The organism is Alkalibacillus flavidus (genome assembly GCF_040545925.1).
GTDB lineage: Bacteria > Bacillota > Bacilli > Bacillales > Alkalibacillaceae > Alkalibacillus > Alkalibacillus flavidus.
On sequence record NZ_JBEPMX010000010.1, the window covers coordinates 1 to 57,671 of the forward strand.

General features: G+C 40.3%; 59 protein-coding genes, 2 pseudogenes and 1 riboswitch (1 of these 62 running past the window's edge). Of the genes and pseudogenes, 35 read left to right on the plus strand and 26 right to left on the minus strand.

The features are described 5' to 3' along the window. Window positions 1–302: 302 nt before the first annotated feature. Both ABID56_RS09715 and ABID56_RS09720 read right to left on the minus strand, forming a co-directional pair. Window positions 303–1,769 carry a catalase gene (locus ABID56_RS09715; protein WP_354220661.1) on the minus strand — a complete coding sequence of 489 codons (1,467 nt, stop codon included), beginning with the start codon at window positions 1,767–1,769 and terminating at the stop codon, window positions 303–305. Between the two features lie 239 nt (window positions 1,770–2,008). Then, a complete protein-coding gene (locus ABID56_RS09720) occupies window positions 2,009–2,389 on the minus strand; it encodes a RidA family protein (protein ID WP_354220663.1) in 381 nt (126 codons plus the stop codon). Window positions 2,390–2,554: 165 nt separating this feature from the next. On the opposite strand from ABID56_RS09720, the gene mbcS reads away from it, so the two are divergent. Continuing rightward, window positions 2,555–4,132, plus strand: a complete 1,578-nt coding sequence (mbcS, locus tag ABID56_RS09725) for an acyl-CoA synthetase MbcS (protein ID WP_354220665.1) — start codon at window positions 2,555–2,557, stop codon at window positions 4,130–4,132. 42 nt (window positions 4,133–4,174) lie between these two features. Here the strand turns inward: mbcS and ABID56_RS09730 are convergent, their stop codons facing one another. Then, the gene (locus tag ABID56_RS09730) at window positions 4,175–5,071 is read right to left on the minus strand and encodes a cation diffusion facilitator family transporter (RefSeq protein WP_354220667.1); all 897 of its coding nucleotides are present in this window, start codon (window positions 5,069–5,071) and stop codon (window positions 4,175–4,177) included. 146 nt (window positions 5,072–5,217) lie between these two features. On the opposite strand from ABID56_RS09730, the pseudogene asnB reads away from it, so the two are divergent. Beyond that, window positions 5,218–6,342: pseudogene (gene asnB, locus ABID56_RS09735) on the plus strand (asparagine synthase (glutamine-hydrolyzing)); the annotation flags it as partial. Between the two features lie 129 nt (window positions 6,343–6,471). Here asnB and ABID56_RS09740 read toward each other — a convergent pair. The 3 genes from ABID56_RS09740 to helD form a co-directional block, all read right to left on the minus strand. Continuing rightward, window positions 6,472–7,968: a phytoene desaturase family protein gene (locus ABID56_RS09740; protein ID WP_354220671.1), complete on the minus strand. Its 1,497-nt coding sequence runs from the start codon at window positions 7,966–7,968 to the stop codon at window positions 6,472–6,474. A gap of 16 nt (window positions 7,969–7,984) precedes the next feature. Then, complete coding sequence (locus ABID56_RS09745) at window positions 7,985–8,530, minus strand: methyltransferase family protein (RefSeq protein ID WP_354220673.1); 546 nt, start codon at window positions 8,528–8,530, stop codon at window positions 7,985–7,987. A gap of 149 nt (window positions 8,531–8,679) precedes the next feature. Next, window positions 8,680–10,959 (minus strand): RNA polymerase recycling motor HelD, encoded by a 2,280-nt coding sequence (helD, locus tag ABID56_RS09750; protein ID WP_354220675.1) that lies wholly within the window; start codon window positions 10,957–10,959, stop codon window positions 8,680–8,682. A 202-nt stretch (window positions 10,960–11,161) separates the two neighbouring features. Here helD and ABID56_RS09755 point away from each other — a divergent pair, with 202 nt between their 5' ends. The 4 genes from ABID56_RS09755 to ABID56_RS09770 all read left to right on the plus strand — a co-directional run bounded on the left by ABID56_RS09755 (window position 11,162) and on the right by ABID56_RS09770 (window position 14,265). After that, window positions 11,162–11,965 (plus strand): ABC transporter substrate-binding protein, encoded by an 804-nt coding sequence (locus ABID56_RS09755; protein WP_354220677.1) that lies wholly within the window; start codon window positions 11,162–11,164, stop codon window positions 11,963–11,965. A 27-nt stretch (window positions 11,966–11,992) separates the two neighbouring features. Next, window positions 11,993–12,652, plus strand: coding sequence for an amino acid ABC transporter permease (locus tag ABID56_RS09760; protein ID WP_354220679.1), 660 nt, complete (start codon window positions 11,993–11,995; stop codon window positions 12,650–12,652). Continuing rightward, window positions 12,645–13,367: an amino acid ABC transporter ATP-binding protein gene (locus ABID56_RS09765; RefSeq protein ID WP_354220681.1), complete on the plus strand. Its 723-nt coding sequence runs from the start codon at window positions 12,645–12,647 to the stop codon at window positions 13,365–13,367. The genes ABID56_RS09760 and ABID56_RS09765 overlap by 8 nt, the downstream gene beginning before the upstream one ends. 97 nt (window positions 13,368–13,464) lie before the next feature. Beyond that, window positions 13,465–14,265 (plus strand): RsiV family protein, encoded by an 801-nt coding sequence (locus ABID56_RS09770; protein ID WP_354220684.1) that lies wholly within the window; start codon window positions 13,465–13,467, stop codon window positions 14,263–14,265. A 59-nt stretch (window positions 14,266–14,324) separates the two neighbouring features. Here ABID56_RS09770 and ABID56_RS09775 read toward each other — a convergent pair whose 3' ends face one another. Beyond that, complete coding sequence (locus tag ABID56_RS09775; RefSeq protein WP_354220686.1) at window positions 14,325–16,160, minus strand: ABC transporter ATP-binding protein; 1,836 nt, start codon at window positions 16,158–16,160, stop codon at window positions 14,325–14,327. Then, window positions 16,150–17,880 (minus strand): ABC transporter ATP-binding protein, encoded by a 1,731-nt coding sequence (locus ABID56_RS09780; RefSeq protein ID WP_354220688.1) that lies wholly within the window; start codon window positions 17,878–17,880, stop codon window positions 16,150–16,152. Before ABID56_RS09780 ends, ABID56_RS09775 begins: the two co-directional genes overlap by 11 nt. Before the next feature lie 394 nt (window positions 17,881–18,274). Here ABID56_RS09780 and ABID56_RS09785 point away from each other — a divergent pair, with 394 nt between their 5' ends. Beyond that, window positions 18,275–19,864, plus strand: coding sequence for a glutathione ABC transporter substrate-binding protein (locus ABID56_RS09785; RefSeq protein WP_354220690.1), 1,590 nt, complete (start codon window positions 18,275–18,277; stop codon window positions 19,862–19,864). Window positions 19,865–20,278: 414 nt separating this feature from the next. Here the strand turns inward: ABID56_RS09785 and ABID56_RS09790 are convergent, their stop codons facing one another. Both ABID56_RS09790 and ABID56_RS09795 read right to left on the minus strand, forming a co-directional pair. After that, complete coding sequence (locus tag ABID56_RS09790) at window positions 20,279–21,694, minus strand: DUF3221 domain-containing protein (RefSeq protein ID WP_354220692.1); 1,416 nt, start codon at window positions 21,692–21,694, stop codon at window positions 20,279–20,281. Further along, complete coding sequence (locus ABID56_RS09795; protein ID WP_354220694.1) at window positions 21,678–22,262, minus strand: sigma-70 family RNA polymerase sigma factor; 585 nt, start codon at window positions 22,260–22,262, stop codon at window positions 21,678–21,680. The genes ABID56_RS09790 and ABID56_RS09795 overlap by 17 nt, the downstream gene beginning before the upstream one ends. 141 nt (window positions 22,263–22,403) lie before the next feature. On the opposite strand from ABID56_RS09795, the gene ABID56_RS09800 reads away from it, so the two are divergent. From ABID56_RS09800 to ABID56_RS09835, 8 genes are all read left to right on the plus strand, one after another. Next, complete coding sequence (locus ABID56_RS09800; RefSeq protein ID WP_354220696.1) at window positions 22,404–23,549, plus strand: M20 family metallopeptidase; 1,146 nt, start codon at window positions 22,404–22,406, stop codon at window positions 23,547–23,549. Between the two features lie 111 nt (window positions 23,550–23,660). Next, the gene (locus ABID56_RS09805) at window positions 23,661–23,945 is read left to right on the plus strand and encodes a hypothetical protein (RefSeq protein WP_354220698.1); all 285 of its coding nucleotides are present in this window, start codon (window positions 23,661–23,663) and stop codon (window positions 23,943–23,945) included. 12 nt (window positions 23,946–23,957) lie between these two features. Continuing rightward, window positions 23,958–24,818 carry a 5'-3' exonuclease gene (locus ABID56_RS09810; protein WP_354220700.1) on the plus strand — a complete coding sequence of 287 codons (861 nt, stop codon included), beginning with the start codon at window positions 23,958–23,960 and terminating at the stop codon, window positions 24,816–24,818. A 12-nt stretch (window positions 24,819–24,830) separates the two neighbouring features. Next, a complete protein-coding gene (locus ABID56_RS09815; RefSeq protein ID WP_354220702.1) occupies window positions 24,831–25,274 on the plus strand; it encodes a pyrimidine dimer DNA glycosylase/endonuclease V in 444 nt (147 codons plus the stop codon). Window positions 25,275–25,286: 12 nt separating this feature from the next. Further along, window positions 25,287–25,814, plus strand: a complete 528-nt coding sequence (locus ABID56_RS09820; protein WP_354220704.1) for a GNAT family N-acetyltransferase — start codon at window positions 25,287–25,289, stop codon at window positions 25,812–25,814. Window positions 25,815–25,825: 11 nt separating this feature from the next. Then, complete coding sequence (locus ABID56_RS09825; protein ID WP_354220706.1) at window positions 25,826–26,698, plus strand: hypothetical protein; 873 nt, start codon at window positions 25,826–25,828, stop codon at window positions 26,696–26,698. Between the two features lie 17 nt (window positions 26,699–26,715). After that, entirely contained in the window at window positions 26,716–27,675 is a 960-nt protein-coding gene (locus tag ABID56_RS09830) for a ring-cleaving dioxygenase (protein ID WP_354220708.1), read from the plus strand. Between the two features lie 32 nt (window positions 27,676–27,707). Further along, on the plus strand, window positions 27,708–28,034 hold the full coding sequence (locus ABID56_RS09835) for a hypothetical protein (RefSeq protein WP_354220710.1): 327 nt from the start codon (window positions 27,708–27,710) through the stop codon (window positions 28,032–28,034). Window positions 28,035–28,056: 22 nt separating this feature from the next. On the opposite strand, the gene ABID56_RS09840 is transcribed toward ABID56_RS09835, so the two are convergent. Further along, entirely contained in the window at window positions 28,057–28,368 is a 312-nt protein-coding gene (locus tag ABID56_RS09840; RefSeq protein WP_354220712.1) for a YggT family protein, read from the minus strand. Window positions 28,369–28,552: 184 nt separating this feature from the next. Between ABID56_RS09840 and ytzI the strand changes: the two genes are divergently transcribed. Continuing rightward, the gene (gene ytzI, locus ABID56_RS09845) at window positions 28,553–28,714 is read left to right on the plus strand and encodes a YtzI protein (RefSeq protein ID WP_354220714.1); all 162 of its coding nucleotides are present in this window, start codon (window positions 28,553–28,555) and stop codon (window positions 28,712–28,714) included. Between the two features lie 50 nt (window positions 28,715–28,764). Here the strand turns inward: ytzI and ABID56_RS09850 are convergent, their stop codons facing one another. Continuing rightward, window positions 28,765–29,178, minus strand: coding sequence for a thioredoxin family protein (locus ABID56_RS09850; protein ID WP_354220716.1), 414 nt, complete (start codon window positions 29,176–29,178; stop codon window positions 28,765–28,767). Between the two features lie 13 nt (window positions 29,179–29,191). Further along, complete coding sequence (locus tag ABID56_RS09855; RefSeq protein WP_354220718.1) at window positions 29,192–29,617, minus strand: disulfide oxidoreductase; 426 nt, start codon at window positions 29,615–29,617, stop codon at window positions 29,192–29,194. A 136-nt stretch (window positions 29,618–29,753) separates the two neighbouring features. Between ABID56_RS09855 and ABID56_RS09860 the strand changes: the two genes are divergently transcribed. Next, complete coding sequence (locus ABID56_RS09860) at window positions 29,754–30,548, plus strand: hypothetical protein (protein WP_354220720.1); 795 nt, start codon at window positions 29,754–29,756, stop codon at window positions 30,546–30,548. 17 nt (window positions 30,549–30,565) lie between these two features. Here the strand turns inward: ABID56_RS09860 and ABID56_RS09865 are convergent, their stop codons facing one another. From ABID56_RS09865 to ABID56_RS09880, 4 genes are read right to left on the minus strand one after another with little or no spacing between them, the layout of a single operon-like run. Next, window positions 30,566–31,483 (minus strand): GGDEF domain-containing protein, encoded by a 918-nt coding sequence (locus ABID56_RS09865; protein ID WP_354220722.1) that lies wholly within the window; start codon window positions 31,481–31,483, stop codon window positions 30,566–30,568. After that, entirely contained in the window at window positions 31,458–31,847 is a 390-nt protein-coding gene (locus ABID56_RS09870; protein ID WP_354220724.1) for a hypothetical protein, read from the minus strand. Before ABID56_RS09870 ends, ABID56_RS09865 begins: the two co-directional genes overlap by 26 nt. Beyond that, window positions 31,847–32,152 (minus strand): antibiotic biosynthesis monooxygenase family protein, encoded by a 306-nt coding sequence (locus ABID56_RS09875; protein ID WP_354220726.1) that lies wholly within the window; start codon window positions 32,150–32,152, stop codon window positions 31,847–31,849. Before ABID56_RS09875 ends, ABID56_RS09870 begins: the two co-directional genes overlap by 1 nt. A 1-nt stretch (window position 32,153) precedes the next feature. Next, the gene (locus ABID56_RS09880) at window positions 32,154–32,795 is read right to left on the minus strand and encodes a cobalamin B12-binding domain-containing protein (RefSeq protein WP_354220728.1); all 642 of its coding nucleotides are present in this window, start codon (window positions 32,793–32,795) and stop codon (window positions 32,154–32,156) included. A 160-nt stretch (window positions 32,796–32,955) separates the two neighbouring features. Between ABID56_RS09880 and ABID56_RS09885 the strand changes: the two genes are divergently transcribed. Genes ABID56_RS09885 through arsC form a run of 3 tightly spaced genes read left to right on the plus strand, consistent with a single transcriptional unit; the run spans window position 32,956 to window position 35,047 of the window. Further along, the gene (locus ABID56_RS09885; protein WP_354220730.1) at window positions 32,956–33,300 is read left to right on the plus strand and encodes an ArsR/SmtB family transcription factor; all 345 of its coding nucleotides are present in this window, start codon (window positions 32,956–32,958) and stop codon (window positions 33,298–33,300) included. A 16-nt stretch (window positions 33,301–33,316) separates the two neighbouring features. Further along, entirely contained in the window at window positions 33,317–34,621 is a 1,305-nt protein-coding gene (locus ABID56_RS09890) for an arsenic transporter (RefSeq protein ID WP_354220732.1), read from the plus strand. A gap of 12 nt (window positions 34,622–34,633) precedes the next feature. Beyond that, window positions 34,634–35,047, plus strand: coding sequence for an arsenate reductase (thioredoxin) (gene arsC, locus ABID56_RS09895; RefSeq protein ID WP_354220734.1), 414 nt, complete (start codon window positions 34,634–34,636; stop codon window positions 35,045–35,047). Window positions 35,048–35,106: 59 nt separating this feature from the next. On the opposite strand, the gene hmpA is transcribed toward arsC, so the two are convergent. Beyond that, window positions 35,107–36,327, minus strand: coding sequence for an NO-inducible flavohemoprotein (hmpA, locus tag ABID56_RS09900; protein WP_354220736.1), 1,221 nt, complete (start codon window positions 36,325–36,327; stop codon window positions 35,107–35,109). A 170-nt stretch (window positions 36,328–36,497) separates the two neighbouring features. Between hmpA and ABID56_RS09905 the strand changes: the two genes are divergently transcribed. The 5 genes from ABID56_RS09905 to ABID56_RS09925 all read left to right on the plus strand — a co-directional run bounded on the left by ABID56_RS09905 (window position 36,498) and on the right by ABID56_RS09925 (window position 39,332). After that, window positions 36,498–36,884 carry an RNA polymerase sigma factor gene (locus tag ABID56_RS09905; protein ID WP_354220738.1) on the plus strand — a complete coding sequence of 129 codons (387 nt, stop codon included), beginning with the start codon at window positions 36,498–36,500 and terminating at the stop codon, window positions 36,882–36,884. A 10-nt stretch (window positions 36,885–36,894) separates the two neighbouring features. After that, complete coding sequence (locus ABID56_RS09910; RefSeq protein ID WP_354220740.1) at window positions 36,895–37,011, plus strand: hypothetical protein; 117 nt, start codon at window positions 36,895–36,897, stop codon at window positions 37,009–37,011. Then, entirely contained in the window at window positions 36,995–38,035 is a 1,041-nt protein-coding gene (locus tag ABID56_RS09915; RefSeq protein WP_354220742.1) for a hypothetical protein, read from the plus strand. Before ABID56_RS09910 ends, ABID56_RS09915 begins: the two co-directional genes overlap by 17 nt. Before the next feature lie 66 nt (window positions 38,036–38,101). After that, the gene (locus ABID56_RS09920) at window positions 38,102–38,635 is read left to right on the plus strand and encodes a DUF4269 domain-containing protein (protein WP_354220744.1); all 534 of its coding nucleotides are present in this window, start codon (window positions 38,102–38,104) and stop codon (window positions 38,633–38,635) included. 10 nt (window positions 38,636–38,645) lie between these two features. Further along, window positions 38,646–39,332 carry a class I SAM-dependent methyltransferase gene (locus ABID56_RS09925; RefSeq protein WP_354220746.1) on the plus strand — a complete coding sequence of 229 codons (687 nt, stop codon included), beginning with the start codon at window positions 38,646–38,648 and terminating at the stop codon, window positions 39,330–39,332. A 47-nt stretch (window positions 39,333–39,379) separates the two neighbouring features. Here ABID56_RS09925 and ABID56_RS09930 read toward each other — a convergent pair whose 3' ends face one another. Continuing rightward, on the minus strand, window positions 39,380–39,973 hold the full coding sequence (locus ABID56_RS09930; RefSeq protein WP_354220748.1) for a TetR/AcrR family transcriptional regulator: 594 nt from the start codon (window positions 39,971–39,973) through the stop codon (window positions 39,380–39,382). Window positions 39,974–40,187: 214 nt separating this feature from the next. Between ABID56_RS09930 and ABID56_RS09935 the strand changes: the two are divergent. Next, a pseudogene (locus tag ABID56_RS09935) lies at window positions 40,188–40,972 on the plus strand (glucose 1-dehydrogenase). Between the two features lie 53 nt (window positions 40,973–41,025). Here the strand turns inward: ABID56_RS09935 and ABID56_RS09940 are convergent. Beyond that, window positions 41,026–41,862, minus strand: a complete 837-nt coding sequence (locus ABID56_RS09940) for a SurA N-terminal domain-containing protein (RefSeq protein WP_354220750.1) — start codon at window positions 41,860–41,862, stop codon at window positions 41,026–41,028. A 312-nt stretch (window positions 41,863–42,174) separates the two neighbouring features. Here ABID56_RS09940 and ABID56_RS09945 point away from each other — a divergent pair, with 312 nt between their 5' ends. From ABID56_RS09945 to ABID56_RS09955, 3 genes are all read left to right on the plus strand, one after another. Continuing rightward, a complete protein-coding gene (locus ABID56_RS09945) occupies window positions 42,175–42,372 on the plus strand; it encodes a cold shock domain-containing protein (protein ID WP_354220752.1) in 198 nt (65 codons plus the stop codon). A 146-nt stretch (window positions 42,373–42,518) separates the two neighbouring features. After that, window positions 42,519–42,827, plus strand: a complete 309-nt coding sequence (locus ABID56_RS09950; protein ID WP_354220754.1) for a phasin family protein — start codon at window positions 42,519–42,521, stop codon at window positions 42,825–42,827. A 22-nt stretch (window positions 42,828–42,849) separates the two neighbouring features. Beyond that, window positions 42,850–44,529 (plus strand): ABC1 kinase family protein, encoded by a 1,680-nt coding sequence (locus ABID56_RS09955; protein WP_354220756.1) that lies wholly within the window; start codon window positions 42,850–42,852, stop codon window positions 44,527–44,529. Between the two features lie 11 nt (window positions 44,530–44,540). On the opposite strand, the gene ABID56_RS09960 is transcribed toward ABID56_RS09955, so the two are convergent. Continuing rightward, complete coding sequence (locus ABID56_RS09960; RefSeq protein ID WP_354220758.1) at window positions 44,541–45,752, minus strand: lysophospholipid acyltransferase family protein; 1,212 nt, start codon at window positions 45,750–45,752, stop codon at window positions 44,541–44,543. 221 nt (window positions 45,753–45,973) lie between these two features. Here ABID56_RS09960 and ABID56_RS09965 point away from each other — a divergent pair, with 221 nt between their 5' ends. The 3 genes from ABID56_RS09965 (at window position 45,974) to ABID56_RS09975 (ending at window position 48,753) form a co-directional block, all read left to right on the plus strand. Next, complete coding sequence (locus ABID56_RS09965; protein WP_354220760.1) at window positions 45,974–48,025, plus strand: EAL domain-containing protein; 2,052 nt, start codon at window positions 45,974–45,976, stop codon at window positions 48,023–48,025. 78 nt (window positions 48,026–48,103) lie between these two features. Next, on the plus strand, window positions 48,104–48,520 hold the full coding sequence (locus tag ABID56_RS09970) for an organic hydroperoxide resistance protein (protein WP_354220762.1): 417 nt from the start codon (window positions 48,104–48,106) through the stop codon (window positions 48,518–48,520). 68 nt (window positions 48,521–48,588) lie between these two features. Beyond that, window positions 48,589–48,753: a hypothetical protein gene (locus ABID56_RS09975; protein ID WP_354220764.1), complete on the plus strand. Its 165-nt coding sequence runs from the start codon at window positions 48,589–48,591 to the stop codon at window positions 48,751–48,753. Here the strand turns inward: ABID56_RS09975 and ABID56_RS09980 are convergent. Continuing rightward, the gene (locus ABID56_RS09980) at window positions 48,750–49,403 is read right to left on the minus strand and encodes a 3D domain-containing protein (RefSeq protein WP_354220766.1); all 654 of its coding nucleotides are present in this window, start codon (window positions 49,401–49,403) and stop codon (window positions 48,750–48,752) included. The genes ABID56_RS09975 and ABID56_RS09980 overlap by 4 nt on opposite strands. A gap of 316 nt (window positions 49,404–49,719) precedes the next feature. Between ABID56_RS09980 and ABID56_RS09985 the strand changes: the two genes are divergently transcribed. Then, window positions 49,720–50,283, plus strand: coding sequence for an NADPH-dependent FMN reductase (locus tag ABID56_RS09985; protein WP_354220768.1), 564 nt, complete (start codon window positions 49,720–49,722; stop codon window positions 50,281–50,283). Between the two features lie 451 nt (window positions 50,284–50,734). On the opposite strand, the gene ABID56_RS09990 is transcribed toward ABID56_RS09985, so the two are convergent. The 4 genes from ABID56_RS09990 to ABID56_RS10005 form a co-directional block, all read right to left on the minus strand. Beyond that, window positions 50,735–51,508 carry an enoyl-CoA hydratase gene (locus tag ABID56_RS09990; protein WP_354220770.1) on the minus strand — a complete coding sequence of 258 codons (774 nt, stop codon included), beginning with the start codon at window positions 51,506–51,508 and terminating at the stop codon, window positions 50,735–50,737. 17 nt (window positions 51,509–51,525) lie between these two features. Continuing rightward, window positions 51,526–52,770 (minus strand): helix-turn-helix domain-containing protein, encoded by a 1,245-nt coding sequence (locus tag ABID56_RS09995; RefSeq protein ID WP_354220772.1) that lies wholly within the window; start codon window positions 52,768–52,770, stop codon window positions 51,526–51,528. Window positions 52,771–52,903: 133 nt separating this feature from the next. Further along, window positions 52,904–54,553, minus strand: a complete 1,650-nt coding sequence (locus tag ABID56_RS10000) for a methyl-accepting chemotaxis protein (protein ID WP_354220774.1) — start codon at window positions 54,551–54,553, stop codon at window positions 52,904–52,906. A gap of 19 nt (window positions 54,554–54,572) precedes the next feature. Beyond that, window positions 54,573–55,520, minus strand: coding sequence for a BMP family lipoprotein (locus ABID56_RS10005; protein WP_354220776.1), 948 nt, complete (start codon window positions 55,518–55,520; stop codon window positions 54,573–54,575). Between the two features lie 157 nt (window positions 55,521–55,677). Next, a riboswitch (cobalamin riboswitch) is annotated at window positions 55,678–55,861 on the plus strand. A gap of 136 nt (window positions 55,862–55,997) precedes the next feature. On the opposite strand from ABID56_RS10005, the gene ABID56_RS10010 reads away from it, so the two are divergent. Further along, window positions 55,998–57,017, plus strand: a complete 1,020-nt coding sequence (locus ABID56_RS10010; protein WP_354220778.1) for an ABC transporter substrate-binding protein — start codon at window positions 55,998–56,000, stop codon at window positions 57,015–57,017. A gap of 26 nt (window positions 57,018–57,043) precedes the next feature. Next, window positions 57,044–57,671, plus strand: the 5' portion of a protein-coding gene (locus ABID56_RS10015; protein WP_354220780.1) for a FecCD family ABC transporter permease. It continues 413 nt past the right edge of the window; only the first 628 of its 1,041 coding nucleotides appear in the window; the start codon lies at window positions 57,044–57,046; its stop codon lies off the right edge, out of view.

A 57,671-nucleotide genomic window follows, 5' to 3' on the forward strand; every position in this document is an offset into this window, starting at 1 on the left:
TTTTTGCCCATGCAAAAACACCTCCGAATAAGTACTTCTTTCATTGTACCATTTCGAAGGTGTTTTATATTGTCTCAAATATTTAGGTTAGTCTAAGATGCGCTCGATCTTTTTTGAAAGAAACTCGCCGTATCGGGAAAGAAACTCGCCGTATCGGGAAAGAAACTCGCCGTATCGGGAAAGAAACTCGCCGTATCGGGAAAGAAACTCGCCGTATCAGAGAAAAAATCGCACGATCGAAGTGGTTACATATACAAAAAAACCAGCCGCAACTCAATGCGGCTGATCTTATTAGTCAAAAATTATTTTTTAACATCTTCAGGTACTTCCATACCTAGACCATCTGCAACACGTTGACCGTATTCAGGGTCTGCTTTGTAGAAGTGACCGATTTGACGTTTCTTAACGTCTTCCATTGTGCACTGGCCTAAGTGACCAACAACGGCTTCAATGAGGCGATCTTTTTCATCAGCGCTCATGAGGCGGTATAAGTCACCAGCTTGTGTGTAATGGTCGGCGTTAGGGTATGGCGCTTGTAGCACTTCACCTTCAACGTCGAATTGTTGTACTTTGCTGTCTGGATCTTCTTTCGGTGCGTCATCATAGCTGTTTGGTTCATAGTTAATGTTGCTACCGTGATCACCATATTGCATGTAACCGCCACGTTGATAGTTGTTTTGACCATTGATTGGACGGTTAACTGGTAGTTGTTCATGGTTTACGCCTAAACGATAACGCTGTGTATCAGAGTAAGAGAATAGACGACCTTGTAACATTTTATCTGGTGACGCTTCGATACCAGGCACTAAGTGTGCAGGTGAAAGCGCTGCTTGTTCAACCTCAGCGAAGTAATTTTCAGGGTTGCGGTTAAGCACCATCTTACCAACTTCGATACGAGGATAATCTTCTTTACTTACTGTTTTCGTGACGTCAAAAATATCCCACTCGTAATCTTTGAAGTCTTCGTATGGAATGATTTGAACGTATAGTGTCCAAGAAGGATAGTCGCCATTATCAATTGAGTTAAATAAATCTTCAGTGTGATAGTCAGGGTTTGTACCTGCAATCTCATCAGCGACACTTTCGTCCATGCCTTTCACACCTTGATCACTAATAAAGTGATATTTAACCCAGAATGCTTCTCCATCTTCGTTTACCCACTTGTAAGTGTGGCTTCCGTAACCATTCATGTGACGGTATGTTGCTGGGATACCACGGTCACCGTGTAGGTATGTGACTTGGTGTAGTGATTCTGGTGAGTTGCTCCAGAAATCCCAAACCATGTTTTTGTCTTTTAAGTTTGTTTGCGGATTACGCTTTTGTGTATGGATGAAGTCTGGGAACTTCACAGCATCACGGATGAAGAAAATTGGCGTATTGTTACCAACTAAGTCATAGTTACCTTCTTCAGTGTAGAATTTCACAGCGAAACCACGTGGGTCACGTAGTGTATCAGCAGAACCTAGTTCACCTGCAACAGTTGAGAAACGGATGAACATTGGTGTGCGTTTGCCTTTTTCGCTTAAGAAATCAGCTTTTGTATATTTTGAGATTTCGTCGTTTGTTACTTCAAAGTAACCGAATGCGCCAGCACCTTTTGCGTGAACAACACGCTCTGGAATACGCTCGCGGTCAAAGTGAGCAAGTTTTTCAAGTAAATGTACATCTTGGATTAGTGTTGGGCCACTCTTGCCAGCTGTGATTGAGTTTTGATTATCACCGACAGGGGCTCCACTTGACGTCGTTAGACGATTGTTCTTGTCTACCATAAATTAATTCCTCCCTTAGAATTAAATAACACAATTATCATAATAACTAATTTATATCGATTTGTAAATTAAAATAATTATAAATAATGGAGGTAACATTATTGAGAAAAAACATTATCATATGTCAAAAATCGTGTAAATAATGAAACATTCTCACTCTATTATCATCATACAATGTTTCCTTTTGAAAGGCTAATAAAACGACTGAGAACGGCCAAATAGCTATTTAAATTAATCTATTAAAATCGTTTCGCAATGCCTTCGATCTCGACTTTGACGTTTTTCGGTAGTTGACTGACTTCATAAGCAGCGCGCGTCGGATACGGTTCATTTAAATAGCTAGCATAAATCTCATTTACTGTACCGAAATCGGCCATATTATCAAGTAGAATCGTCATTTTAACGACGTTATCAAAGGTAAGACCTGTCTCTTCTAAAATAGCGCCTACATTTTTCATAACTTGATGGGTTTGTTCTTCGATTGTGTCACCGACAATTTCCATCGTGTCAGGAATAAGCGGAATTTGCCCGGAAATATAAACCGTATTGTCGACTTCAACAGCTTGTGAATAGGGTCCAATTGCTTCAGGTGCTTGGTTTGTAGCATAAACTTTTTTCATCGAATCTCTCCTTTGAATGAGGATAAAGTAACGTTCTCGTTAGCTCTATCATAGCAAAACTTAACCCGAACGAAAAATGACAATTTAAAATAACGAGCTTTAATTATTTATATTTTGAGAAAATTTGTTATAATCAAAATATAATTGATGAGGAGGACTGATTTCATGAAACGCGAAGAATTAATTGCACCGGATCATTACAACATTGTGAATGAATTTGAACAGTATTTAAATGACCCTGAACGTCCTGCTATTTTATGGGAAGATGAAAACGGTAACAAAGACAGTGTCACATATGAGGGATTGTTTAATCGAGCGAATCAATTTGCGAATGTATTGACGGAGGCTGGCTTACATAAAGGGGATAAAGTGTTAGTCATGATCCCTCGTTTAATTGAGGCATATGAAGTGTATGTGGCAGCTTTAAAAGCTGGTCTCGTCGTTATTCCAAGTTCAGAAATGCTTCGAACGAAAGATTTACAATATCGGATTCAGCATGGCGACGTGAAAGCGGTGGTCAGTTATTACCCTTACACAGATGAATTTGAAGCGGTTAATCAATTTAGTGATTTAACACGCTTTGTTTTAGGTGGTGACCAAACGGGCTGGCACCGTTTAGACGAACTCGCGGATAAAGCGTCGACTGAATTTGAAACAGCAGACACGAAGCGTGATGACATGGCGTTCTTATCCTACACGTCAGGTACGACAGGGAACCCGAAAGGTGTCGTGCACACACATGGATGGGGTTATGCGCATTTGAAAACAGCTGCACCGAAGTGGTTAGGTATTCGTGAAAAAGACCTCGTCTGGGCGACGGCAGGTCCTGGTTGGGCTAAATGGTTGTGGAGTCCATTCTTATCTGTGCTCGGATCAGGTGCGACAGGTCTCGTCTATCAAGGTAAATTCTCACCGACAACGTATTTATCGTTGTTGCAGTCTTATGGCGTGAATGTCTTATGCTGTACGCCGACTGAATATCGTTTGATGGCGAAAGTCGATAATTTAGATTCATATAATTTAAGTGAGTTACACAGCGCTGTTTCAGCTGGAGAGCCACTAAACCGTGAAGTGATCGACACGTTTGAACGTCACTTTAACTTAACGGTGCGTGACGGCTATGGTCAGACGGAGAACACGTTATTAGTCGGTATTACGAAAGGGATGGAAGTCCGTCCTGGTTCGATGGGTAAACCGACACCTGGTAATACGGTGGAGATTATTAACGAAGATGGTCACCCTGTAGGTCCTGGTGAAGTAGGCGATATTGCGGTGCACCAGTCGACTCCTGCTTTATTCAAGCATTATTATAAAGATCAAGAAAAAACGACCGCCACATATCGCGGCGAATATTATTTAACGGGTGACCAAGCGACGAAAGATGAAGATGGTTACTTCTGGTTTGAAGGGCGTAGTGACGATATTATTATTAGCTCGGGCTACACGATCGGACCATTTGAAGTAGAAGATGCGCTTGTGAAGCACTCTGATGTGCAGGAATGCGCTGTTGTGGCAAGTCCAGACGAAGTTCGTGGCGCGATTGTTAAAGCGTTTGTCGTTCTAAAAGACGGTGTCGATGCCGAGCGTGATGGTTTTGTGAAAGAACTTCAAGACCACGTCAAAGACTTAACAGCACCTTATAAATATCCGCGCGATATTGAATTTATAAAAGAATTACCGAAAACAACATCTGGTAAAATTCGTCGTATCGAATTGCGTAAACAAGAGATGAGTCAAGCTTAATAGCATGAAAAAAGAGCCAAGGGTGCGCGCCCTTGGCTCAATTTATGTCTCATGATATGGATTAACGTGGACGTAAACATCTTGAACTTCGTGGTGATCTTCCATAAGTCGTTCCTTAACCCGAGCTGCAATACCGTGTCCTTCATCGACGGTGATCGTTGGGTCAACACTGATTTTAACATCAATAATGACATACGACCCATGTGTGCGCGCGTTTAGTAAATCCAATCGTTTCACACCATCGACTTTGTTCGTTGTGATTTCAAACTTCTTCGTCCGGCCATGATCCAAAACGGTCTCAAGCGTCACGTTAACCGCATCGCGTCCAATGGTAAAGCCCATCCACATGACAAGGACAGCGATGAAAGCTCCCGCAATAGGGTCAAAGTAAAACAACATCGGCACGTCATAATATTGGCCGACCATCGCAAGGCCGATACCTGCTAAGGCGATAAATGACGATAAGGCATCTGAGCGGTGGTGCCACGCATCGGCAATAATCGCTGGGCTATTAATTTTATCTCCGAGACGCTTTTTATATTGGAAAAGAACTTCTTTCACAATAATCGAAAAGATAATAACATATAAGGCAATCATTTTCGTCGTATTTTTAGGTTGTGGTTCGGTTAACGATGATGCCGAGTCGAGTAAAATCTCGAATCCAACAACAACGAGTAAAATAGACACAATTAACGTAGCGATGTTTTCAGCTTTGCCGTGACCGTATGGGTGCTCAGGGTCAGGCGGTTTTCTCGCAGCACGAATGCCGACCAAGACAGCAACGGAGCTAACGACATCTGAAGCTGAATGAAAAGCGTCGGCAATGAGCGCTTTACTATTGCCGAAGACGCCTGCGAGTCCTTTAATAATGGCTAGTATTAAGTTCGTACATATGCCGATGATCGAAGCGAATTGTGCTTTTTGATGGCGATTTTCCATAATCAATCCCACTTTTTTTAAGTTATATGGTTTATCATACCAAGCTTTGAACCGTTTAGTCTAATCATTTTTGAAATGTCATGAAACAATTGACGATTTACACATATGATAGCCACATAGCAAAAGGTCGGAGGAGTTGATGATCAATGTGTGGTATCGCCGGTTGGTTTCATTGGCAACAAACGAGCGTGGCACAACAATCCGTTTTACAACAAATGACGGATACATTACGACATCGTGGGACCGATGATCAAGGTTTTTTCATCAATCATCATGTCGCATTTAGCCACCAGCGTTTAGCGGTAATCGACCCTGAAAATGGTCGGCAGCCGATGACTGTTGATTATTTAGGTGCGCGTTATACGATTATATACAATGGAGAGTTGTATAATACGGCGGAGTTAAGGCGTGAATTGAAGCGAAGTCATGTTACCTTTAAAACGTCATGCGATACAGAGGTGCTATTGCAAGCATACGTGAGATGGGGTAAGACATGTTTAGATCGTTTGAATGGCATTTTTGCGTTTGCGATTTGGGATGAATATAATGAAGAATTATTTTTGGCGCGAGATCGTCTAGGGGTTAAGCCATTATTTTATAGTGAAGTGGGCGGTCAATTACTATTCGCCTCTGAAATTAAAGCATTATTGGCTCATCCGAAGATTGAACCAGTGGTCGACTTGGAAGGAATGGCTGATATTTTCGGCTTAGGGCCGTCACGCACGCCGGGTAGTGGCATTTTTAAGCAAATTCACGAGTTACGTGCAGGTCATGCTTTAACCGTGTCGACACAAGGCGTCCGTGTGTGGCGTTATTGGCAAGTTGAAAGCCGCGAGCATACTGATTCGTATGAGGATACGGTGTCGGCAGTTCGGGATTTAGTGACAGATGCGATTAGGCGACAATTAGTATCTGATGTGCCTGTATCGACGTTTTTATCAGGTGGATTAGATTCGAGTGCGATTACAGCGATTGCGGCAAATTATTTTAATGAAACGTCTCAAGGGACTTTACCGACCTTTTCGATTGATTATGAAGGGAACGAGCATTACTTCAAGACCAATCATTTTCAACCGAATTCGGATGCGGATTTTAAATCGATTGTCGCCAGTCAATATGCGACAGATCACCGCGACTGTTTTATCGGTGAAAAAGACTTGGCTCATTTGTTGAAAGAAGCGGTAGAATTGCGCGATCAACCAGGTATGGCAGATGTTGATTCGTCCTTGTTATGGTTTTGCCGACAAGTGAAAAAGGAGACAACGGTCAGTTGATGACAGGGCCGCAGTTGTTGGCGCATTTTTGGCAGATTAACCATTGGCTCACGCATTATGACGTGCGTGTCACATCATAAAAAAATGGCACGTTGCTAGTTTCATATCGCTAGCAACGTGCCTTTATTATGCGTTTCCTTTTCCTTCGTGCTTCACGATCAGGTCAGCTGTTAATTGACCAGAGAGTGTCACCATCGGTACGCCTCCACCTGGATGGGTAGAGCCACCTACAAAGTATAGATGGTCGTATTGATCGCTTTTTGCAGGTATCTTAAAGCCACCGTTTGTTTTCTTATTCGCGGCGACGCCATAGATCGAACCGCCATTCGCGCCGTAAAGCGATTCGAGTGTATCAGGCGTGAAGTGGGTTTCGAATTCGATACGATCTTCTATATCGTCTAGTCCCATACGTTTTAATTTATTAAGCACGACTTGTCGGTAGTCATCCCAATCGAAAGAGCCTTTTGTTAATGTTTTCGGCGGGACGTGTGTTAAGACGAAAAGGTTCTCTTTACCACCTGGTGCTTGCGTGTTGTCATTTTTCTTAGACACGCCAATATAGACAGTCGGATCATCTGCAGGTCGGCCTTGGTCAAAGATCTGCTTGAATTCTAATTCAGGGTCTTCAGAGAAGAAGAAGTTGTGGTGTTCTAATTGCTCGTACTCACGATCGACACCAAGCAGTAAGACGAGTCCTGACACAGTTGGTTCATATGTTTTGCTTAATTTTTTCGCTGCTTTTCTCGTCTGTTTATCTTTAGGAAATAACGTTTCATATGCAGGGATTACTTCTAAGTTTGAGACGACAACATCGGCCTCATAAACATCACCAGACTCGGTGACGACACCTTTTGCTTTCCCTTTTTCTGTTAACACGTGAGAGACAGGTGTTTCTGTTTTCACTGTGGCACGTAGTTCGTCTAATACAGCTTTCATACCACGGGCAATGTTATACATACCGCCTTGAACGTAATGGATGCCTAATCCTAACTGAACGTAAGCGAGTTGATTGAAGATGCTCGGTGCTTGGTAAGGATTTGAGCCGACATACATGACGAAAAAGTTAAATATCTGTTCAAGATAAGCGTTATTAAAATGTTTATGAGTTCCTTGCGCCACGGTGTGAAACGGATCCATGGCGAGCAATTCTTTCATTTTATGTGATTTTCTAAGGTCAGACAGTCCTGAGATGCTATATTTATAGAAGCTTTTCATGCATAGTTCATACATATGTTCACTGTAGCTTAAAAACGATGTTAACTGTGAAGCGGGAGCGTTTGTGACTTTTTCCATTTCAGTGATCATTTGGGGTAAATCGCTTGTGACATCCAACGATACACCGTCTTCAAAAAACGTGCGCCATTGTGGCTCGATGCGTTCGATCGTCATATAATCTTCGACGCGACGATGGACGGATTCGAATAGTTGCTCTAACACCCACGGCATCGTTAAAATCGATGGCCCCGTATCAAACGTATAGCCTTTGCCTGACCGTTGGTTGAGTTTGCCTCCGATGGTCTCGTTTTGTTCTAAAACGGTGACTTCATAGCCATCGCCTGCTAGACGAATAGCATTTGATAGACCACCTAATCCTGCTCCAATAATGACTGCTTTCTTTTTCATACAGCACCTCCAAAGGTTAGTAAATAAACGGAATTAAACGGGCGCGTTGCTGCATCCATTGTTCGTATGTAGGGCCAAAAGATGCTTTTAACATGTTTTCTTCTAATTGCATTCGGTGAATGATCGCCGGTATGAATATCGTGACGACGATAATCAACCCTAAAATACTGAGGTTAATGAGAGAAAATCCGATGACAATACATGTGAGGCCTGTGTAAAGAGGGTGTCGCAAGTATCTAAAAGGGCCATGGCTCACTAACGTGTCATTTTCATCGACATAGACATGGCGTGTAAATTGCTTACCAAGCGCCTGTATTCCCCAGTATCTTAACGTGATACCGAGAGATAGCAACAGTAACCCGACCCATGATACGAGACTTTCGTCCATCAACCAATACTCAAATTCACGTGACATAAGGGACACTGTAATAACGCATATGACAGCGAACAAAACCCATGTGAAACTGTGTCGGTCTGTTTCGTCAGTCATTTGTCGATTGCGGAATACCGCAAACTCTAATACCCAAATGACAGATAATACTATAAATATTAGATCAACCATGTCCACACCCCACTTAGGTGACATACTCTTTCATTTCCCTACTATTCGTTCATTTAACCGTGTTTTTTGATTTTTTAAAGTATTTTGTACAAAAAAACTTACCCTATACAATCTTAAAGAACATTGTGAAAGGGTAAGTTTTCTCAACATTAATTCTTGTCTTCTGTAAAATCATATTCATCCAACATCATATGTGTTTGATCTGGAGCGAATAGATGTAAACGGTGAAGAGGTCTCGTTAACGAGACGTATAACAGTTTGATGTCTGTTTCGTCCTGGTTGTTGAATGGATCATCGAGTGACACGACAAACACCGAATCAAATTCCAATCCTTTTGCTAAATAAGAAGGGATCACGATAATCGCATCACTATCCATGCGTTCATTCGGATCTTGAATGAATTGCGTATGTGCATGTGGCGTTAAACGGTCATAGATGGTCTGACAATCCGCCTCTGTTTTTGCAATAACGGCAAAGGATTGAAGATTCCGTTCTCGAATGGCTTCTTGTTCTTGTAGGACGGACTCAACTAAGTCACCTGCTTGATGAATAGTCGTGAAAGTCGGTTTCTTTCCGTGTCTTACAACTGGTTCAACTTTAGGTATATCAATTGATAGCTGATCGACGACATGGTTAGCGACATCCATGATTTCAATGGTGTTACGGTAACTCTTCTGCAATTCGTGGTAATTCGATTTAGGTAAAATATGGTCAACTAGCTCATCCCAAGCTTCCATACCTTGAAATCCATAAATGCCTTGCGCGATATCACCTACAATCGTAAACAGTTGTGTTTCCATTGCATCGCGTAACGCGATAAATTGAATAGGGCTGTAATCTTGTGCTTCGTCAATAATCACTTTGTCCATTTTGTATTCTGATTCTACGCCATAAAGCGCATCATGTAATAACAATAATAGCGCTAAATCTTCTGTCTCGAATTGGTTTTTGCGAATAAGTTTTAACGTATGGCTAGCTAGTTCTTCGGCTTCTTCTTCAGATAAATGACCATCACTATAATAAGCGAGTTTTTTAGGATTTTCCCATAATAGTTTGTAATACGTCATAAGGCCTTTGTTTGGGAAATGTTTAAAGTAACGTTGCGTCGCTCCTTTAATCCCTGTTTCTAGCTCTTTCATTCGTTGTTCTTTTTTCGTAATTAATTTTGATACCGTTTCTTTCCGCTTCGTTTCGTCTTTCATGCTATAAATGGCTTTTTCTAACTTCTCATCATAAAATGTTTCAACTTTTTCGGTCATTTTTTTGCGTTTTTGCTTAAAATCTTGTTTGATTACATTTTTGATTTTATTCACTCGTTTGTATAACGGTAAATAACTATAGTCTTCTTTAAATAAACGCTCAATTCGCTTCGTACTGTAAAGTTTGAATTTATCAACTTGAAAGTCTTCATCTGGAATGAAGGTCGGTATTAAATCGTTAATAAATTGATCGATGATCTGTTTAAAAAATGATGACCCTTTAAGGTTGGATAATCGTTTTTGTTTTTCGGCTTCAGCATGATTTAATTGAGCAAGTGATTCTAAATCTTTGTTACGAATGAGGGTTAGATTTTTGCCGATTGCTTGTTGTACATAATCGGTTAATGTTGTTTGATTAATCCGCTCAACGCCTAGTTCAGGTAAAGCTTCAGAAATATAATCTAAGAAGACATGGTTCGGTGCTAGAATCATTAATTTTTCGGGGTCAAAGTTTTCTGCGTATTGATAGATGAAATAAGAAATCCGGTGCAAAGCGATGGTTGTTTTACCGCTACCTGCTGCACCTTGCACGATGATAGGTTTGTTTAGATCAGAACGAATAACACGGTTTTGTTCTTCTTGAATCGTGGAGACGATTTCTGTTAAACGACTTCCAGCAGAACCCTCAAGTGACTCTTGTAATAATTCATCGGTCGTCGTTAAGTCGATATCACGGATCGACTCTAATTCACCGTTTTCGATCATAAATTGTCTCTTTAAAGCGAGGTATGCTTCGCGCTCTTCACCATTCACTTCATAATTAACGTGGCCGATGCGTCCGTCGTAATAAACGTTAGCTAGTGGGGAACGCCAATCGATTAAAATCGGGTCTTGTGATTCGCGTTGATAAAGTGATGTTTTTGAAATGTAATACTCTTCTTCTTGTCCATCACGTTCAAGTTGAACTTTGGCGAAATAAGGTTTTGATTGGATTTTGCGAAGGTTATCAAGTTGCGCTTGGTTTGTTTCGAGTAAACGTGCGTTCGTCAAAATATTAATATAGCTTAAACTGGAATCAAACCAGTCTAAGTCGACGAAAGCTTCTTTAATATTAGCTTTGAATTGATCTTCATCATCATGTCCGGTTTTAATGACAGCTTGAATATATCGTTTTACAAATTCAAGATGTTGTTGTTCTTTTTCAAATTCCGGATGTTCTTCAACTGACATAGCAAACCACTCCTTTAATCGAAATCACCACCATAAAATAACATATTAATATGTTTTTAGCGATTATTCAAATCAAAAATGAAACCCCTTCCAAAAATCAGAATTTTATAAATTTATTTTTATGCAAAAAATAGCTTTGACATTTGGTTATAACGTGTTAATATACATTTAAACGTATAAATATACAGAAAGGGCGATGAAAATGAAACAAAAGCAATGGGGTTTAGCGATTTTATTAGGAATAGTCATGCTCGTGTTAACAGCATGTGGCGCAGGGAGTTCAGAAGATGAATCAGAAGCTAATGCAAGTGAAGGAGATAGCGAAGGCGACAAACAAGTAATCGAAATGGCGACTTCAGCTGACTATCCACCGTTTGAATCGATGAATGAAGACGGCGAGATTGTTGGTTTCGATATCGATATTGCGAATGCGATTGCGGATGAATTGGGTTATGAGCTAGAGATCAATGATATGAACTTTGACGGTTTGATTGGCGCATTACAATCTGGACGTGCTGATATGGTGATGGCAGGTATGTCAGCTACGGAAAGTCGTTCTGAAAACGTGAATTTCTCAACGTCTTACCACAGTTCAGGTGAAATGTTTGTCACAGCACCTGATTCAGATATTACGAGTATTGAAGATTTAGATGGCACAACAGTTGGTGTACAACTTGGTACGATCCAAGAAGAAGGTGCGGAAAATTTACAAGAAGACTATGATTTTGAGATCCAAGCGATGGATAAAGCAACGAATATTATTCAAGAGTTAAAAACGGGTCGTATTGAGGTTGGATACCTTGATAAAACCGTTGCAGAAGGGTATATCGAAGAGCAAAATTTAGCTGGATTCGATGACCCAACAGAAGCTGCACCAGGAATGGCTGTTGCTTTTCCAAAAGACGGAGATGAAGAATTTTATAACGAGGTTAATAGTCTAATTGAACAGTTCTTAGAAGATGGAACGATTGAAGAGCTTGAAGAGAAATGGGAATTAAACGAATAAAAAGAGAGAGTTAGGGGTGAGTAAGGCATGAATTTGGACTTCAGCCAAATCGTGCCTTATATTCCTTTTATGTTAGAAGGAGTATGGGTCACGTTACAGTTTGTTATTATATCGATTATATTTGGTTTTATATTAGGGTCGTTAGTCGCGTTAGTGAAAATTAGCGATGTAAAATGGCTGAAATTATTAGCGGATGCCTATACATCCATTTTCCGTGGTACGCCATTGATTTTGCAGTTATTATTAATTTATTTCGCGATTCCACAGTTAACGGGGTATGATATTTCGCCATTTTTATCAGCGATTTTAACGTTTGGTTTGAATTCATCTGCATATGTGTCAGAGATTATCCGTGCAGGTATTCAAGCAGTGGATAAAGGACAACGCGAAGCAGCGGAAGCATTAGGGATTCCGTATCGTCCGACGATGCTTAAAATTATTTTGCCACAAGCGATGAAAAACATTTTGCCGGCTTTAATGAACGAATTTATTACGTTAACGAAGGAATCGGCTATTGTATCGGTTATCAGTTACCTCGACTTAATGCGTCGTGCGCAAGTCGTCGCATCTGATATTTACCGTAACTTTGAGCCGCTGTTATTCGTTGGGGTATTGTATTATATGATGGTGATGGTCTTGACGATAGCTGGTAAATATGTCGAGAAAAGGATGAGAGCAAGTGATTAAAGTTGAAGAATTATACAAACGTTTTGGTGATACGGAAGTGTTAACTGATATTAATACGTCAATTGAACGTGGTGAAGTCGTGACGATTATTGGCCCGTCTGGTTCGGGTAAATCGACCTTTTTGCGTTGTTTAAACCTTTTAGAACAGCCGAGTTATGGTCATGTGTATGTGAATGATGATGACATTACGAACCCGAAAGTGGATATTTTAAAAGTCCGCGAACAAATCGGCATGGTGTTTCAACACTTTCATTTGTTCCCGCATATGACGGTGCTTGATAATTTGACGTATGCCCCGATGACGGTCAAAGGCATGCCGAAGCAAGAAGCAGTGCAAAAAGCAAAAGACTTATTGGCGCGCGTTGGATTGAGCGATAAGACGAATGCTTATCCGAACAGTTTGTCTGGTGGTCAAAAACAACGTGTTGCGATTGCAAGGGCTTTAGCGATGGAACCTGAATTAATGCTGTTTGATGAGCCAACATCAGCTTTGGACCCAGAAATGGTCAAAGAAGTACTTGATGTCATTAAAGATTTAGCACATTCGGGTATGACGTTAGCTGTTGTGACCCATGAGATGGGCTTCGCGAAAGAAGTCGCGGATCGTGTTATCTTTATGGACCAAGGGAAAATCGTTGAAGAAGGAGCGCCACAAGACTTTTTCGAGCAAGCTAAAACAGATCGTGCACAACACTTTTTAGATAAAGTTTTATAATGACGATTCAAACACATCGGTTAAACGGTGTGTTTTTTGTATAAGGATGATGCTTGTCGGGCTAACTAAAGGTAAATGATAAACAAGGATGATTCAGATGAAACAGAAACCGTTTCGGTATTTTTTGTTAGCTTTAGCAATTAGCTATATCGTTGGTCTTGTCTTATTTGCGCCGAATAATGAGGAGAGCCAGTCTGTTCATGCGGTGTTAGAAGATGGTGAGACGGATCATACAACGTATCCTGATATCCAACTGCGAACGATTTCGAAACAGGAGAGCGATTATACACTGTATGTTCAAACACCAGTATTTCAATCTGATTCGCTAAATCAATTTTTTGGTGATTACGTCGAGCAAGTGATGAATCAATTTTTTCATGGCGTTGATGTGCGAAAACGGTTGGATGATGATGTGCCAGCTGATTTGAAGTTAACCGTAGAATTAGGTGAAGCAGGGCAGGGGTTATATGCCGTTCGTTTTCATGAAGAATCGTACACAGGTGGTGCGACGATCAAACAAAGCGTCAAGTCATGGATGGTTGATTTAGATGCAGGTGAGCTGCTTGATCGGGAAACGTTATTTAGTGATGTTGACGCAGCAAAAGATCAAGCGTTTGCTTTGATCGACAAGCAGTTAAAAACGTCTGAGCAGTATCAAGATTATTTGCTTGAAGCAGAGCTGGATGGATGGTTAGCGCAGACTGATTATCACTTTACGAATATGTATATCGATGATGGTCAGGTTGTTTTTCATTTTAATCCATATCAAGTTGCGAGTGGGGCAGCAGGGATGCCAGAAGTGATCGTCCCGATTCAACAGTTTGAGTCATTGATTAAGGAAAAGTGGTTAGATCGGTTAGAGATTGACGATGAAGCGGGTTTTGATTTTTATATGTAAGATAGGCATGGGTGCAGACTCTTGATAAAATCTGCGCCCATTTCCTTTTTGGTTGTTAATTATTGTGCTTGTTTATCGAGTTGGGTGGCGTAAAGGTCGGCGTAATGACCGTTTTCTTGAATCAGGTCGTCGTGCGTGCCTTGCTCGATAATGTGGCCGTTTTCAAACATGACAATGTGATCGGCGTTGCGAATGGTGTTGAGGCGGTGCGCAATGACAATGCTTGTGCGGCCTTCCATCAAGTCCCGCATCGCTTGTTGGATTTTGACTTCGGTTACGGTATCAATACTACTCGTCGCTTCGTCTAAAATTAAAATGGTCGGGTCAGATAAGATCACGCGCGCGATTGTCAGTAATTGTTTTTGCCCTTGGCTAATGCCACTACCGTCTTGGTCGAGCATCGTATCGTATCCGTTAGGTAGTTTCGTAATAAAATCGTGCGCGTTTGCTTGTTTTGCGGCTTCCACGACTTCTTCGTCTGTCGCCTCTAACCGCCCGTAACGAATGTTGTCTCGAATCGTCCCGCGAAATAAGAATGCATCTTGTAACACAAAGCCCATGTGTTGGCGGAGGCTTGACCGCTTGATATGTTTAATATCGACGCCATCAAGTAAAATCTGACCCTCGTCATAGTCGTAAAATCGCGATAATAAGTTAATAATCGTTGTCTTTCCAGCGCCCGTATGGCCCACCAGAGCAGCCATGCTACCTGCTTGGACGTTGAATGATACATTATCTAAAACGTTCTTATCTTCGTCGTAGGCAAAATGAACATGGTCAAATGTGATCTCGCCATTTGGGTCTTCGATTTCAATCGCGTCTGTTTCATCACGCTCTTCACTTTCTTCGTCGATGATATCAAACACACGCTCAGCTCCGGCGACAGCTGTTAATAGTTGGTTGAATTGATTGGCTAATTCATTAAGTGGGCGTGTAAATTGTCGGGCCAGTTCTGTAAATATCACAATCGTCCCCACCGTAACCATTCCGTTTAAAGCAAAGATACTGCCGACAAAGGCAATTAAGGCGAAGCTGAATGAGTTGAGCATATTTAATAATTTCGGGATAAAACCTGAAAACACAGAAGCCCAATAACTCGAGTGCATTACGGCATCGTTTTTTGCCTCGAATTCCCGAATAACACGCTGTTCTTGAGAAAAAGTCTTCACAATAGGTTGCCCTGTCAGAGTCTCTTCTACATAGCCATTTAAGTCACCGACACGTCGCTGTTGTATTTTGAATAATGGTCTTGTCCGGCTTGTAATCCATTTAATGCCGAAAACGAGTAGCGGGACGATCGTAACCGTCACGAGTGTTAGTGGTGGACTTAAATAGAGCATCACACCCACTGTGCCAACTAACGTCAGAACACTTTGGACGATTTGAATAAACGATTGGTTTAAGGTGTTACTGACATTGTCGACGTCGTTGGTTACACGACTCATAATTTCTCCAAACTGTCGTTTATCGAAAAATGCGATTGGCAGCTCGTGTAATTGATTGAACAGTTGTGAACGCAAACGGTAAACGGTATTTTGCGCAATGCCAATCATGAGAAAGTTTTGCGTGAAAATCGTTAACGAGTATGCAATGTATATAATGAGTAACGTTAAAATGAACTGACTAAAACCATCCTGTTGTTCATTCACGATAAAATCATCGACACCTCTCCCGATTAAGTACGGGCCGAGTAATGAAAAGGCGGCACTAAATAACACAAGCACCATCACCGTGAGTAGTAGCCAATTTTCACGCCACAAATAAAACCAAATTCGCTTAATCGTTCCCTTCCAATCACGTACTTTGGGTTTCTGGTGTTTTGATTGTTGATTGGCTTCATTTAAATCAATTTTGTCGTATTGAAAAGGCTCTAATAGCTTTTGTTTAAGACTCATTATGCTCTTCCTTTCCAAACTGTGACTCAACGATTTGTTGGTAAAGAGTTGATTGTTTCAGTAATTCGTCATGTGTACCTGTGGCGTGTAATTTACCTTCATCTAATAGAAGAATACGATCGGCGTTCATCGCTGTTGTGATTTTTTGCGTGACGATTAACGTCGTACAGTCGTATTGATTAATTGCTTCAAGTAAATTTGCTTCTGTTATTAAGTCTAATGCACTTGTACTATCATCCAGCATTAATATGTTTGGCTCACGAATGAGAGCGCGAGCAATTGAGATGCGTTGTTTTTGTCCACCTGAGAGGTTGACTCCTTTTTGGCCAATCGTCGTATCGTAGCCATGTTGAAGTGATTTAATCGTGTTATGGATTTGAGCATCCTTTGCCGAACGTTCTATATCATTCTGTGAAGCGCCGTTTTTGCCCCAAGCGATATTGTCTTTGATCGATCCTGTGAACAATAACGGATCTTGTGGGGCGTAACCAATCGACTGTCGTAACTGATCAAATGTATAATCGCGAACGTCGTGCCCTCCGACATAAACGGCACCTTGTTGAACGTCGTATAAGCGAGGAATGAGCTGAAATAACGTCGATTTACCCGACCCTGTCGCACCAATGATCGCGACTTGTTCTTGTGGTTGAATCTCGACGTTAATGTCTTCTAAAACGTAAGTCGAGTTGTTAGGGTATTTGAATGAGACGTTATCGAATGCAATGTCTCCTGATGATACGCGCAAACTGTCGTCGGCTTCATGCGATTCTAATAAGTCAATATCGGTGATGAAGACATCGCGTAAACGTTCAGACGACGCTTTAGCCCGTGCGAATGCCCGAGTTAAAAAACCGAACATATTCATAGCCATCGATACGCGTAACGCATAGTTAATGATCGAGACGACGCCACCGACTTCAGCATTATTTTGGTTAATTTCGCCGTAACCAAACCATAAAATAAATAATAAACTCATATTCATGACGAGTAATAGTACAGGGGAAGATGTCTCAATTACCCTCAAAGCTGTTTTCGTTTCGTTCATTAAGTTGGTATTGGCTTGAACGAAACGCTTTTGTTCGTGATCACGGCGTAGAAAAGCTTTGATTAAGCGTATGCCGCTTAAATTTTCTTGCATGACGCGATTGACTCGATCTAAATAGGCTTGTACTTGGGTGAATAGTCGGCTGCTGAATTTGACGATGAGTCCGAGTAAAAGGATTAAAATAGGAATCGATACTAAAAAGACGATCGCTATGCGCCAATTGACAATAAAGGACATCGTGACCCCGCCAATGACTAAGAGCGGAGCGCGAAACATGATTCGTAACGCGAGAAACAAACCACTTTGAACTTGTCTGACGTCATTGGTGAAACGGGTGATTAAGGACGATGTCGGATGATCGTTTAAATTTTTAAAAGAAAACGCTTGGACTTTTTGAAATAACTGACCACGAATATCATAGCCAAACTGGTAGGTAACGTGTGATGAATAAAAAGAGTTACCAATACCAGCGGCAAAAGATAAGATGGCGAGTCCAATCATAATCAATCCCCAATAGATGACGACACTCAAGTCTTGCGCGAGAATGCCATTATCAATCATCTTACCAAGGAAGAATGGCAATAATAGCTCGACAGTTAATTCAATTAACATTAAACTCCACGCGATGATCATATGGAAGTAATACGGTTTTACGTACGATAGGATGTATTTCATATGATGGCCTCCACTATAGCTGCGTCACGTTTATATACCGTTTCGAAATATACTCTATCGTACCACAGGCTAAAATCGGAATAACAGTGATATGAATGAGGGGGATAGAAAATATTCTAAGCCACCAACAAGGCTTGTCTTATAAAAATTCGATTATAAAGATGGTTTTCACAGCTGTTCTGATTTAGACTTTCTCTGTTTCGAATAGAGGGTGTTGTGTTTAGGAAACTTCACTTTGAAAGTACATCGATGTAAATGAAATGTTTAATTCTTAAAAACTGATTAAATTGATGGATTTTGTTTGATTATTGATAACCTAAAAGATATAATCACTATGTTATATCATGTCATAAATTACTTTGAAACAATAACAAATATTTAAAGGGGGATTATAATGCTAAACATCATGAGAAAATTATCTTTACTATTGGTCTTATTAGTGGTGTTAGTAGCTTGTGCAAGTGAAGGCGGTGAATCAGGAGAAGGGGAAGGAAATCAAATTGAAGAATCTGATGATAATGAGGAACTTGTGGTTGATCTAGATTCAACGCCGTCATCTCTCGATCCACATGCAGCAAATGATGGTATCTCGTTATATGTCATGACAAATATTTATGACACATTAGTCCAAATGAATCAAGATCTTGAGCTTGAACCAAGTTTAGCTAAAAGTTATGAGCAAGTAGATGAAACGACTTGGGAATTTAAGTTAAGGGAAGATGTCACATTTCATGACGGGGAAGTATTTAATGCAGAAGTGGTCAAGATGAACCTCGATCGTGTTTTAGACCCAGATGTAGGGGCACCATTAAGTTTCCTATTTGATATGATTGAAGAGGTAGAAGTCATCAATGATTATACAGTTCAGATTCATACACAATATCCATTTTCAGCACTGCCAGCTCATTTAGCACATCCTGGTGGTCACATGATTAGTCCGAAATCTATTGAAGCGGATTATGAGGGGATGGAGAATGGAGAAAATCCTCTAACTGCTGTTAACGAAAATCCTGTAGGAACTGGTTATTATGAGTTAGAAGAACATAATTCAGGTGAAAATGTGATTTTAACTAAAAACGAAGATTACTGGGGAGAAAACCCTAACTTTAAACGCATTATTTTCAAAGCAGTTCCTGAAGAAAGCTCACGTGTTTCAGAGTTATTAACTGATGAGGCTGATATTATTTATCCGGTAAATACCGATAAAGTGAATAGTATCAATGAGTCAGAAGAAGGTCGCGTTAAAGAATCAGAAAGTGCTAGTATGTCTTATTTAGGTTTTAATGTTGAGAAAGAGCCTTTAAATAATCGTCAAGTACGTAGAGCAATTAATATGGCAATTGATAAAGAAGCTTTAGTAGAAGGTTTGATGAGTGGCGTTCCTTTACCAGCTATTGGTCCATTAGCACCGACGGTTAATGGATATAGTGAAGATTTGGAGTCAATTGATCATAATGTAGAACAGGCTCAACAGATATTAGAAGAAGAAGGCTATGAGGAAGGCTTTAGTCTAGATGTTTATGTCTATGATAAAACGACGGCTGATTCAGCAGTTTATATTCAGTCTGAATTAGAAGAACTCAATATTGAACTCAATATCGAACAATTGGGTATAGGTGCTTATTTAGATTTAACAGCACAAGGTGAGCACGATATGTTAGTAGGTAGTTGGGGCACTGTAACTTTAGATGCTGATTATGGATTATACCCAATGTTCCATTCTGAAAGCGCAGGATCAGCAGGTAATCGTTCATTCTTTAGTAATGAAGAAGTTGATCAATTATTAGAAAAAGCTAGACAATCTAATGATGAAGAAGAACGTTTAGAATTATACGAGGAAGCACAGCAAATCATTATTGATGAATCACCTATCGTCCCATTATATCATTCTGTTTTATTAGCCGGATTGAGTGAAGACATAGAAGGTTTCTTCCAATATCCAAGCAGCTTCCCGTATTTAAAAAACGTTAAGAAAATCGAATAACCTTATAAAAAAATTTGAAAATATTTTTAGCAAAGCAGTTATTAAGCGGAATCAAAACACGTAGACGCCTGGTCGTCACGGGAAAAGCACGCGTCTCGAGACCCCGAGAGATGCACCTGCGTCTTCTCGTAGTGCTTCGAAGCTTGCTTCCTCGGTGCAAGTTGCAGAGTAGCTTACTCGATGATGTTGCCTGGCTCGAGCCGTGCCCCGGTAAAGGAAACATGGCGATTGCGCCAGAAGAGCCGATGTTGAGCTTATGTCACGTAGAACCAAGCGAAGTGTTTTGATGGAGCGTCATTCAAGTAGAAAACCCGGACGATTTATTTTTTAATTAAATCGTCCGGGTTTTACTTTACATTATTAGTTTTTGACTCAAGTTTTTGATTTTATAGGGTTTTGTCTTAGCTTCTAAGTTTAATCCAACTGTTCATATTGAACATCGTCTAAGATCCAGTTGTTATTATCGTAAGTGATGATGTAAATGACATTAACGTGACCAGAATATTCGTTGTTAATTTCTTGTGTGACGTGATAGCTCGTTTCAAATTGTTCGACTTGATAATCGTTGTCTGGATTGATCTTCGTATCGCCACCTGTTGGACGGACATACAAGCCTTCTGTTGAATCACTTGTCAGATCTTCTTCAACGATAAACGTGTCAAACAGATAGTCGATACGAGATTCTGACATGACTGACGAAAGGTCCTCGACGATCTCTTCTTTCGTATCATAATGGGCTAATCGGTGGCTTTCACCTTCGACTGATTCGGTCATTTTATCAATCCCATCATGATAATCAGCTATGACAGATTCGATATCAGGTTCTGGAACGCCTCCACTGCCTTCATTGCCTTCGTTTGTCTCTTGTGATTGGGTCACCGTCGTGCTACCATTTCCAAAGTTAACGGTGAATTCATTAATCGGATCGTAATTAAAGACGACTTCCTCAAGTTGACTCGTTAAGGATTCTTGGTCAATGTCGCTGTTAGACTCATTCGTCAAGTTGATCGTGATCGCTTCATCATTTTCGGTGAATCCCTCGTAATGCAGTGACGAGAATGCATCGTCAATGACATTGTGAATACCTAAATCTAGCTCAACTTGTTGCGCCCCTAGTAAGAGGTCGCTACCGTTGTAGTTTGTGCTAACGCTAGAGCCATCAAAGGCGATAGAGAAGTTGTGAACATTGTCACTTTGGCCAGCGCCACGAAGTTCGATGATCCAATCATTTTCCTCACTAGAACGCTCGATGCGACTGATAACTTTAATATTAATATCGTCCACTGTTCGTAGGACGGAAGCGATCGCTTCTTGTTTCGTCACATTAGTATCGCTTTCATCTGTCACAATAGTTAAATGATCGGCGCTTCCTTGAGAAGGATAAGATTCTTGTAGCGCAGAATATCCGACGTGTACATAATCTCCGAGTTCAACATTTTGTTTGACATCTGAGAACCATGTTGCTGGGAATTGATCGTATTCGTTTTGTTCGGTTCCTGTCACTAAAATGCGCCCATCTTCTTTTGCGACGACATAACCTTTAAGATCCGGTTCATCTTGATTATTAGACGACACATCTTGATTGTTATCTTCTTCACCTTCACCTGGACTAGCTGTGTTACCACTTTCGCCTCCCATTTGGCTAACGACAATGGTAAACGCTAATAACAAGACCGCTGCTAATGGCAAAATCACTTTAAACGGAAATAACGGACGTTTCTCACTTGATTTCGGTTCATTAATTTTAGATAGCACTTGTTGTCGGTCATCATCGGTAAAAGACGTTTGACTTTGGTACGTTTCGCGCAGTTCTTTAAGCTTTTGATCCACGCTGTTCACCCCCTGACTCGATAATGGTTCTGAGTCGGTCTCGGCCGCGTTTTAAACGGGCTTTCACCGTATTCGTCTTCATCTCTAACACTTGGGCAATTTCAAGAATCGATAATTGCTCGAAGTAATAGAAAACGATGACTTCTTTGTATTTCTCAGGTAATTGATAAATCTGTTGTAATAAGATCTCGTTTTCGTCGGCTTCGACTGAAATAGATTCAGGTGTTTGTGTTTCGACTGATTCCTTTTCAGGCGATTGCATTAATTTATCGCGAATCCTCTGTTGACGCTGCTTAAATGAGCGTAAATGGTCTTTACTTTTATTAATCGCAATCCTGTAAAGCCAACTTCGTAATTGTGCTTGCTGATTAAATTGGTCGATTTTTTGGTAGACGGTAATAAAAACATCTTGTGTGACGTCTTCTGCGTCTGCTTCATTTTGAACGTATGAAAGCACGACCCGTTTAATATCGGAACCATAGTATTGCATGCAATAATCGAGTATATCGAGTCGGTCTTGCTCATTGAGTGATGTTTTATCCAAAGCCGCTATCTCTGATACCGACATAACCAGCCCCCTTTCTGTTTTACTAATAAGACGTCGAGAATACCAACTGGGTTGCATCTTTTTAAAATAATTATAACGCTTTTGACGTGATCCAGTGTATAATAAAGGTAATGGGATTATTAACGGAGGAAAAACAAAAACATGGATGATATTGTTCAATATTTACAAGCAAGACAAGAAGAGATGGTGGTGTTGTTACGTGAACTAGTGTTAATCGAATCGCCATCGAATCAACCCGAATTAACCGCACAAATGGGTGATTATTTAGAAAAGACCGTGCAAGAGATGACGAGAGCCACCGTGACACGCCTGCCGAGTGATGACTACTCTCCTCACTTAAAAGCTGAATGGGGCGAAGGTGACGACCAGTTATTGATCGTCACTCATTTTGATACCGTGTGGCCAGAAGGTACGTTAGAGGAGATGCCGTTTAAGATAGAAGATGGTAAAGCATACGGACCTGGAACTTTTGATATGAAAGCGGGAATTGTACAAGCATTATTTGCGCTGCAGGCAATCGAATCGATTAATCAATCGTTTGATAAAAAAATCGTCTTACTCATGACGAGTGATGAAGAATTAGGGAGTCCAACGTCGAAACCGTATATTGAAGCAGAAGCGGCGAAGAGCGATGCAGTCTTCGTACTAGAACCGTCACAAGGTGAACACGGGGCACTTAAAACAGCGCGTAAAGGTGTCGGGACGTATGACATTACGATTCATGGTGTCTCATCACACGCTGGGATTGAGCCAGAAAAAGGCGCGAGTGCGATTGAAGAGTTAGCCGAGCAGATCACATATTTATCGAATTTGACTGATTTAGATAAAGGCACAACGGTCAATGTCGGTATGATTGACGGTGGTTCGTCTAAAAATGTGATTGCTGAAGAAGCGCATGCCGTCGTTGACGTTCGTGTGCAGACAGAAGAGGAGATGAAACGTGTAGCGCCTTTAATTGAATCGATTCAACCAGAAAACGATGATACGAGGGTTGACGTTAAAGGTGAGATATATCGTCCCCCATTAGAGAAAACGGACGGGATCGAAGTACTATTCGAACGAGCACAAGCATTAGCCAAACAGTACTTGTCTATTGATTTAGAAGAAGAATCAACAGGTGGCGGAAGTGATGCGAACTTTACGGCAGCTCTATCACCGACGTTAGATGGTTTAGGCGCTGTAGGAGATGGGGCTCACGCTCATCATGAACACGTCGTGATCGAACAAATGCCAAAACGTAGCGCATTACTCGCCATGCTCCTGTGCGAATACGGCCAGTCATCTTAAACAACATCAGTCTTTGAGCTTTTTCAAAGGCTGATGTTGTTTTTTCAAATAAGACACGTCTTATAATCAATGCTATAATAAAACACATGATGAATATAAAGGAGTCGAGTTATGATTTGCGAGCATCCATATGTGACATTCCGAAGAGAAATCGATCATATACACTTTCAACAAAAAAACATCGAAGACGTTCATTATCTTCGGTTATATCAAGACCGAGTCGAAACGAAAGAAGACACCTTTGCGATTGAAACCGTCTTCGACATGTCATACAAAATGCTGTCTGATCAATACGGCTTTTTTTATTTACACACGACCAAAGGCGTTAGAACCTTTCAAATTAAAGACAATCCTAAAGATTTTATTACGGAATTTCGCAAAGTAGAAGTAAAATAATGGAGGAGCACAATGAGTAAACATGTATTATTAGTCGATGGCATGGCGTTATTATTTCGCGCTTATTATTCAACCGCGATGATGAATAATTTTATGGTCAACAGTCGCGGGATTCCGACGAATGGGATTCACGGCTTTACGAGACATTTGTTAACCGCTGTGGATACATTTAGTCCGACACATATTGTCGCGTGTTGGGATATGGGCAGTCATACGTTTCGTAATGACCTTTTCCCTAATTACAAGGCGAACCGGAGCGCGCCACCTGAACAACTCGTGCCACAGTTTGATTTAGTGAAAGAGGTCACTGAGTCAATGGATATTCCGAACGTTGGCATCCCTGGCTATGAAGCAGATGATTGCATCGGGACATTAGCGTCTCATTATCAACAAGACGCGCATGTGACGATTTTGACCGGGGATCAAGATATTTTACAACTATTAGATGATCAAGTCCACGTCGCATTACTTAAAAAAGGCTACGGCAATTATGATACGTACGACGCTGATCGTTTCGTTGAAGAAAAAGGTATTAAGCCTAAACAAATGATTGAATTGAAAGCGATGATGGGCGATACGAGTGACCATTACCCAGGTGTAAGAGGTGTTGGTGAGAAGACAGCGTTGAAATTATTAATGAAGCACGGGTCATTAGATGCGATCCTCAATAATTTAGAGTCACTTACACCTGCTCAAAAGACGAAATTCGAAACGGATATAGAGATGGTCCACTTATCGCGCCAATTAGCCGAGATTCGCTGTGATGTTGATCTCAGTTGTTCGTTGGATGAGGCTCATTATCGACCTCATCGTGATAAAGTCATTGATAAGTTTAACGAATTCGAATTTAAACGACTGGGTGACTTAGTATAAGGGGGGTTCAAAGTGCGAGTATGGTCGGTACATCCTAAGTATTTAGATGCGAAAGGGTTAGTTGCATTATGGCGCGAAACGTTATTAGCGCAAAAAGTGTTACGTGGTGAGACGAAAGGGTATCGCAATCACCCTCAACTCGTCAGGTTTCGTGAGACCCATGATCCGATAACGGCTATTGGGACGTACTTGACATATGTCCACGAAGAAGCGGTAAGACGAGGGTATCGATTTGATGAGTCTAAAATATATCAAGCGGATCTGAACCTGACTTTAAATGTGACGAAAGGTCAACTAGGCTATGAGTGGCGTCATTTATTATCGAAGTTAGAAGTACGATCCCCCGATACGTTGGAACAATTAAAGTCAGTAACTGAAAACGATATAGAGACGCACCCGATGTTCACAATCATTGATGGAGAGGTGGAACATTGGGAGCGTGTCGAGAAGACATAGAAAGGGGTTAATATGAGTCAATTAACATTAATGAAACCGTCAGCATCACTCGAAACAGCTTTTTTAGACTATATAAATGATTGGCATGGTCACAATGAGAAAGTCGTCCCGCATGCGCAAGATATCAATCCATCAGTATTTCAAGCGAAAGTCGATGAATGGTTAAACCAAGAGAAAGGAATCGGGCTTCAAGAAGATGAGGTCGCGACATCGACACGCTGGTTAGTCGATGACAAATATAAAATCATGGGCGCGTGCGTGATTCGCCATGAATTAGTCGGATCATTAGTCGAAGTAGATGGTTTAGTCGAATTTGGCGTTCGGCCGTCAGAGAGAAATCAAGGTCATGCGACATTTATGCTAAGTGAGGCGATGACGATTTTGAAATCGCACGGTGTCCCTCGAGCGTTAGTGACGTGCCAAGACGGTGACGTAATCACACAGCGAGTTTGTGAAAAAGTTGGCGGACAACAAGGGCTGCCGTTTACAACAGAGAATGGCGATGTCGTTCGCCGGTTTTGGATTGATTTACGCGATTAAGGGGGTTGCGTATGCGGTATATTGATAAATGGCTGATTGGATTGTTAGTGACTAGTATTGTGGTGAATATCATTTTGGTAGCTACCTTAAACAGTAAAATCGATCAACAACGCCATGATATCGAACAGTCTTTACGAAGTGATTTGTATCAAATTAACCAATCACTTGATCGTCAGCAACAAGAAATACGCGAGCAAGAGCAGTGGGTACAAGATATTGAGTTTACGCCAATAGATGACAAGAGTTCGGTTGATGACGTCGTGTTAAAGGCGAACTGGTCGGTTCGTGAAATGTCAGATGGGGCAAATGTTAGTCTGCGGTACCGTCCGGATGACCAAGCAGAGTGGGTGACGGCTGAAACAGAAGAAACGTCACCGTTACAATACACGTCGACCGTTTCGATTGACCCAGAAAACAGCTCATATGAATATCAAGTGATTAGTGAGGGTGAAATGAGTCAAGCGAGTGAAGTACGCCGAATGCCCGATCAATTTTTAAGGCCTATCCCATTATTATCACAAGGTCGCTCTCAGGAAACAGTTGATGGTCAAAAGGTAGTGGAAATCGTCTACGAACAAGTGAGCGAACCGCGATTGTCGTTTCAAGAAGTTGCTAAAGCTGTGGCAACAGTTACATATGAAGATAATAACTCAGAAGAAATTCTATTAAAGCGCTACAAAGAAGCCAATTTTGAACAGGATAACCATCACTTAACGCAAGGGTTAAGTGACGATCGTGCTTGGATATTGCATGTGGAATCAGAAGAACGCGTTAAGCATATTGATTTGCGTGTTGAGTTCAAAAGTGGAAACGTTCATGAAGGGCAAGTTTACCCAAGTGAACAAGACTATATTAAATCCTTTGAAAAGACTCTAAAACAATAATGTATTGAGGTGGGCAAATGAATATATTAGGCATTCACCACGTATCAGCCATGACGAAAAAAGCGCAGCAAAATGTTGATTTTTATACGACAATATTAGGCATGCGGATGGTTAAGAAAACCGTTAACCAGGATGATCCATCGATGTATCATTTGTTTTATGGCGATGAAGTTGGTAACCCAGGGACGGAATTAACGTTTTTCGAAATACCCCAAATTGGGCAAAACCATAATGGAAATCATAGCATTTCGACGACGTCATTAAGAGTCCCTGATGATGAAGCGTTAGAATACTGGCGCGATCGTTTGACGGCATATGAAGTTGATCACGATGGGATTCAAGAGGCGTTTGGTCGCCACGTACTACCATTTCGTGACCACGAGCATCAACGACTTATGCTTGTATCCGACGAGGGTGAACATGGTGTGGCGAGCGGAACGCCTTGGGAGCATTCGAAGGCTAAACGCGAATACGGCATTACAGGTCTTGGTCCCATTCATTTGACAGTGCCTAAAGTCGACTGGCTAGAATCCATTATCGTTGATGTATTAGGATTTACGTTCATTGGTGATTACAACGATCAGAAAGCTAGAACGGTACATGTTTATTCAGTAGAAGAAGGCGGGACGGGCGCCGAAATCCACGTTCATGAACGGTTCGATTTACCACCTGAACGTTTAGGGCGCGGAGGCGTGCATCATGTGGCTTTTCGCGTAGCTGATGAACAAGAGTTGCAACAATGGATCGACCTATTAAATCAAAACGAAGTCGGTAACTCTGGCTTCGTCGACCGCCATTATTTTAAAGCGGTGTATTTCCGCGAACCGAATGGTATTTTATTTGAATTGGCGACTGATGGACCAGGGTTTGCGACAGATGAAGATATGGAACACCTTGGCGAGTCGTTAGCGTTGCCACCGTTTTTAGAAGATAAACGAACTCAAATTGAATCTATATTAGAACCCATTCATTTATAAAACGAGATTATGTATAGTAGGTGCAAAAAAAGATGAGGAAAATTTATTGTCAAAACTGTGATAAGCAAATCGAAACGAAGCACGATTTATTTACGACACAAATATTTTTTATGATTCAAGCGTACTGCAAGTCGTGTTACTTTGACAAAATCAAACAAGTGTCATCACTTGCCGTCAGTAATACGCCATTAAATGGTCGCTACTCTAACTTTTTAGCGCTCATGACATTCATGGGATTGATTATGGTGTATTTTGCGGAGATTCAATATATCAAAATGCCGCTTATTATTGTGTTATCCATAGTATTGTTTATGCGTGTTTATTCTTTCGTGCGTTTTGAACGTCATTTGCTGCTTTAACTAAAAAACCGTCCACCTTGCATTATGAAGATGGACGGTTAAATCGATTGCCAAGCCCTAATATTATCGCAGATATGAAGTAACCTAACATGGTATAAACAATAAAGGCAAAAATAGCTGAGAATTCAATGACATACGTGCCATCGAGGACGGTCGATGGAAAGATACCTGCAAAAGGATAAAGAAGGGGTTCGCTCCATTGGTATATCCATTCTACGAAAGGTGCTGTTTCAGATGCACCGAATAATTTCAAAATAATACGCAAACCTAATATGGCTTGGATGACCCAGACGATAATATTAATTAATTGATTTATGATGGTTATTACTCTCATTATGATCACCTCTTACTACTTAATACCACTCTTCATTTCGCGGTTAAACATCAGATTTGTTAAGTTAATTGGGTGGAATAGGATGTTGAAAAATGGCAAACCTTAAGCGTAAGATGTTTAATTTGCGACTGAACTTAAGGCTAATTATAATGAATGCATGACTATATGATGAAGGTGATGTGTGATGTTTACGGTATTGATTATATCGATTGTGATTATTATTGTCGTTGCTGTGTTAACGGTAATGGCAATCTCGAAGGGGTATTCCTACGAGCATACAGTCGATCCGTTGCCTGAAGAAGAGGGGCAGGATAAAGATAACGCAGAAGAAGATAATGGTAACTAAAAATCCGACTTCCTCACAAGCACTCACTTGTTTGGAAGTCGGATTTTTGATTAATCTAACACAACGTCATTGAAAAACGCTCTGAAATCGTCGTTCGGTGCTGCGCCAACAATACGGTTGACCTCTTCACCATCTTCATAATGAACGACAGTCGGTGTACTTTCAATGCCGTAATTGCGCCAACCTGATTCATATTCAAGTAAATTGAATAACGTTAAGTCAACGCCCATTTCCTCAGCTAAAGGCATGAGGCGTGGTGTTGTTTCCTGACAATAGTGACACTCAGGACTGAAGTAATAAACCGTTAAACTGTCTTCTTCTTCAATTTTTTGGTCGAGTGTGTCTGGTTCCACAGCTTGGCTGTAGTATTCTTCATTCGACGTGTCTTTGCCTTGGTTCGTTAACAAAATTAAAGCGACGAATAAGACGATAATAATGCCGCCGAAAATTAATATCTTTTTCAAGGTGAGTCCTCCTTTACGTTGTCTGTTTCATTTTACGATTCCCTTTAATGCTTAATATGAGGATAAGCGTAAAAGCAGTTCCCGCTAAAAATGGAATCGTTATAAATCCACCCCAATTAATATATTGAGCGGTACACGATACTTCACCACAGCTTAAAGCATTACCTTGTAAAAATGTGATTTTTTGAATCGTGTAATGATAGATCGAGATAGCTAGTCCAATACTTGAAAAGACGATGCTATAATTAAATACATGTCTGTCTTTTGATACGATGCCAATCAACAATATTAAAACGAGTGGATACATTAATATTCTCTGGTACCAGCATAGAAGACAAGGTTCAAATTGACGAATTTCTGAGAAGTATAATGAACCGAGTGTTGCTATTAATGCAATACCCCACGCGATGATGGCTATATTTTCCGTTTGTTTTTGCATGCCTATAGACTCCTTTTTAACAGAAAACATCTAAACTAAATTATAGTACGAAACGGTTAAAAAAGTAAGTTATTTTATGAACATTTTCTAACGTCATGAAAATAGTGTATGATAAGAAAAGATTGGAGGAGAAGACATGAAGCAATTGAATCTTTTACATATTAGTAGCCGTATCGCGACAGCATTTTTGACAATGTTATTAACGGCTATTGCCTACTTAGCTTTTACAGAGTTCAATTTACCCGAAGTTTATAACCTACTATCCAACCCTTATGTATGGCTTATTTTTATTATTTATCTTGTGATATGTTCATACATTAATGAATGGTTGGCTAAAAAGTTAAATGATTCATCACGGCGTATGTTTGTATCATTGTATATGATGTCTGCTATGGTGATTTGGTTTATAGTTTATATACCGTTAGTATCAGCATCGTTTGCTGCATATCTCTATATTGTGCTCTATAGTAGTTTGTTTACTGTTATGGCATTTCTGTTGTTTTATTTTATTGAACAATTTGTACGACGATCAAAACAGCGTCCAGCTTGGATAGGAATCCCTGCTATCGCCATACTAGTGATTGCGTTAATCTGGAATCCGACGATAAAATCAGGTTATAGCGTAGCGTCCAACAGCGAACAACTTGACGTTCATTTTGATCAGTTGAATGGTTTGGAAACCATTCATATTCCGGTTGAAGCTGATGAGCAATATGAAATTCGTGTAAAATGGGATTTAATGCATGATAGGCCACACGGTTTGGAGCGCCATCCTGGAACGAGTGATTACGGTGATTTGTCGTATGTAGGTGACGACGATTGGCTGTATGAATTTAACGCAACGGCATCTGGTGATGTGCCATTTACATTTTATGGTCATAATATCGAAGGCACGATTACGTTTACATGGAAAAACGTCTCGGAAGGATAATCTTTCGAGACGTTTTTTTAGGTTGATTTGATTTTTCGTTTGTAATCATACATTGCTCTGTCAGCTTTAGAAATATAATGATCGACATTTTTATGGTGGATGAGCGAACGAATGTCTTCTGATTCTAGCGTGACAAATCCAAATGAGAGTGAACAAATATCAGATTTTTCACGGAATTGGTGATCAAGGTTATGAACGATCTCGGTTAACGTGTCTAACTCATATTCGGTGGTCATTAAGATGAATTCGTCGCCACCAATTCGAAAGACGCGAGTGCGGTCGGTTTGGACATCAGCTATTAGGTTTGCAAACAATTTGAGCAGTCCATCGCCGGCTAAGTGGCCAAAGTTATCATTCACATACTTTAAATCATTAAAGTCTATGACTGCAAAGGATAAACGTTTCGGTACTTGTTCCGCATTATATAATTTTTTTATCTCATCGTAGAAGTGTTGTCGATTATGGAGGTCTGTTAATGGATCTGTAATACTTTTATCTTTTAATTGTTCTAATGCTTTGTTCAATTGTTTTTCGCTAATTGCTTTTTCAACGTATAGCTCGTTTAATTGGTTCGTCGCTTCGTAAATATTCGTAATTGAATTCAAATAAGAATCCGGAAATGGTGTGAGTATGAACCAATAATTTTGATTATCTATTATGTATTCAACAATATAAGGCAAGGGTTCCTCGTTGAATTTTAAGTAGATATCTGATGTATTACCTTCTTGATCATTTAATATTTGGTCCATTCGGTTTAACGATTGGCTATCGACATAGTTGAAAATGGTATCAGATGGCTTTATATGATCAGCTAAACGCCCCGTAACATCAAGAATAACCCCTTTATGGTCAGTTCTTATCACAATGGTGTTCGATTGGTTTAACATTTGAACGATCTTTTGATTGAATTCATTGATGGGAATCGCCCCCGTCATCCAGATGATCAATGGCTTGTGTTAAGCAAGATTGAAAGAAAAATTGTTCGGCATCATCATCGATTGTTTTCGGTATTGCGTCTATTAGTAGTCGGTAGTTTTGGATAATATGATCGCGATCAATACCTCGACTCGTTAACACTTCATTAAGCCATGATGTGTAATCTAAGAAAATGGATGTAGATTGTAATTGAAAGCTTGTCGTTAGATATTGCAAGTGGTAAAAGTTATCTTCACGACAACGTTCAAGGCCTCTTTCACCAAATCGGTCATATAACTCAGGTGTTTCTTGGTATATCGCACTGACAACTGAATCGACTAGTTGTTGGTATGGAACGTGTTGCATGAGTTCTGCTGGATACATTAGTTAGCGACCACCTTATACTTATAAACTCGTGGCACAATTTGGGCTAATTCTTGATCGGGATAGTTTTTTTCAAGTTCATGAATTTGTTTGAATTGTTCGCTTCGTGCCCAGTTTAAGTAATCCTGCTTCGTTTCCCAAATCGTATGAACCGTTAATTCTTGTGGTTTCTTGTCGTTTTGCAGGAGTTCGAATTTGATAAATCCTGGCTGTTCGTCGACTTTGCGCGAACGGTTTTGGTAAATGCTAATCAGTTCATCTTCTTTACCTTCAGGGACAACGACTGTTGAATCGACAATATACATGTTATTCACCTTCTTCAAGTATCCATTGATGGAGGTCTTCAATACTATCAAAATAATAATCGTGAACGAGTTGATTGCGGAGGTGTGGGTGATTCATCAGTGCATAACCACCAATAACAATGCCAGTATGATTTAATGATGGTTCCTGACGTATGAGTTCACCTAATTCCTTCGCTTTCGTTAAATGATTCGGCAATGTAACCGAATAACAAATATAATCGGGTTTCACGTCTTTTAGTGATTCCATAATATGATGGTTTGGGACGTCAGCTCCGTAAAAATAAGTCACGAATCCTTGCTCCAAAAATAAATTGCGGATTATTTGAATTCCTAAATTGTGTTGGTTGGTCTCAATAGAAAATAACGCCACAGATTGCAATGTTTGTTGTTTTGATTCAATCGCATGAATCGTTAATTGTGTAATGACAAACTGTGATACGGCCGTAGCTAAGTGTTCTTGAGCGACACTCAGTTCGTTTGTTTGCCAATGCTTCCCTACATCGTACATCGCATGTGCAATGAGGCGATAGGCATCCACCGTAGGATGTTCTTTAACGACAGATTGAATGATGTTATAGGCTTGATCAGTGTTGCCTGACAAAATAGCTTCATAGTATTGTGTTAAAGAATCGGTAGAGTACATCATACAACCTCACAAAATTACAGGATTCGATATTACCATTATATAGGGGAATCGTCTTTAATTAAAGACGATAGCCTTATTTCGTGATAAAAGGATTTACAACATAGATTGATTGTTATATTATTATATAAGCATTTACTTATATAAAAGTGGTGATCATGTGTCAGTTCAAATACAATCAGTTGCGGGAACATCGCAAATGTTAAAGTTATTAGGCGATCAAAATCGCTTGCGCATCATGCAATTTATTTATGAACGTGAATGTTGTGTTTGTGAATTAGTAGAGGTAATCGATTTATCGCAGCCGGCGATTAGTCAGCATTTACGTAAATTACGAGACGGTGGTCTAGTACGTGAGCAACGAAAAGGATCATGGGTGTTCTATCGTTTTAATGATGACCATCAGACGGCTTCATTGATGGAACATATTATTACGTCCTTGCCACGTATTAAGGATGAATTAGAGCAACTAGAACGCGAGGGGCGCAATGTCATTTGCGATTAATCAATAAGGAGTTTTGATGTTGGATTTAACGATAGCTTTAGTGATATTTCTTGTCACATTAACGTTTGTTATTTGGCAACCGAAAAATTTAGGGATTGGTTGGACTGCTTGTGCTGGTGCAATCCTCGCCTTAATATTCGGTGTTGTGAACGTACAAGATGTAATTGATGTAACCGAGTTAGTATGGAATGCGACCTTTGCCTTTGTCGCGATTATCATTATTTCACTCATACTAGATGAGATTGGTTTCTTTGAATGGGCAGCGTTACATATGGCGCGTCTAGCAGGTGGAAACGGTGTGAAGATGTTCATCCTCGTCACCTTGTTAGGGTCTGCGGTTGCCGCATTATTCGCAAACGACGGAGCGGCACTGATTTTAACGCCAATTGTCCTGTCGATGGTGCGGGCGCTTAATTTCAAAGAAGCGATGATTTTGCCGTTTATTATGGCGAGTGGTTTTATTGCCGATACGACATCACTTCCGCTTATCATCAGTAACCTAGTAAACATCGTATCCGCAGACTTTTTCGAGATCGGATTTCTCGAGTATATGTTACGAATGATCGTGCCAAACATATTTTCGATGGTCGCGAGTATCGTGGTTTTGTATTTGTTTTTCCGAAAATCGATTCCAAAAGAATATGATTTGTCGATGGTGAAAGAGCCGAAAGAAGCGATTAAAGATCACCGCATGTTCCGAATATCTTGGGGCGTATTAGGTGTGTTATTAGTTGGTTATTTTGCGAGTGAATGGATTGATGTCTTGTATGTTTCATTCGTGGCGGGCATTATCGCGATTGTCTTCTTGATTTTAGCGAAGCGAAGTCCTGCTGTGCTAACGACAGATGTTGTGAAAGGCGCTCCGTGGGATATTGTGTTCTTCTCAATTGGTATGTATGTCGTCGTCTATGGCTTGCGAAATGTTGGATTAACCGACGTATTAGCAAATGTTATTGAAGCGGCGGCGAGCCAAGGGTTAATGGCTGCGACGATGTCGATGGGCTTTATTGCGGCGATATTATCATCTGTGATGAATAATATGCCGACCGTTATGATCGACGCGCTTGCGATTGAAGCGACGAATACATCAGGTGTTATTAAAGAAGCGCTCATTTATGCGAACGTGATCGGAAGTGATCTAGGTCCGAAAATTACCCCAATCGGATCATTGGCGACATTGTTATGGCTACACGTGTTGTCGAAAAAAGGCATTCAAATTTCGTGGGGGTACTATTTTAAAGTCGGTTTAATCTTAACAATCCCAGTTTTAGCGTTTACGCTACTCGGATTATACGTGTCATTAGTATTAGTTAGTTTATAAGGAGTGGTAAACATGAGTAAACCAATTATTTATTTCTTATGTACAGGGAATTCTTGTCGTAGTCAGATGGCTGAAGGGTTAGGTCGTCATATGTTGGGTGATGAGTATGAAGTTCATAGTGCTGGGATTGAAGCACATGGTGTGAATCCTAAGGCTGTTGAAATGATGGACGAAGTAGGCATTGATATTCGCGGTCAAGAGTCAGCTGTCATTGACCGTGATTTACTGAATCGTGCGAGGTTAGTCATTACGCTTTGTGGCGACGCGAAAGAAAATTGCCCAGTCACACCACCAAATGTCGACACAGACCATTGGGGACTTGTTGACCCAGCGAAAGCGGAAGGAACAGAAGAAGAAGTGAACCAAGTGTTCCGCGATGTGCGCGATGATATTAAACGTCGTATTGAAGCATTAAAGGCACAATAAATGAAATCGCTAGCCAAATGGTGTTTTACCATCGGCTAGCGATTTTTTATGGCTGGCGATTATGCTGTCGTTTGTAATGTTTCTTGTGGACCGAAAAATTCAAAGTTGATTCGATTGTCTGAGACGCCTAGTTGGTGTAAATGGTTCATGACCGTTTCCATAAATGGTTTCGGACCACAGAAGTAGAAGTCAGCGTCCTCGTACGGAAGATGTTGTGTCATCCAATCAAACGAAATGAACCCTTCATGATGATAATGCTGGTTTGCGCGATCGTCTGCCGTTGGATTTGATAAAATAGTGTGAACATTAACGTGTTGATGGTTTAAGACGAGGTTCGTCACTTCGTCTTTAAAAGCTTGAACATCACCATTTCTAACAGCGTGTACGAATGAAACAGGGCGATTCGGTTGTTCGTTGACGACTTGATGGAGCATGCTCATCATAGGTGTGACGCCAACGCCGCCCCCCATTAACACGAGTGGTTTCGTGCTGTAAGTATTAAGTGTGAATTCACCAGCTGGCGCACTAACCTCAACATGATCGCCAATGTTAGTGTCGTTGTGTAAATAATTAGATACAACGCCATTAGGATCGTGCTCATCTTCACGTTTGACGCTAATTCGGAAATAGTCGGCGTGTGGTTTATCTGATAAGCTGTACTGACGAATATTCGTGTACGTTTCGCTCGGGATATCCAATTTGACGCTAATATATTGACCGGCGTTATATGTTGGTAACGATTGTCCATCGACGGGTTTTAAATAAAATGATGTAATGACATCACTTTCGACGACTTTATCCGCAATATAAAACGGTTTGAAATCTTTCCAGCCACCAGGTTGTTGCTCCGTTTCGTCGTATAATTTGGCTTCGACATCGATAAAGATATCAGCGATTACTTGGTAAGCATCTTCCCATGCTTGCATAATGTCATCTGTTGCGGCATCGCCTAAGACATCCTTGATGGCTATAAGTAAGTTTTCGCCGACGATCGGGTAGTGTTCAGGTTTGATGCCTAAACTACGATGCTTGTGTGCGATTTGTTCGACAACAGGCATAATTTCTTCTAGGTGGTCGATATGCTCGGCTGATGCGATAATAGAATTAGCTAAGGCGCGTTGTTGCTTACCTTGCTTTTGATTTGCTTGGTTGAATATATTTAATAACTCTGGATGTTTTTCGAAAAGCATTTGGTAAAAGCGTGTTGTAATAGCTGTTCCGTGTTCGCGTAGTACTGGAGCTGTTGCTTTAATCGTTTCTTTCTGTTGTTCTGTTAACATTGGAACCCCTCCATGTGTTAAGTTATATCCATTATCTAATTCATGACGTTTATAACATGTGATTTTAATCACATAATCACAACTAATTTATGAAAATTTTATTAACGTGTAAGATTTCCGATGCTAGACCGTCTAATAAGTAAATCAAATAGAAAGCGGGGAGGGCGACAATGGATGAAGATTTGATTACCCGTTGGTTTGATACCTATGCTGATGATATTTATCGCTTCTTAGTATTTCGTTTAGGCACACCTGATGTGGAAGATCTCGTTCAAGATGTGTTCATTAAAGCAATCGATCACCATCAATCATTTCGAGGTGATGCCAATCCGAAAACATGGTTGATTAGCATTGCACGGAACGTAGCGATTGATCATACGCGCAAAAACAAAGTAAGGGATTGGCGTCGATTAATCTCTGATGAAGACTATCAACCGAAAACAGTCGATTCACCTGAACAATATGTTGAAAAAACAGAATTGCAAATAGCCGTAAGGGACTTGATCAATCAGTTAAAACCGAACTACCGTGATGTCGTTTTTTTTACGAGGGATTGAAGAATTATCGGTGAGTGAGACAGCGGTTGCGCTCGGTTGGTCTGAAAACAAAGTGAGCACGACGTATCACCGCGCGATTAAAGCGCTTAAGCGCGAAGGAGGGGTCGGCCTTGAGTCAGAATTATGATGAATTAGACACGATGCGCGAAGCTTCACGTGAATGGACGATGGATGAAGGGAGAAAAAAGGATATGAAACGATCCATCCAACAATATGCTAACAAGAAACAAAAGCGTCAAAAACGTCAGCGTTGGGTTGTGGCAGGAACGAGTGTTGCAGCCGTTGCATTATTTGCTTTTGTGACGTTGGGTGTCATGAATCAAGATGATAATAGCCAGGAAAATGCCGCTCCAGAAAGTAGTGTGGAAGAGGGTGTAGAAACACAGATTTCGCCTGAAGAAATCGTAGAAAGAGCAGAAATAGAAGGAGAAAACGGTCAATATACGATTACAGGACCAGTTAGTGAAGGGTATGAAGAGATCAGTCACACATTTGTTACAGAGGGGAGTACAAATCCAGATCTTGACTTTTCCGAGGAAACGATGGATGACTCCTTTATTATTAATGTTTCAATATCAGAGCTTGAGTTGAATAGGTTGAGTGAGGTTGTTTGGTATGTGTCAAACGGTGATGAAACGGCTTCGACAGTCATCGATCAGTTTGAGACCTCACCTGATACAGTAGAGCAGCTGTCAGTTGAAATCGTGTCTGTTGAAGAAGAGACAATCATGGTTGAAGGCATGGAAGAACAGGCTGAGGTGACCACATTTGAATTGAATCCTTACGGGATCGTCTATCAAATGGACGAATGGTTAACGCCTCATCGTGTTGAAGATGGTGTCGTCACGCATCATAACAATGCGGAATCAGTTGATGTAGCGATTAACATCCGAGTGTTTAACGATATGACGGTCAATGAAGCGTTGAATCAATTGTCAGTTGATGACGGTGATTTTGAAGCTGAAGAAGAATTGGCGAATTACGACACGTCCCTTGAAGGGATTCACTATTACAATGCTGGCGAAGGGTTTGTTGCAGGTACACTTGGTGAAAACGTCGTTGTCATTGACTATCATTACCCAATGGAAGCTGGCGATGGGTTCTGGCCGCGTTTTGAACGATTATTAAAAACAATTGATGTAGCTTCATAATCGCACAGTAAAAGCCTTATTGGTACAATAGACCAATAAGGCTTTTGTTTTGAAGGTGGTGTTAGGTTGTTTAATGCTTTATCAGCTTTGAAAAACGGCGATGCGTTGCAACAACGTGCGTATGAAGCGATTGACCAAGTTGGTGTTTTAGATCAGTTTGCTAGTTATCAGCCAATCGTTTGTGGGACAATCCCGCTAAACATCCATGTTGACGATTCGGATTTAGATATTATTTTTTATGTTGATGATTTTGATCGTTTTGCGGAAGAATTACAAAACACGTTTCAACAATTTGAAGGTTTTCACTTAAAGCGGATAACGATTAAAGGTGAAGATGTTGTGAAGGCTAATTTTCATGCATATGGTTTTGAATTTGAGTTGTTTGGCATGAATAAACCGACTGAAAGACAGCACGCTTATTTGCATATGGTGATTGAAGCGGCGCTGTTAGAACGGTTCTCATGGCTTAAAGACGCTGTGACACGCATGAAACAGCAAGGGTATAAAACAGAAGCGGCTTTTTGTGAATGTTTAGGCATCCAATATCATGATCCTTTTGATGCGTTATTAGATTATGGGCGATATCATCATTTTATTTAGGGGGGATGTCATGGACCAGACAACATGGCATGAACAAGCAAAGTATCAATGGAATGAACGGGCTAGCTTTTGGCATTCAAGGAGTCGATCGATGTGGGAGGAAGGCAGTCGGCAAACGATTATTCCTTTCTTCAAACAATTTGTCCCGTCAGACAGTCAAGTGCTCGATTTAGGGTGTGGTGACGGATATGGGACGTATAAGCTATGGCAAAACGGTTATGACGTTACAGGTGTTGATTTGTCTGATGATATGATTAAATTGTGTGAAGAGCGTTTGACGGAGGATATGGCTACGGTTCAGTTTCGAGAAGCGGATATGACGCAACTACCGTTTGAAATGAGCTCATTTGACAGTGTGATGGCGATCAATTCATTGGAATGGACGGCCCAACCAGCCGAAACGTTTAGAGAAGTTGGCCGTGTTGTTCGATCAGGTGGTTATTTATTGTTTGGCATTTTAGGCCCGACTGCTGGACCACGGATGAATAGTTTCGAGCGATTGTACGGTAAGGATGTCATTATGAACACGATGATGCCTTGGGAATTTGAACAAATGGCTGAGCGTGAGGGCTATCACATTATCGGCTCAGAAGGTATTTATAAAGAAGCTGTTCAATCGTCTATCCTCGGACAGCTGCCTGATTCGTTAAAACAAAGCTTATCGTTTATGTGGTTAACGATGTTAAAAAAAGAATAAGTAATACAAAACGTGTTTTCTTCAACATAATTGAGGAAACACGTTTTTTATAGATCACCAATATACTGCACAGAATGAATATGCGTTTTAGAGAGTTCGATCACTTCTTGGATAAAGGTTTCCTGTGGTTCGCGAAATCCTTCTTGAATCCAACTTTGAATTAAACCATAAAATCCAAGGGCGATATAATGTTTGAAGTAATCCATATTAACAGGGCGGTCACTTAACGTTTGAAATGCGAATTGATGTTTATAAATATCTAAAATCGTATTGGGAAAGCCTCTGTGTAAACCTGGTAATGTATCGTCATAATTAATGAGATCAAAATAAAATCCATTTTGATAAATATATGAAATAATCTCAAAATGCGACGGTTTTAGTTGTCGAGTATTAATTGAACGACGCTGTTTATAAGGAATACGCACTGATTCTACTAATCCGGTTAATAATTCTTGTAATAATTCTTCAGCGACTTCGTATTTGTCATGGTAGTGAACATAGAAGGTACTCCGATTGTACTTGGCTTGTTCGACGATGTCTTTAACCGTGACAGCGTGAAATCCCTTGTCTTTAATAAGTACTGTTAAAGCCATTTTTAAATGATCTTTCGTTCGACTTTGACGCATCGTTAATTCATTCATGAACATTCCCCTTACGTTTAGACACAATAAAACTATCTGTCTATTAAATCGACATTCTAACAATTTTCATGGATTGAGTCATTTATTGAACCATCTTATAGTTAAATTATAAAGCAATCATCTCTTTTCGAACACTAATAAATATGTGAACGATTTAATGGATGTTTGCAAGCGCTTACTTATTATGTGATCGACATTAAAGGAGGTTTTAATGATGAGTGAACGTTTTAATGAACGAGTCGTATTAATTACAGGTGCAGGGTCTGGTTTAGGACAAGCTGCAGCGCTTCAAGTAGCAGCAGAAGGCGCTAAGCTATCATTAGTCGATGTGAATCAAGAATCGTTAGATGAAACAAAAGCGAAAGTGTAGACGTAGCTTCGTCAGCAGAGATTTTAACGGTAAAAGCAGATGTATCAAATGAAGATGAAGTCAAAAACTATGTTGATCAAACTGTGAAACAATTTGGACGTATTGATGGTTTCTTTAATAATGCAGGGATTGAAGGAAAACAAAATTTAACACAAGATTACGGCTCAGATGAGTTCGAAAAAGTCGTTATTATTAATTTAAACGGTGTATTCTTTGGCATGAAATATGTCCTGGATGTCATGAAAGAACAAGGGACAGGCTCCATCGTCAATACTGCATCAGTTGGTGGTATTCGTGGTGTTGGTAATCAATCAGGTTATGCTGCGAGTAAACACGGTGTCGTCGGCTTAACACGTAATTCAGCTGTTGAATATGGGAAGTATGGTGTGAGCGTTAAAGCGATTGCTCCAGGAGCGATTATGACACCAATGGTTGAAGGGTCTTTAAAACAAATTGACCCGGATAATTGGGAGAAAGTCGGCGAACAATTCGTTGAACCAAATCCAATGAAACGTTTTGGTAAGCCGGAAGAAGTCGGTCATTTAGTGGCGTTCTTACTTTCAGATCAAGCGAATTTCATTAACGCAGCTGTCGTGCCAATCGATGGCGGACAATCGTATCAATATTAAGTAAGACATAGAAAAACCGCGTCCCAATAAGGGGCGCGGTTTTTGTGTGAGATTTAGATTTGTACGTTAACCTCTGCATCAGCACGTAGGTTATCGATCAATTCTTGTTGTTGTTCACGTTGTTTTTGTTGTTTAACTTGTGATTCAAGATCGCTACGCATGTTTTCTAAATCATCAGCTTCTTGTTCCATTTCTTCCATACGAGAGACATAATCGTCGTATGCTTGCTGGATTTCTTCATCAGAAACGCTAGGTTCTTCTAAGTTTTCGTCCATGTAATTATTAACAAGAAGAGACTGACGAATTTGACGATTCACTTCTTCTTGTGACATGTCAAGTTGTTCAAGTACGGCATCTTTTGATTCAAGTTCTTGTTGTTCTTGAATGTTAGAAAGTTGCGTATCAACTTCTTCTTGAACTTCCTCATCACTTGGTTCTAAGCCATCTTCTTTTGCAGCTAATTCAATAACTTTCGTATTCACGACTTGGTTAATCGCTGATTCGCGGATAGCACCAGCGTTATTAGATGGATCCATGCCCATCATTTGATATTGTTGGCTAACTGCTTGTTCAGCTTGTAGTAATTGAGCGCCTAGAATATCTTCACCATTTACAGTTGCAACGACATCGTCTTCTGCAACTTCAGAAACGCTTTCTCCTGATTGGTCAGATCCTTCATTATTACTGTCTTCATTATTACTGTCTTCATTGTTATTGTTTTCGTTGTCACTACTGCTGTCTTCATTGTTGCCGTCTTCACTGTTGCCTTCTTCTGCTGTCTCTTCGTTACCTTCGTTTCCGGCATTTTCTTCTTCAGAATTATCGCCGCCACATGCTACCATTACGGTGGCAAGAATCGCTAGTACGAAAAGTAATAGCGTTTTTTTCATGAGAACACTTCCTTTGCTGTAATTAATGTTTCGATTTGAATTGTAGCAGAGGGGATTTATTAGTACAAGCCAAAACACCGAATGAAAATGAAATGTAATATGATTGTTATAGAGTGTTATATAGCTATAATTTCGTGTGAATTAATTTATTTTGCTTTTTTTATAGTTTAGGGTTGCAATTTTCCTCAAAAGCGTGTATATTAAGAGTTGAACAAATGATTGATATCGATGATTACTGAAAGGCCTCTCTTAATTGATGTCGAAAGTAACGAGATTCAATTTTTGTCAACACAATTAAGGAGGTCATTTAATATGACAGGTACAGTAAAATGGTTTAACTCAGAAAAAGGTTTCGGATTTATCGAGCGCCAAGACGGTGACGATGTATTCGTACACTTCTCAGCAATTCAAGCTGAAGGCTTCAAAACATTAGAAGACGGCCAAAACGTTGAATTCGAAATCGTTGAAGGCGACCGTGGACCACAAGCAGCAAACGTTGTTGCTCAATAATAAACGTTAACCAAAAGACGCGTAGCTTAGGCTACGCGTCTTTTTTTATATGATGGCTTCTAGCTATAAGTGCCATATTTATGTTTTTTGTAGTGTAAATAAGGGTACTGAGCTGTAACGGATTTGAAAAAAGGGAGGCGTTTTTTATGCGTGATACTTTTAAAAAAGGAATGTCATTAGGTTTCGGTTTAGCGCAAGCGAGTAAAGAGCAAATTGATAAAGCACTCGATGAGATGTATGACAAAGGTGAATTGTCCAAATCTGAGATAACAAATTTATTAAATGAACTACGCGAAAAAGGTGAACAACGACAAGAACAAGTCGATCAAAAGATTCAAGATATACTAAAAGAACGGTTACATGAAATAAATGTGCCGACCCGCGAAGACTATGATGCATTAGAACAACGAATCGCCGCTCTTGAAGCGAGACATAACTCAGATGAAGAATCTTGAACATAAATGAGGAGGGAAAGATATGATCAGTAAACGAATGAAGCATATGCGACGATACCGCCAAATTGCAGCGGCTCTAGCGCGAAATGGATTTGGATATTTCGTCAAAGAAGTCGGGCTTGATCAAGTATTTTCCCTTCCTCGTCGTGTGTATGTGAATCAACGTCATGAAGAAACGTCCAAACAATTAGGTCGGCGTCTGAGATCATTTTTAGAAGAATTAGGACCGACATTTATTAAAGTCGGCCAAGTGGCGAGCATGCGCCCTGACTTGTTTCCTGATGATATCATCGAAGAATTATCCTCATTACAAGATGAGCTAGACCCGTTTTCTTATGAAGACGTGCAAGCAATTGTTAGACAAGATTTTGGAGCAGACGTTGAAGAATTATTTGCTTCATTTGACCGCGAACCACTCGGTGCAGCGTCAATCGGCCAAGTTCACAAAGCGCAACTGAAGACGGGTGAACATGTGGCAGTGAAAGTTCGTCGACCTGGAGTCTATGAGCAAATACATACAGACCTTGAGATATTAGAAGAATTAGCGAAGAGAGCTGAAAAGCGATTCGACTGGGCAACACAATATCAAGTGACAGGTGTGCTAGAGGAATTTAAGCGAGCGATTATGGATGAATTAGATTATGAAACAGAAGGGCTTAATGCCGACTTAATGCGTAAACAATTTCAAGATTGGTCGTCGATCATCATTCCAACAATTTATTGGGATTACTCATCCAAACAAGTGTTGACGATGGAGTTTGTAGAGGGATATAAGCTTGATGAAGTAGATGACATGAAAGCACAAGGATTTGATTGTGATACGATAGCTGAGACGATGATCCAAGCCCTTTATCATCAAATTTTTAAAGATGGTTTATTTCATGCTGATCCACATCAAGGCAATTTCTTCATTACCGAAAACCAATCCATTGCTCTAATGGACTTTGGTTTAGTAGGGCGATTGTCGCGCGATATGAAAAGCCATCTTGCGTCACTCTTTATTGGTGTTGTTAGACAAGATGCGAAAAGCATTGTTAAGACCATTAAGAAGATGGGGATTACGCCTGATGATTTAGATGAGGATTCCTTGAGACGGGATATCGAACAAGTGATGGTGAAATATTATGATGTGCCACTTAAAGATATTAGTCTAGGCGAATCGATCACAGATTTATATCAAATTGCACAAGAATATCAGATCTATATACAACCCGATTTATCATTAGTAGGTAAAACGATGTTTACGATGGAAAATGTTATTGAAACACTAGCACCTGATATCAATATGATAGAAGTCGCCGAGCCGTATGGAAAAGATCTGTTGCGGCAAAAGTATAACCCGAAACGAGCGGCTGAAAAACTGGTTGATCAACTTGGTGAGTATGCTGATGCAGCAGAAGATTTACCAGAAGTCTTGCAAGAAATCAATGCGATAGCGAAGAAGCGAAAAGTGCCGATTGATATTTCGTTTCAAAAAGAAGATTCTTTTATGCGTAAGTTAGACCAAGTGAGTAATCGTTTATCATTTAGTATTGTTTTGTTGTCGTTCAGTCTTATTATGGTGGGCCTGATGGTCGGATCTGCCTTAAGTCAACAACACTCGATGGTGTGGAATATTCCCGCGATAGAAATTGGTTTTGTTATCGCGTTATTAATGTTTTTATGGATGATATATTCGATATTCCGATCAGGAAGGTTTTAATCCCTTCCTGATTATTTTGATTCGACTTCGGTTAATATATTCGGCAGGTCGTTTGTCTGTTGTAACGCGTTTAAAACCGTTAGCCATTTAAATGCAGACGTTCTCGGGTTGAAGAATTGAAAGCGATAAAAGGTGTCATCCATTAGAAAATCGAGTTTGTGGTGAAAGTGAACGTTTAACCCCTCGACCTTATCAATTGGAAATTTTAGTTTGTTATTTTGATAAGTAAAGACTAAGTTCCCCTCGTGATAATGCAATGAACCACGGTGAATGTGTTGAAAGGGATCACGTTTGTGTGATACATAAAGGTCAACGTGATCAGATAAATCATTAATAACTTTTTGTCGCTTTTCTTCTATCATGGCGTTATAAACGTGTGATTGTTGCCACGCATTCCATTCAGCAGGTGTTCTGAAATGAGTAGCAGGTGAAAATGTACCGTACTCTGTATATTTCTCTGTGTATCGACATTGTTCACATATGAATTGATGACGATCAGACGTCAAATGACCGATTGAATGACATGACGGACACATAAACAAGAGTCGCTCTAAATACTCAGCTAAGTTGTTTCCTTTATACGAATATTGTTTCGATGCTTGCCATTTTGCCTCATCATGATTAAGAGCTTTACTTATACCTTTGTGAATCGATTCGACTGAATTTTTTCTGATATCGTCTGCATCCCACAACTGTTTGTACTCAATGTCAATTTGCCCTTTACGGTGATGCTCCGCCCAGCGTGGGTGACTTAAATGCCCGCCTTTGATTGTTGCTGTTACCACTGGGATCTGAAGTTTTTTAATTAATTTCGAAGTTGAATATGTTAACGGTTCTGTTTGGCCATCCCAATTACGATTCCCTTCAGGAAATATACAAATGACACGGCCGTGCTGTTTGGCTTTTATAACGCTTCGAATCGTTTTCGTGTCATTATAAAATTTCGTTTTCCGTATGGCACCTGTATAATCAAGAATTCGTCTCAGAAGGGGATTGCGAAATAATGGCTCACCCGCGATGAAACACATCGGCTCCTTCACATAACTGTTTAATATTAATGGGTCCCAATTGTTCACATGATTAGATACAACGAGGTAAGGTGGTTTTAAGCCGATAGTATCATTTCGTTCGACATGAATGGATGAACGTTTGTTTAAGAACCATTTAATCGGTTGGATTAATATATTTTTCATGATTGGATTCGGTTTTCGTTCGATGCTCATGAAGTTGTGCCTCCAATTAAAAATCATTATACATATTGTAGCAGATTTGAAGTTGGTTTTAATGGATATGGATAGATATTTTATACATAGATATTGATAGAGTAACGAAAAGTTGTAGGAATATGTCATTTTACGACGATAATTCTGATATATTGATAGTCATTTTGTCATATATGTATTAAAATGATGTTATACGTCATGTTCGAGAGTGGGGAAATCATATGGATGTTATGGACTTTCATCTAATCATGACTGTCACCGTTAAAGGGACATATGATTTGTTTTTAGTTAGTTTATCAATCGTTATTGCTATTATCGCTGCGTATGCGGCGTTGTCATTAAACGAACGACTTTATCACAGTGGGTTAATTCATCCGTATTTTTGGATTGGATTGGCTTCCTTAACAATGGGTGTTGGCATTTGGTCAATGCACTTTATAGGCATGAGTGCTTATCAATTAAACGTTCCAATGACGTATGATACAGCGATCACGATTTTGTCGGTCGCTCCTGCTGTTATCGCATTGTTGATTGCCTTCTGGATGGTCTATTACCGTAAACGCAAATTCAGACATATTGTACTAGCTTCGATGCTGATCGGAATAGGAATTGCTACGATGCATTTTACTGGCATGGAAGCGATGGTCGTCGCTAATGCAACGATGCAGTACCATGCTGGTTTTGTAATATTATCTGTGTTAGTTGCGATTGTCATAGCGTTTATTGCGTTGTTAATATTAATTAACCAGCCAGATAAGATGCCTTTTTGGAGTAAGATGATTATCGCTATATTACTTGGTTTAGGTGTTTCAAGCATGCACTACACAGGTATGTATGCTACGACCTTCGAAATGAATGAGTCCCTTGTAGGAAAGTACGAAGCCAAAGGACCGATGGGCATATTAATTGCGAGCATTACCATGGGTATATTAGGGATTGTGTTGTTTTCGATGTTTAGCACCATTTTTGATCGTCAATTGAAGCGTCGCTTAGAGTTGTATGATCCATTAACGAATTTGCCCAATCGAAAAGTGTTCAATCAACAAATCGCTCAGTATAAGAGTATGAATGAAGTGGGCCTTGCGATTGTGCATTTACATGATTTAGACACGATTAATAATAAATATAGTTACCAACAGGGCGATGAAACGATCAAAATCCTCGTTGAATTAGTGAAACAAGCGTACCGGAAACATTTTTCACGACGCGAGTTTTTGGTCTATCGTATTAGTAATCAGAAAATTGGTATCGTCGTTAACGAATATTCGATTGTGAAGAAGATGCAACATTTCTCAAGTGACTTAATTCATTTATGTCAAAGTGAAAATATGGCAGGCTTAAATATTAGTGTCGCCTTAGCAGCTAAGCCGAAGACAGCGAAACAGACTATTGAACTTATCGACCAAGCCTATGCAGTGATCAATATGCATGGTGAAGAATTAATTAATGATTACGCCATGTTTAAAGACAAAACCCATAAAGAAGGTTTACGTGATAAACTCATTGAACGTCTCCGTTTAATCGAATACGATGAGGAGTTTGTAGTGAAATATCAACCGAAAATATCGAATATACACCATGATTTCGTCGGCGTTGAGGCACTCATACGTTGGAACGATGACCAGCTCGGTTTTATACCCCCGAACCAATTCATACCAGTTGCCGAAAAAACAGGCGAGATTCATCCGATTACGATATGGTTGATTGAGCATGTGTGTAAGCAAATTAAAGAATGGCAGGTAGCAGGTTTTAATGTTGGAAAAGTCGCGATTAATTTATCGAACCGGACTTTGACTGAAGATACGTTTGTTGTCGATGTTGAAAATATAATTAATCGCTACCAAGTCGACCCGAGCTTATTAGAATTTGAAATTACCGAATCAAGTATTATTGATGATGAAAAGATCGCATTAATGACAGTGAAAAGCTTACGCGAACTCGGAGCGACGATCGCGTTAGATGACTTTGGTACAGGCTTTTCATCGCTTACGTACTTAAGAAAACTGCCGATCGACAAAATGAAGATCGATAAATCATTTTTAGATGGCATAGTAGAAGATTCTTTAGCACAGCAGTTTCTAGCGGATGTGATTAACTTAGGTTCGACGCTATCATTAGGTGTTGTCGTTGAAGGGGTTGAAAATGAAGAAGAACTCAATATTATTGGCCAAACATCTGCTGACGAAATTCAAGGATTTTATTTCGGTAAGCCAATGTCATCTGACGAATTAATAAGTTGGGATACCTCGTACAACGAAAAAATATTAAATTAATATAATAAATTATGCATGAATAAGGACGAAAATGGGTATAGCAAACAATAGACTTTCAATATAAAGGAGTGGTTAAACATGAGTCATTTATTTACAACAAAAGCTACAGCTAAAGGCGGCCGCGGAGGTCATGTTACATCTGAAGATGGTGTGATTGACTTAAACGTTGTCATGCCAACTGAAAATACAGATGAGACAGGGACAAACCCTGAACAATTATTTGCAGCAGGTTATGCAGCTTGCTATGATGGTGCGCTTAACTTAGTCGCGAAAAATCAAAAGAAAGACATTGATTCAACAACTCACGGCGAAGTTAGCTTCATGAAAGATGAAGCGGACGGTGGCTTTAAAGTTGGCGTGAAACTTATTTCTGAAATCAGCGGTGTATCACAAGATGAAGCAGACGAATTGATGCAAGAAGCTCACAAAGTGTGCCCATATTCTAAAGCAACGCGTGGCAACATTGAAGTTGAGTTAGAAGCAGTGGTTAAATAATAACCGAGTTAAAAAACAGCAACGGCGATTTGGCCGTTGCTGTTTTTTTTGTGCGTTTGATGCAACGAATGAAGAAGTTGATTCAACACTTTGTTCATTTGAATCAAGCGCTACAAAAAGTGATTCAAGCAATATGGAATGTGGCTCAAGTAAACGAAAAGTTGAATCAAACAATGTTGGTGCACCAACAAAAAAACCAGTTAAGTACCGAACTTAACTGGCTTCAATATTAGTATTCAAGAATTTTTACTTGAACTTGGCGGCGGCCAAATCGAAATGCTTCGTCTTCACTTGGAATGAAGACATCAATCCGATTGCCTTTAATGTCACCACCAATGTCTCCAGCTACAGCTGTGCCATAACCTTCAACCCAAACTGTCGCGCCTAATGGAATAACGTTAGGGTCAACAGCAATCACTTTTTGATTAGGATTGGCTCTTAAATCAATCCCTGTATACGTCGTGCCGCTACAACCATCACAATAAGCGGTGTAAGCTGTTGCCTCCATATACATCATTTCCTTCGCGCCTTCTGATTCGCTTACTTGTTGAACATCACCAGATTGCTCATTATTATTAGATTGATTATTGCTAGATTGATTGGTGTTGTGTTCACTTGATTGATTGCTTGTGTCATTTGAGCTACTAGATTGTTGGCTTGCTACTGCTGTTTTTGGTTCTGGTTGTGGCTTAATGACGTCGATCGATTTCTTTGCTGTTAACTCTGTTGAAATCGCTTGGTATTCATTGTTAATAACTGACTCTGATTTATCTGTTGACATATCTTCGTGTGTGTTTGCCTTCTTTATATCTGAATCAAAAGCCACTAACAGAATGGCGATCAGAATGGCTGCGCCAATCATTAGTAAAATAGTTTTATTCATGTACATACCTCCGTAAATTAAACAAACTCGCAATAGGACTATGGTTCTTTTTTCAAAGCCCGAGGGCTAGTATAACAGTTACACATAACAGGTCAATCTCAATGCTTGGGCAAGTGTGTAACAGTTTCATGACAAGCTTGAAAAGAATCTCAAAATTTTAAACAGACTGATAAACGGTACAATTATGATAAATTTGAAAAGCGTATAAGCAAGGGTTAAAATAGAGTAAGTGTCAATGGTATAACAAAGGTTAAACTCCGTGTTTGATAGAGAGAAAATCACTATGAAAGATGTTGATCGTTAGGGAGGTTACATGATGAAAGTCGCGCTATTAAACGGGACAATGGTGGGATCTAAGACGAAGGTGTTGTTAGAAGAAGCTGAACATCATTTGAAAAATATATCGCATGAAATTGAAGTGGAACATATTCATTTAGATCAATACCAAATAGAGTTTGCAGATGGTCGAGCCGTTGAAGAATATGGTGAAGAAACGCAAACGCTTATCCATCAATTAGAGAAGGCTGATGGTTTCATTATCGCGACCCCTATATTTCAAGGGTCTATACCAGGCGCATTAAAAAACGCACTCGATCTTGTTTCGCCGCAAGCGATGCGCTATAAACCAGTCGCACTGATGGCTAATGGCGGCACGGTGCAGCATCATTTAGTCATTGAAAATCAATTGAAGCCAATTTTCGATTATTTCAGATGCTTAATCACACCGAATTATGTGTATACAGACTCGTCGCAGTTTTCCCATACCAATGTTTTAATAGATGAAGACGTTAAACACCGTATTTATGAATTGGCACGCGTTTTTTCGCATTATTTACCGATGAGTCAAGCTATTAAAAAAGGCGATCACTTATACTCATAACACCATATTGTTTCTTACTTTAGGAGGCTTGGACAGAAGTAGATTCGATTTTACAAAAGACGAATGTTTGAACATCGTAATAGTTAAGCACTAATGAAGCAGAATCAAAACACGTAGACGCCTGCGGGAACAGCACGCGTCTCGAGACCCCGAGAGATGCACCTGTGTCTTCTAGCAACGCTTCGAAGTAGGCTTTCTCGGTGCAAGTTACAAGGTAGCTTACTCGATGATGTTGCCTGGCTCGAGCCGTGCCCGCGGTCGACTAAAAACGGTCACGTCCTGCGCCTGCGAGTACTCGGCGCAGAATTAGTCAAGGAAGCTTATGAAATCCGCTTTTGTGGCCAACGTCGACACTAGACCATCCGGGTCGTCGGAAAGCGTCCACCGTAAACGGATCACACAATCAACAACGTACTTTAATAATGGATTTGATTAAGCATTTCTAGTGTTGTTATTCCCACTTAAAGTCAGGCTGTCTTTTGTTTAGGAAAGCATCGACGCCTTCATGGTGGTCGTTTGTTTTTCGCATGGCTGTTTGTGCAGTCGTTTCTGCTGCTAAAATAGACTTCAATTCGTCAAGCTGTTGTTGGTGATAAATCGTTTTCGTTTGAATCATCGCGAGAATAGGTGAGTTCTTGAGTTTATCCGTATATTGTTTAACCGATTGGTCCAAATCAGACGTAATGACAAAATCGATTAACCCAATTCCTTTCGCTTCATTAGCTTCTAGCTTTTTACCTTCCCAAATTAAATGTTTCGCTCGGACGGTGCCGACGCGTTGTTGCATCATGAAATGTCCAGCGCCATCTGGGATCAGCCCGATTCCGATGAAGTTCATCGCAATTTTCGCATCAGATTTCGCTAAGACGTAGTCGCAACCTAATGCCAAACTTAGGCCTAAACCAGCCGCCGATCCGTTTAAGGCGGCGATCGTGATTTTCGGCATTTGGTATAACGTTAGAACGATTTGTTCTATTATGTTCATGATGTCACTAAAAGCATTGTCGTTATCAGCACTTGCAATCATGTTCAAATCGCCACCAGCTGAAAACGCTTTCCCATTCCCTTGTAAAACGATTATTTTCGAGTCGTTTTCACTTGCTTCTTTCAATTTGGTAGCCAGCACATTTAACATTTCTTCATTCAAAGCATTAACTTGTTCAGGTCGGTTTAAGGTGATTGTGGTGACGCCATCTTCTTCGTGTAATAATACTAAATTAGACATAAAATCCCTCGCTTTAATTATATTCCAAGCTTTAATATTTTTTCATAATACGTTATCGCATCACGGTGGTTTTGTTGCGCCATTAATGATTCAGCCATTAATATGTACAATTCTTTAAGCGTTCGGTTTTCCCCACGTTGCACTAAATAGGGAATCCATTGTTGCTTCGCTTCTAGAAGAAAAGTATTAGTTGCAACAGTTTGGTTGATTTCGTGGGTTAACATCCAAAGTAAACACCGGATTTTTTGGTCGCCGATTTGTTGGCTCAATGTCTCCCCTTGGTTAATATACGATATGGCTGTGTCGTATTCCTGCAAATGATAGTGAATTTTTGCGAAAAGTTGCAAACATCGTAGTTTTTCATATGACGTGTTAAAACCTTCATAAGCTGATGTTAGATAGGTAAGAGCTTTATCCCAGTCTTCTTTTTCGATATAAAGGTATGCGATATTGTATTGGAGATTTGCTGTGACGCGTTCAGAGTCCATCATCGGTCTGGAATTAAGGACTTGAAAGAAATAGTGCTCGGCGATATCGAAAGCTTGTAACAAGGTGTAATTGATACCGAACAAAATATAACAATCAGTAATCTTAGGGTATAAGAAAGTGTTAATAAATTGTTCTTTAGCGATTTGGCAGTAATGATTACTACGTGACGGTTCATAAAGTCGAGTATATGTCGCCGCGATTAAATAATATAAGTCGGGGTCATTTAACCCGTATTCATCGAGAACGTTTTCGGCTTCGATAAAGTGTACAATCGCTTGGTGCGGGTACGCTAAATGAATATAATAAATGCCGATAATTTTGTAGAAGTAGTAGCGTTTTTTGTTTTGAAAGCTCGATTGAATGTTGAATAAGTTATCAATAGCATAGTTCGTGACGCGATCACTCTTCGTTTCAATTAAGTAATAGAGTTCGATGAGCTTAAAAAAGTGTTGTACATCGTCGTGATGAAAGGGAGATAGAGTTGCTTGAATCGTTTCATATAAATCGTGAGCTTCAGTGAAATTTTTCTTTGTAATGAGTTTATAAAGTGTTTCGATATCGTCCTCAATATCACTACCTGAAGCGGATTCAATTGAATGAGCGGGAATGCCGAGTCGTTCGCAAAGAGATTCAAAAACGGATTGACTGGGTTCGATGATTTTATTTTCGATCTTACTTAAATACGAGATCGAACAGATACCTGTCGCTAATTGTTTTTGTGATAACCCTTGTTTCGTTCGATGATATTGTATAAAAGAACTCGTATTAAACATAGCATTCACCTCATTCGTTTCTTAAACATCATTGGTTGTTGGCGATTATTGGTAACCTTATTGTAATCAAAATTAGTCAGGCTGTAAAAAATCCCTTTCGATTCATCGTCTGGAATCGAAAGGGATTGATTCATTAATGGAAATGTGATGTTTTTTCGTTTAGTTCTTCGATCATAGCCTCGAGCTTTTCGGCTTCTTGTTGTAGTTTTTGGAAGGCATTTTGTTGTTCGCTTGCTGATGCTGAAATTTCTTCAGTGCCGGCAGCTGTTTCTTCAGTGACAGAGCTAATGCTTTCCATCGTGGCTGTAATTTGTTCAGATTGTTTGCGTGACTCATCCATATTGGCGGATAGGCGTTCCAGGCGATCGTAAATTTGTCCCACATGGTCAGCAATATTGTTAAATGAGTTTTCTGATGTGTTCACAGCATCCACTTGTTGTTCGCTTAGTCGTGTTGTTTCTTCTGTTTGGTTATTGATTTGATCGACGCCTACGCGGATTTGATCGACCATTTGTTTAATATCATCCGTTGCAGACGTTGATTGGTCAGCAAGCTTACGGACTTCGTCGGCAACAACTGCGAAACCTTTACCGTGTTCGCCAGCACGAGCTGCTTCAATCGCTGCGTTTAAGGCGAGTAAATTCGTCTGTTCAGCGATGTCGTTAACGAGTGCAACAGCTTGCTCGATTTGTTCTGTATAGTGAGTGAACTGTTCAACCGACTGACGGACTTCGGACATGGCTGTTTGGTTGCGTTCCATGATCGTCTTTTGCGATACGAGTGCTTCGTGGCCGTCTTGGACCGCTTGTTGAGCATGCGTGCTTTCCTCATTCGCTTTATCGCTTTCTTCGGCGTTGGCTTCAAAATCGTGTTGCATTTTTTCGACGAGCGTGACCGCATCTTGGACGTCATTCGAGATCGATTGACTACCTTGAGCTAATTCATCTGTCGAGCTAGCGACTTGTTCGCTACCTTCTGTTAAACTCTTGATTTCGTCATTTAGTTGGGTACTAAATTCATCGACGCGACGATTAATCGAATGAATCGACTCGACGGTGTCTTTTAAGTTGTTGATCATTGTCTTGAATGATCGTTTTAATTGGCCGATTTCGTCTTTTTCTTTTTCGTCAACTTCAATGTCTAGTGATAGTTTACCAGATGCTGCTTCTTGTGCTTGACTAGATAATGATCTTAACGGATTGGCGATACGATTCGACAAACGTAATGTTAAGAGTAACGTGAATATGACGAGTACGATACTAGCGATTAAAATAGCTGTTAAAACACCAGCAATCAAGTTTTGTTGCTCTTGTGTATTGTTGTCGTACCAATTGTTACTTGCGCGTTCTAGCATGTAAGCATCGTTAACAAGTCCTGCTGTACGCAATGCTTGGCGTTGAACTTCATTCATATCTTCACTTTCTAAAGCTTGTACAGTTAGTTCTTGCCAATCATTATACTTTTCTTGCGCTTGGGTCGCCCAACGTTCTTGTTCGTCTGTTTTAACTAACTCAGTAATACCTTGAGCCATCTCTTCTGTCTGTTCTAGCTGTAATTCAGCTTCTTGTTTCGTCGCGGTAGACGGACTGTAGAAATAGGTTGTGAGTGCTTGTTCTGTCGCATGGAATTGCGCATAAATCTCTTTACTCTCTAGTAATACATCAATATCATCTTGTGATGACGCCTGTAAGTTCATCATTTCGTATGCGACATATGACACGATCAACAAACTTAAAATTAAAGGCGTCAGTGTCATAATATATAATCGTTTTTTAATTGACATTTAAAGACTCCTTCCTCGTTTAATTTCGTGCATCGTCTAACGTTTGTTGTTGTTGATCAGTCAGTTCAATGACGCGGATTGGGGCTAAGCCGACACCGTCTTGATCTAAACCTAATTCGCGGTGATTACCTTCGAGTGTCTCCCCATTAGCTAGTTGTTCCATGACATCATAAATCGCGACGTTCACGTTTTTAACCATGGATGTAACAACAGCATCTTCAGCAATCGTATATTGGTCGGTATCCACACCGAAAGCATAGATACCTTGGCTTTGTGCTTCTTGTAGTGCTCCTGTACCCGTGAAACCGGCAGATGGGAATATGTAATCAGCACCTTCATCAATCATATCAGCCGCAATATCTGCACCGAGTTGGTCATCATCAAAAGACCCAGCATACTCAGTTAAAATCTCTGTATCAGGGTTGGCTTCGCGAACACCTTCTTTAAAGCCGTTCTCAAATCGCTGGATAACATCACTTTCCACACCGCCGATGAAACCGACCGTGTCGCTTTCAGTACGCATACCAGCAATCAATCCGACTAAGTGGCTTCCTTCGTCTTCTTTAAAGGTGATAGATGTGACATTTGGTAGGTCAATTACTGCATCGATCATGACGAATTGTTGATCGGGATACTCTTCCGCTTTCGCTTCAATCGCAGGAGCTGTTGTAAAACTTAACCCGAAAATTACATCGTGGTCTTGATCGATTAATTCTTGTAATTTTGCTTCATAATCTTGATCAAGTGGTTCCCGGTAATCGAAAACAACACCTAACTCATCGCGCGCTTGGGTTAACCCTTGGAAAGCTAAGTCACTAAACGCATTATCACCAATACCACTTTCTGTGACGAGAAGCCCAGCTGACAGCGTATCGTCGCTTGAGTCTATATTCTCATTATTTGAAGAACATGCCGCCATTATAATCAGGATGAAAACAAGCAGGGCGGTCATTTTATAAAACTTCATAGAAAACCTCCTAATTTAAAATAAATGTCGAAATTTATCGGTAATTCTTACTAAGATATTATCTTATATTTCTCGATAAATTTAAAGGTTAAAGTTGGAAAAAATAAAATTCATTTGACGTTCTGATCGTTTAAGCTTAAGATTAAAAGTGACAAAATAATCAATAGAATATGTAGGTGTAAATGACAATTGTTGTTTACTTAATAGGGAAGTCCGGTGCGAATCCGGCGCGGTCCCGCCACTGTGTAGGGGAGCTACTGACCATGCCACTGTCAAATGACGGGAAGGGGTTAGACGCTTCGATCCTGAGCCAGGAGACCTGCCTATATATTTTAGCTGATTTCCTTCGGGGTTAAAGGAAACGCTATATATCAATCAAACGATTCATATATAGTTTGAAAGCCATGATGCGCTTGTTTTCTCTAAACTCACGGAGGAAATAAGCGCATTTTTTAATACAGAAAGGAAGAGGTTAAGATGATGTTAGGTAAAATGAAGCAATGGGTATTAATCGTCTTACTCGTGCTAGTTGTCGGGTTAACAGCTTGCCAAAATGGTGAAGAATCCACAGATGACACAACTAGTACAGACAATACGGAACAACAAGAATCTGAAGAGAACACTTCAGATGAAAACGACGACGACAACAGCGAAGCAAGTGAAGAATCAGAATCGACATTTCCTGTGACGATCACCGACCGAACAGATCAAGAGATAACGATCGAAGAAAAACCTGAGTCGATCGTATCTGTTATTCCGAGCGCAACAGAAATTGTATATGCCGTTGGAGCTGGTGATGCTGTTGATGGTGTGTCACAATGGGCCGATTATCCAAAAGAAGTGAACGACGTTGAAACAGTAGGAGATATGAACTTAAATATTGAAAAAATCGTGAGCTTAGAACCAGATTTAGTCGTCGCTGACGTACAAAATGCCGATGATATCGACGCGATGCGTGATGCAGGATTAAATGTATTAGTCATTGGTTCGCAAAGCTTAGATGCAGTGTACCGTGATATTGAGATGGTCGGTCAAGCAACAGGTCATATGGATCAGGCTAAGGACATCGTCAGTGATATGCGATCACGCGTCAGTGATGTGAAAGATGCGGTTAGCGACATTCCAGAAGAAGAGCGGAAGCGTGTTTGGGTCGAGGTTGGACCCCAGTTATTTTCTGGTGCACAAGGGTCGTTTTTACACGAAATTTTAACGCTTGCTGGTGGGCTTAACATTATCGGTGATCAAGAAGGTTGGCCCCAAGTGAGTGAGGAAGTGATCATTGAACAGAACCCAGATGTTATCATAACAACTTACGGTGAAACGACAGAAAATGCACACGAGAAGATCATGAACCGTGACGGTTGGGATACGATTACAGCGGTGCAAGAAGAAGCGATTTATGACATGAAAAACAACTTATTATCTCGACCTGGTCCGCGTTTGGTTGATGGTTTAGAAGAATTGGCACGAATACTTTATCCGAACGAAATGAATTAATTTTTTAAATTGAATGGATGTTACACATGACGAAACACAAAACGTTATGGCTTTCATTAATCGGTTTGCTGCTAGGGCTCGCTGTATTAATGAGTCTATCGATCTCACTCGGTTCTGCCAATATATCATTCACAACTGTCTGGCAAGTGATTTTATCGCGCGTGCCTATTGTGAATGGCTTCATAAACGGAACATGGTCGGATGCCACTGAAACGATTGTCGTCGATTTACGTATGCCGCGGATTTTGCTAGCAGCTCTTGTTGGAGCAGCATTAGCGCTTGCAGGTGCGCTTTATCAAGGGGTTTTACGTAATCCGTTAGCGGATCCGTTTATTTTAGGGGTGTCTTCGGGCGCTTCATTTGGTGCCGCTATAACGTTTGTGTTTGGCCTGCAGTTGATGTGGCTCGGTCAATTCACGTTGCCTGTTGTCGCGTTTGTGTTTGGCTTTGTCACATTAATGATTGTTTATATGATTGCTCGCATTGGGCAAAAAGTTCGCATGGAAACCATTATATTAGCAGGTGTAGTTGTTCAATCTTTCCTCGGGGCATGCTTGTCATTAGTCATGGCTTTAGCAAACGAAAAACTACAGACGATTGTGTTTTGGATGATGGGTAGTTTAACGTTAACGGACTGGAGTTATACAGCGGTTG

Bases quoted from the DNA above. Each gene is read 5' to 3' on its own strand.
- ABID56_RS09730 (WP_354220667.1), bottom strand. From the start codon at position 5,071: ATGGAAAATCGCCATCAAAAAGCACAATTCGCTTCGATCATCGGCATA.
- ABID56_RS09905 (WP_354220738.1), top strand. From the start codon at position 36,498: ATGGATGAAGATTTGATTACCCGTTGGTTTGATACCTATGCTGATGAT.
- ABID56_RS09770 (WP_354220684.1), top strand. From the start codon at position 13,465: ATGAAACAGAAACCGTTTCGGTATTTTTTGTTAGCTTTAGCAATTAGC.
- ABID56_RS09840 (WP_354220712.1), bottom strand. From the start codon at position 28,368: ATGAGAGTAATAACCATCATAAATCAATTAATTAATATTATCGTCTGG.
- ABID56_RS09835 (WP_354220710.1), top strand. From the start codon at position 27,708: ATGAGGAAAATTTATTGTCAAAACTGTGATAAGCAAATCGAAACGAAG.
- ABID56_RS09880 (WP_354220728.1), bottom strand. From the start codon at position 32,795: ATGTACTCTACCGATTCTTTAACACAATACTATGAAGCTATTTTGTCA.
- ABID56_RS09945 (WP_354220752.1), top strand. From the start codon at position 42,175: ATGACAGGTACAGTAAAATGGTTTAACTCAGAAAAAGGTTTCGGATTT.
- ABID56_RS09950 (WP_354220754.1), top strand. From the start codon at position 42,519: ATGCGTGATACTTTTAAAAAAGGAATGTCATTAGGTTTCGGTTTAGCG.
- ABID56_RS09745 (WP_354220673.1), bottom strand. From the start codon at position 8,530: ATGGTTGATCTAATATTTATAGTATTATCTGTCATTTGGGTATTAGAG.
- ABID56_RS09970 (WP_354220762.1), top strand. From the start codon at position 48,104: ATGAGTCATTTATTTACAACAAAAGCTACAGCTAAAGGCGGCCGCGGA.
- ABID56_RS09780 (WP_354220688.1), bottom strand. From the start codon at position 17,880: ATGAAATACATCCTATCGTACGTAAAACCGTATTACTTCCATATGATC.
- ABID56_RS10005 (WP_354220776.1), bottom strand. From the start codon at position 55,520: ATGAAGTTTTATAAAATGACCGCCCTGCTTGTTTTCATCCTGATTATA.
- ABID56_RS09980 (WP_354220766.1), bottom strand. From the start codon at position 49,403: ATGAATAAAACTATTTTACTAATGATTGGCGCAGCCATTCTGATCGCC.
- ABID56_RS09755 (WP_354220677.1), top strand. From the start codon at position 11,162: ATGAAACAAAAGCAATGGGGTTTAGCGATTTTATTAGGAATAGTCATG.
- ABID56_RS09985 (WP_354220768.1), top strand. From the start codon at position 49,720: ATGAAAGTCGCGCTATTAAACGGGACAATGGTGGGATCTAAGACGAAG.
- ABID56_RS09875 (WP_354220726.1), bottom strand. From the start codon at position 32,152: ATGTATATTGTCGATTCAACAGTCGTTGTCCCTGAAGGTAAAGAAGAT.
- ABID56_RS09940 (WP_354220750.1), bottom strand. From the start codon at position 41,862: ATGAAAAAAACGCTATTACTTTTCGTACTAGCGATTCTTGCCACCGTA.
- ABID56_RS09760 (WP_354220679.1), top strand. From the start codon at position 11,993: ATGAATTTGGACTTCAGCCAAATCGTGCCTTATATTCCTTTTATGTTA.
- ABID56_RS09785 (WP_354220690.1), top strand. From the start codon at position 18,275: ATGCTAAACATCATGAGAAAATTATCTTTACTATTGGTCTTATTAGTG.
- ABID56_RS09820 (WP_354220704.1), top strand. From the start codon at position 25,287: ATGAGTCAATTAACATTAATGAAACCGTCAGCATCACTCGAAACAGCT.
- ABID56_RS09890 (WP_354220732.1), top strand. From the start codon at position 33,317: ATGTTGGATTTAACGATAGCTTTAGTGATATTTCTTGTCACATTAACG.
- ABID56_RS09990 (WP_354220770.1), bottom strand. From the start codon at position 51,508: ATGTCTAATTTAGTATTATTACACGAAGAAGATGGCGTCACCACAATC.
- ABID56_RS09795 (WP_354220694.1), bottom strand. From the start codon at position 22,262: ATGTCGGTATCAGAGATAGCGGCTTTGGATAAAACATCACTCAATGAG.
- ABID56_RS10000 (WP_354220774.1), bottom strand. From the start codon at position 54,553: ATGTCAATTAAAAAACGATTATATATTATGACACTGACGCCTTTAATT.
- ABID56_RS09855 (WP_354220718.1), bottom strand. From the start codon at position 29,617: ATGCAAAAACAAACGGAAAATATAGCCATCATCGCGTGGGGTATTGCA.
- ABID56_RS09830 (WP_354220708.1), top strand. From the start codon at position 26,716: ATGAATATATTAGGCATTCACCACGTATCAGCCATGACGAAAAAAGCG.
- ABID56_RS09800 (WP_354220696.1), top strand. From the start codon at position 22,404: ATGGATGATATTGTTCAATATTTACAAGCAAGACAAGAAGAGATGGTG.
- ABID56_RS10010 (WP_354220778.1), top strand. From the start codon at position 55,998: ATGATGTTAGGTAAAATGAAGCAATGGGTATTAATCGTCTTACTCGTG.
- ABID56_RS09825 (WP_354220706.1), top strand. From the start codon at position 25,826: ATGCGGTATATTGATAAATGGCTGATTGGATTGTTAGTGACTAGTATT.
- ABID56_RS09740 (WP_354220671.1), bottom strand. From the start codon at position 7,968: ATGAAAAAGAAAGCAGTCATTATTGGAGCAGGATTAGGTGGTCTATCA.
- ytzI (WP_354220714.1), top strand. From the start codon at position 28,553: ATGTTTACGGTATTGATTATATCGATTGTGATTATTATTGTCGTTGCT.
- ABID56_RS09715 (WP_354220661.1), bottom strand. From the start codon at position 1,769: ATGGTAGACAAGAACAATCGTCTAACGACGTCAAGTGGAGCCCCTGTC.
- ABID56_RS09860 (WP_354220720.1), top strand. From the start codon at position 29,754: ATGAAGCAATTGAATCTTTTACATATTAGTAGCCGTATCGCGACAGCA.
- ABID56_RS09975 (WP_354220764.1), top strand. From the start codon at position 48,589: ATGAAGAAGTTGATTCAACACTTTGTTCATTTGAATCAAGCGCTACAA.
- ABID56_RS09965 (WP_354220760.1), top strand. From the start codon at position 45,974: ATGGATGTTATGGACTTTCATCTAATCATGACTGTCACCGTTAAAGGG.
- ABID56_RS09720 (WP_354220663.1), bottom strand. From the start codon at position 2,389: ATGAAAAAAGTTTATGCTACAAACCAAGCACCTGAAGCAATTGGACCC.
- hmpA (WP_354220736.1), bottom strand. From the start codon at position 36,327: ATGTTAACAGAACAACAGAAAGAAACGATTAAAGCAACAGCTCCAGTA.
- ABID56_RS09925 (WP_354220746.1), top strand. From the start codon at position 38,646: ATGGACCAGACAACATGGCATGAACAAGCAAAGTATCAATGGAATGAA.
- ABID56_RS09960 (WP_354220758.1), bottom strand. From the start codon at position 45,752: ATGAGCATCGAACGAAAACCGAATCCAATCATGAAAAATATATTAATC.
- mbcS (WP_354220665.1), top strand. From the start codon at position 2,555: ATGAAACGCGAAGAATTAATTGCACCGGATCATTACAACATTGTGAAT.
- ABID56_RS09805 (WP_354220698.1), top strand. From the start codon at position 23,661: ATGATTTGCGAGCATCCATATGTGACATTCCGAAGAGAAATCGATCAT.
- ABID56_RS09865 (WP_354220722.1), bottom strand. From the start codon at position 31,483: ATGACGGGGGCGATTCCCATCAATGAATTCAATCAAAAGATCGTTCAA.
- ABID56_RS09870 (WP_354220724.1), bottom strand. From the start codon at position 31,847: ATGTATCCAGCAGAACTCATGCAACACGTTCCATACCAACAACTAGTC.
- ABID56_RS09930 (WP_354220748.1), bottom strand. From the start codon at position 39,973: ATGAATGAATTAACGATGCGTCAAAGTCGAACGAAAGATCATTTAAAA.
- helD (WP_354220675.1), bottom strand. From the start codon at position 10,959: ATGTCAGTTGAAGAACATCCGGAATTTGAAAAAGAACAACAACATCTT.
- arsC (WP_354220734.1), top strand. From the start codon at position 34,634: ATGAGTAAACCAATTATTTATTTCTTATGTACAGGGAATTCTTGTCGT.
- ABID56_RS09995 (WP_354220772.1), bottom strand. From the start codon at position 52,770: ATGTTTAATACGAGTTCTTTTATACAATATCATCGAACGAAACAAGGG.
- ABID56_RS09955 (WP_354220756.1), top strand. From the start codon at position 42,850: ATGATCAGTAAACGAATGAAGCATATGCGACGATACCGCCAAATTGCA.
- ABID56_RS09810 (WP_354220700.1), top strand. From the start codon at position 23,958: ATGAGTAAACATGTATTATTAGTCGATGGCATGGCGTTATTATTTCGC.
- ABID56_RS09775 (WP_354220686.1), bottom strand. From the start codon at position 16,160: ATGAGTCTTAAACAAAAGCTATTAGAGCCTTTTCAATACGACAAAATT.